General features: G+C 44.5%; 57 protein-coding genes and 2 riboswitches (2 of these 59 running past the window's edge). Of the genes, 32 read left to right on the top strand and 25 right to left on the bottom strand.

What is annotated here, in order from left to right; translation table 11 throughout:
* The 5 genes from QH73_RS18610 to QH73_RS18595 form a co-directional block, all read right to left on the bottom strand.
* Positions 1 to 1255: the 5' portion of a diguanylate cyclase gene (locus QH73_RS18610; RefSeq protein WP_052290092.1), read on the bottom strand. The gene continues 77 nt to the left of window position 1, outside the view; 1255 of the gene's 1332 nt are visible here — the first part of the coding sequence; the start codon lies at positions 1253 to 1255; the stop codon falls past the left edge of the window.
* Between the two features lie 188 nt (positions 1256 to 1443).
* Positions 1444 to 2970, bottom strand: a complete 1527-nt coding sequence (locus tag QH73_RS18605) for a phytoene desaturase family protein (protein ID WP_039715953.1) — start codon at positions 2968 to 2970, stop codon at positions 1444 to 1446.
* A gap of 52 nt (positions 2971 to 3022) precedes the next feature.
* Positions 3023 to 3244, bottom strand: a complete 222-nt coding sequence (locus tag QH73_RS18600; protein ID WP_039715954.1) for a DUF6887 family protein — start codon at positions 3242 to 3244, stop codon at positions 3023 to 3025.
* On the bottom strand, positions 3241 to 3414 hold the full coding sequence (locus QH73_RS29335) for a DUF6888 family protein (protein WP_374189047.1): 174 nt from the start codon (positions 3412 to 3414) through the stop codon (positions 3241 to 3243). The genes QH73_RS18600 and QH73_RS29335 overlap by 4 nt, the downstream gene beginning before the upstream one ends.
* A gap of 43 nt (positions 3415 to 3457) precedes the next feature.
* On the bottom strand, positions 3458 to 4567 hold the full coding sequence (locus QH73_RS18595) for an S-(hydroxymethyl)glutathione dehydrogenase/class III alcohol dehydrogenase (protein ID WP_039715955.1): 1110 nt from the start codon (positions 4565 to 4567) through the stop codon (positions 3458 to 3460).
* Between the two features lie 371 nt (positions 4568 to 4938).
* Here QH73_RS18595 and QH73_RS18590 point away from each other — a divergent pair, with 371 nt between their 5' ends.
* Together QH73_RS18590 and fmdA are read left to right on the top strand one after the other, a co-directional pair.
* Positions 4939 to 5151 carry a hypothetical protein gene (locus QH73_RS18590; RefSeq protein WP_015153668.1) on the top strand — a complete coding sequence of 71 codons (213 nt, stop codon included), beginning with the start codon at positions 4939 to 4941 and terminating at the stop codon, positions 5149 to 5151.
* 305 nt (positions 5152 to 5456) lie between these two features.
* Complete coding sequence (gene fmdA, locus QH73_RS18585) at positions 5457 to 6662, top strand: formamidase (protein ID WP_039715956.1); 1206 nt, start codon at positions 5457 to 5459, stop codon at positions 6660 to 6662.
* Between the two features lie 48 nt (positions 6663 to 6710).
* On the opposite strand, the gene QH73_RS18580 is transcribed toward fmdA, so the two are convergent.
* Entirely contained in the window at positions 6711 to 6860 is a 150-nt protein-coding gene (locus QH73_RS18580; RefSeq protein WP_165587732.1) for a hypothetical protein, read from the bottom strand.
* A gap of 38 nt (positions 6861 to 6898) precedes the next feature.
* Between QH73_RS18580 and QH73_RS18575 the strand changes: the two genes are divergently transcribed.
* The 7 genes from QH73_RS18575 to QH73_RS18545 all read left to right on the top strand — a co-directional run bounded on the left by QH73_RS18575 (position 6899) and on the right by QH73_RS18545 (position 13956).
* Entirely contained in the window at positions 6899 to 7156 is a 258-nt protein-coding gene (locus tag QH73_RS18575) for an FmdB family zinc ribbon protein (RefSeq protein WP_039715957.1), read from the top strand.
* 54 nt (positions 7157 to 7210) lie between these two features.
* Entirely contained in the window at positions 7211 to 7534 is a 324-nt protein-coding gene (locus QH73_RS18570) for a nucleotidyltransferase family protein (RefSeq protein ID WP_201278218.1), read from the top strand.
* Complete coding sequence (locus tag QH73_RS18565; protein WP_039715958.1) at positions 7515 to 7859, top strand: HepT-like ribonuclease domain-containing protein; 345 nt, start codon at positions 7515 to 7517, stop codon at positions 7857 to 7859. Before QH73_RS18570 ends, QH73_RS18565 begins: the two co-directional genes overlap by 20 nt.
* Positions 7860 to 7930: 71 nt before the next feature.
* A complete protein-coding gene (locus tag QH73_RS18560; protein WP_039715959.1) occupies positions 7931 to 8557 on the top strand; it encodes a TenA family protein in 627 nt (208 codons plus the stop codon).
* A 179-nt stretch (positions 8558 to 8736) separates the two neighbouring features.
* Entirely contained in the window at positions 8737 to 11589 is a 2853-nt protein-coding gene (locus QH73_RS18555; protein ID WP_039715960.1) for a PAS domain S-box protein, read from the top strand.
* On the top strand, positions 11586 to 12059 hold the full coding sequence (locus tag QH73_RS18550) for a response regulator (RefSeq protein WP_309476507.1): 474 nt from the start codon (positions 11586 to 11588) through the stop codon (positions 12057 to 12059). The genes QH73_RS18555 and QH73_RS18550 overlap by 4 nt, the downstream gene beginning before the upstream one ends.
* Positions 12049 to 13956 (top strand): hybrid sensor histidine kinase/response regulator, encoded by a 1908-nt coding sequence (locus tag QH73_RS18545; RefSeq protein ID WP_039715961.1) that lies wholly within the window; start codon positions 12049 to 12051, stop codon positions 13954 to 13956. Before QH73_RS18550 ends, QH73_RS18545 begins: the two co-directional genes overlap by 11 nt.
* 81 nt (positions 13957 to 14037) lie before the next feature.
* Here the strand turns inward: QH73_RS18545 and QH73_RS18540 are convergent, their stop codons facing one another.
* The 6 genes from QH73_RS18540 to QH73_RS18515 form a co-directional block, all read right to left on the bottom strand.
* A complete protein-coding gene (locus QH73_RS18540; protein WP_039715962.1) occupies positions 14038 to 14811 on the bottom strand; it encodes an ABC transporter permease in 774 nt (257 codons plus the stop codon).
* Positions 14804 to 15730 carry an ABC transporter ATP-binding protein gene (locus QH73_RS18535; RefSeq protein WP_039715963.1) on the bottom strand — a complete coding sequence of 309 codons (927 nt, stop codon included), beginning with the start codon at positions 15728 to 15730 and terminating at the stop codon, positions 14804 to 14806. The genes QH73_RS18540 and QH73_RS18535 overlap by 8 nt, the downstream gene beginning before the upstream one ends.
* Before the next feature lie 126 nt (positions 15731 to 15856).
* Positions 15857 to 16882 (bottom strand): NAD-dependent epimerase/dehydratase family protein, encoded by a 1026-nt coding sequence (locus tag QH73_RS18530; protein WP_039715964.1) that lies wholly within the window; start codon positions 16880 to 16882, stop codon positions 15857 to 15859.
* An 80-nt stretch (positions 16883 to 16962) separates the two neighbouring features.
* On the bottom strand, positions 16963 to 17562 hold the full coding sequence (locus QH73_RS18525; RefSeq protein ID WP_039715965.1) for an ATP-dependent Clp protease proteolytic subunit: 600 nt from the start codon (positions 17560 to 17562) through the stop codon (positions 16963 to 16965).
* Between the two features lie 122 nt (positions 17563 to 17684).
* A complete protein-coding gene (locus QH73_RS18520) occupies positions 17685 to 18296 on the bottom strand; it encodes an SRPBCC family protein (protein ID WP_039715966.1) in 612 nt (203 codons plus the stop codon).
* The gene (locus tag QH73_RS18515; protein WP_039715967.1) at positions 18281 to 18616 is read right to left on the bottom strand and encodes an ArsR/SmtB family transcription factor; all 336 of its coding nucleotides are present in this window, start codon (positions 18614 to 18616) and stop codon (positions 18281 to 18283) included. Before QH73_RS18515 ends, QH73_RS18520 begins: the two co-directional genes overlap by 16 nt.
* A gap of 552 nt (positions 18617 to 19168) precedes the next feature.
* Between QH73_RS18515 and QH73_RS18510 the strand changes: the two genes are divergently transcribed.
* A complete protein-coding gene (locus QH73_RS18510; protein WP_039715968.1) occupies positions 19169 to 20413 on the top strand; it encodes a sulfite oxidase in 1245 nt (414 codons plus the stop codon).
* Positions 20414 to 20469: 56 nt separating this feature from the next.
* Here the strand turns inward: QH73_RS18510 and QH73_RS18505 are convergent, their stop codons facing one another.
* The 4 genes from QH73_RS18505 to QH73_RS18490 all read right to left on the bottom strand — a co-directional run bounded on the left by QH73_RS18505 (position 20470) and on the right by QH73_RS18490 (position 26866).
* Positions 20470 to 21654: a PstS family phosphate ABC transporter substrate-binding protein gene (locus QH73_RS18505; RefSeq protein WP_039715969.1), complete on the bottom strand. Its 1185-nt coding sequence runs from the start codon at positions 21652 to 21654 to the stop codon at positions 20470 to 20472.
* Between the two features lie 120 nt (positions 21655 to 21774).
* A complete protein-coding gene (locus QH73_RS18500; RefSeq protein WP_039715970.1) occupies positions 21775 to 22284 on the bottom strand; it encodes a hypothetical protein in 510 nt (169 codons plus the stop codon).
* A gap of 452 nt (positions 22285 to 22736) precedes the next feature.
* Positions 22737 to 24515: an Nramp family divalent metal transporter gene (locus tag QH73_RS18495; protein ID WP_039715971.1), complete on the bottom strand. Its 1779-nt coding sequence runs from the start codon at positions 24513 to 24515 to the stop codon at positions 22737 to 22739.
* A gap of 188 nt (positions 24516 to 24703) precedes the next feature.
* Positions 24704 to 26866, bottom strand: a complete 2163-nt coding sequence (locus tag QH73_RS18490) for a magnesium chelatase subunit D family protein (protein WP_039715972.1) — start codon at positions 26864 to 26866, stop codon at positions 24704 to 24706.
* A gap of 491 nt (positions 26867 to 27357) precedes the next feature.
* Between QH73_RS18490 and QH73_RS18485 the strand changes: the two genes are divergently transcribed.
* Entirely contained in the window at positions 27358 to 27837 is a 480-nt protein-coding gene (locus tag QH73_RS18485) for a hypothetical protein (protein WP_132867365.1), read from the top strand.
* 48 nt (positions 27838 to 27885) lie between these two features.
* Here QH73_RS18485 and QH73_RS18480 read toward each other — a convergent pair whose 3' ends face one another.
* Positions 27886 to 28470 (bottom strand): hypothetical protein, encoded by a 585-nt coding sequence (locus QH73_RS18480; RefSeq protein ID WP_039715974.1) that lies wholly within the window; start codon positions 28468 to 28470, stop codon positions 27886 to 27888.
* 345 nt (positions 28471 to 28815) lie between these two features.
* Positions 28816 to 30006, bottom strand: a complete 1191-nt coding sequence (locus tag QH73_RS18475; protein WP_039715975.1) for a sensor histidine kinase — start codon at positions 30004 to 30006, stop codon at positions 28816 to 28818.
* Between the two features lie 340 nt (positions 30007 to 30346).
* Positions 30347 to 30534, top strand: a riboswitch (cyclic di-AMP (ydaO/yuaA leader).
* Positions 30535 to 30634: 100 nt separating this feature from the next.
* Between QH73_RS18475 and QH73_RS18470 the strand changes: the two genes are divergently transcribed.
* From QH73_RS18470 to QH73_RS18445, 6 genes are all read left to right on the top strand, one after another.
* The gene (locus tag QH73_RS18470) at positions 30635 to 30793 is read left to right on the top strand and encodes a hypothetical protein (RefSeq protein WP_165587731.1); all 159 of its coding nucleotides are present in this window, start codon (positions 30635 to 30637) and stop codon (positions 30791 to 30793) included.
* 112 nt (positions 30794 to 30905) lie between these two features.
* Complete coding sequence (locus QH73_RS18465; protein WP_039715976.1) at positions 30906 to 32243, top strand: ArsB/NhaD family transporter; 1338 nt, start codon at positions 30906 to 30908, stop codon at positions 32241 to 32243.
* A 228-nt stretch (positions 32244 to 32471) separates the two neighbouring features.
* A riboswitch (cyclic di-AMP (ydaO/yuaA leader) is annotated at positions 32472 to 32620 on the top strand.
* A 99-nt stretch (positions 32621 to 32719) separates the two neighbouring features.
* On the top strand, positions 32720 to 33562 hold the full coding sequence (gene ntrB, locus QH73_RS18460) for a nitrate ABC transporter permease (protein WP_039715977.1): 843 nt from the start codon (positions 32720 to 32722) through the stop codon (positions 33560 to 33562).
* A 112-nt stretch (positions 33563 to 33674) separates the two neighbouring features.
* Positions 33675 to 35075 carry an ABC transporter substrate-binding protein gene (locus QH73_RS18455; protein WP_039715978.1) on the top strand — a complete coding sequence of 467 codons (1401 nt, stop codon included), beginning with the start codon at positions 33675 to 33677 and terminating at the stop codon, positions 35073 to 35075.
* Positions 35076 to 35131: 56 nt separating this feature from the next.
* On the top strand, positions 35132 to 35971 hold the full coding sequence (locus QH73_RS18450) for an ABC transporter ATP-binding protein (RefSeq protein ID WP_039715979.1): 840 nt from the start codon (positions 35132 to 35134) through the stop codon (positions 35969 to 35971).
* Between the two features lie 134 nt (positions 35972 to 36105).
* Complete coding sequence (locus QH73_RS18445; RefSeq protein WP_039715980.1) at positions 36106 to 36723, top strand: universal stress protein; 618 nt, start codon at positions 36106 to 36108, stop codon at positions 36721 to 36723.
* A gap of 17 nt (positions 36724 to 36740) precedes the next feature.
* Here QH73_RS18445 and QH73_RS18440 read toward each other — a convergent pair whose 3' ends face one another.
* From QH73_RS18440 to QH73_RS18430, 3 genes are all read right to left on the bottom strand, one after another.
* Positions 36741 to 37526 carry a methyltransferase domain-containing protein gene (locus QH73_RS18440; protein WP_039715981.1) on the bottom strand — a complete coding sequence of 262 codons (786 nt, stop codon included), beginning with the start codon at positions 37524 to 37526 and terminating at the stop codon, positions 36741 to 36743.
* A gap of 571 nt (positions 37527 to 38097) precedes the next feature.
* Positions 38098 to 38871: a DUF1350 family protein gene (locus QH73_RS18435; RefSeq protein WP_039715982.1), complete on the bottom strand. Its 774-nt coding sequence runs from the start codon at positions 38869 to 38871 to the stop codon at positions 38098 to 38100.
* Positions 38872 to 38897: 26 nt separating this feature from the next.
* The gene (locus tag QH73_RS18430; protein ID WP_201278217.1) at positions 38898 to 39620 is read right to left on the bottom strand and encodes a transglutaminase domain-containing protein; all 723 of its coding nucleotides are present in this window, start codon (positions 39618 to 39620) and stop codon (positions 38898 to 38900) included.
* 156 nt (positions 39621 to 39776) lie between these two features.
* Between QH73_RS18430 and QH73_RS18425 the strand changes: the two genes are divergently transcribed.
* Positions 39777 to 40064, top strand: coding sequence for an antibiotic biosynthesis monooxygenase family protein (locus tag QH73_RS18425; RefSeq protein ID WP_039715984.1), 288 nt, complete (start codon positions 39777 to 39779; stop codon positions 40062 to 40064).
* Positions 40065 to 40097: 33 nt separating this feature from the next.
* Here QH73_RS18425 and QH73_RS18420 read toward each other — a convergent pair whose 3' ends face one another.
* Complete coding sequence (locus QH73_RS18420; protein WP_052290093.1) at positions 40098 to 40709, bottom strand: hypothetical protein; 612 nt, start codon at positions 40707 to 40709, stop codon at positions 40098 to 40100.
* A gap of 276 nt (positions 40710 to 40985) precedes the next feature.
* Positions 40986 to 41843 (bottom strand): DNA adenine methylase, encoded by an 858-nt coding sequence (locus QH73_RS18415; RefSeq protein ID WP_039715985.1) that lies wholly within the window; start codon positions 41841 to 41843, stop codon positions 40986 to 40988.
* Between the two features lie 8 nt (positions 41844 to 41851).
* Here QH73_RS18415 and QH73_RS18410 point away from each other — a divergent pair, with 8 nt between their 5' ends.
* From QH73_RS18410 to QH73_RS18385, 6 genes are all read left to right on the top strand, one after another.
* Positions 41852 to 41992, top strand: a complete 141-nt coding sequence (locus QH73_RS18410; RefSeq protein ID WP_201278216.1) for a hypothetical protein — start codon at positions 41852 to 41854, stop codon at positions 41990 to 41992.
* 94 nt (positions 41993 to 42086) lie between these two features.
* Positions 42087 to 42293, top strand: a complete 207-nt coding sequence (locus QH73_RS18405; protein ID WP_015153636.1) for a DUF751 family protein — start codon at positions 42087 to 42089, stop codon at positions 42291 to 42293.
* A gap of 191 nt (positions 42294 to 42484) precedes the next feature.
* On the top strand, positions 42485 to 42904 hold the full coding sequence (gene rbfA, locus QH73_RS18400) for a 30S ribosome-binding factor RbfA (protein ID WP_015153635.1): 420 nt from the start codon (positions 42485 to 42487) through the stop codon (positions 42902 to 42904).
* Positions 42905 to 43549: 645 nt separating this feature from the next.
* Positions 43550 to 43996, top strand: coding sequence for a DUF732 domain-containing protein (locus tag QH73_RS18395; RefSeq protein WP_015153634.1), 447 nt, complete (start codon positions 43550 to 43552; stop codon positions 43994 to 43996).
* 194 nt (positions 43997 to 44190) lie between these two features.
* Entirely contained in the window at positions 44191 to 45363 is a 1173-nt protein-coding gene (locus QH73_RS18390; protein WP_015153633.1) for a M20 family metallopeptidase, read from the top strand.
* Positions 45364 to 45523: 160 nt separating this feature from the next.
* A complete protein-coding gene (locus tag QH73_RS18385) occupies positions 45524 to 45781 on the top strand; it encodes a hypothetical protein (RefSeq protein WP_015153632.1) in 258 nt (85 codons plus the stop codon).
* Positions 45782 to 45804: 23 nt separating this feature from the next.
* Here the strand turns inward: QH73_RS18385 and mgtE are convergent, their stop codons facing one another.
* Positions 45805 to 47205: a magnesium transporter gene (mgtE, locus tag QH73_RS18380; protein WP_039715986.1), complete on the bottom strand. Its 1401-nt coding sequence runs from the start codon at positions 47203 to 47205 to the stop codon at positions 45805 to 45807.
* Between the two features lie 874 nt (positions 47206 to 48079).
* Between mgtE and QH73_RS18375 the strand changes: the two genes are divergently transcribed.
* Positions 48080 to 49111 (top strand): hypothetical protein, encoded by a 1032-nt coding sequence (locus QH73_RS18375; RefSeq protein WP_374189045.1) that lies wholly within the window; start codon positions 48080 to 48082, stop codon positions 49109 to 49111.
* 35 nt (positions 49112 to 49146) lie between these two features.
* Here the strand turns inward: QH73_RS18375 and QH73_RS18370 are convergent, their stop codons facing one another.
* Positions 49147 to 49971, bottom strand: coding sequence for a carbohydrate ABC transporter permease (locus QH73_RS18370; protein WP_052290094.1), 825 nt, complete (start codon positions 49969 to 49971; stop codon positions 49147 to 49149).
* A 211-nt stretch (positions 49972 to 50182) separates the two neighbouring features.
* Between QH73_RS18370 and QH73_RS18365 the strand changes: the two genes are divergently transcribed.
* The 7 genes from QH73_RS18365 to murB all read left to right on the top strand — a co-directional run.
* Positions 50183 to 50878 (top strand): aldehyde oxygenase (deformylating), encoded by a 696-nt coding sequence (locus tag QH73_RS18365; RefSeq protein WP_039715988.1) that lies wholly within the window; start codon positions 50183 to 50185, stop codon positions 50876 to 50878.
* 173 nt (positions 50879 to 51051) lie between these two features.
* On the top strand, positions 51052 to 52089 hold the full coding sequence (locus QH73_RS18360) for a long-chain acyl-[acyl-carrier-protein] reductase (protein WP_039715989.1): 1038 nt from the start codon (positions 51052 to 51054) through the stop codon (positions 52087 to 52089).
* A gap of 163 nt (positions 52090 to 52252) precedes the next feature.
* A complete protein-coding gene (locus QH73_RS18355; protein WP_039715990.1) occupies positions 52253 to 53233 on the top strand; it encodes an acetyl-CoA carboxylase carboxyltransferase subunit alpha in 981 nt (326 codons plus the stop codon).
* Positions 53234 to 53628: 395 nt separating this feature from the next.
* Positions 53629 to 54354, top strand: a complete 726-nt coding sequence (locus QH73_RS18350) for an SDR family oxidoreductase (protein WP_039715991.1) — start codon at positions 53629 to 53631, stop codon at positions 54352 to 54354.
* 157 nt (positions 54355 to 54511) lie between these two features.
* Positions 54512 to 55237, top strand: coding sequence for a GTP cyclohydrolase I FolE (gene folE / locus QH73_RS18345; protein WP_039715992.1), 726 nt, complete (start codon positions 54512 to 54514; stop codon positions 55235 to 55237).
* A 475-nt stretch (positions 55238 to 55712) separates the two neighbouring features.
* Positions 55713 to 57209, top strand: coding sequence for a UDP-N-acetylmuramate--L-alanine ligase (gene murC, locus QH73_RS18340; RefSeq protein ID WP_039715993.1), 1497 nt, complete (start codon positions 55713 to 55715; stop codon positions 57207 to 57209).
* A gap of 171 nt (positions 57210 to 57380) precedes the next feature.
* Positions 57381 to 57671 carry the start of a UDP-N-acetylmuramate dehydrogenase gene (gene murB / locus QH73_RS18335; protein WP_052290095.1) on the top strand. It continues 666 nt past the right edge of the window, so only the first 291 of its 957 coding nucleotides appear in the window; the start codon lies at positions 57381 to 57383; its stop codon lies beyond the right edge, outside the window.

The raw sequence follows: 57671 nt of genomic DNA, 5'->3' as shown, positions 1-57671 counted from the left end.
ATAAGGCTCGATCGGCAGCACCGAGTAATTTTTCCTCTAAGATTGCATCTATTGGAAAAGTTGCATGACCGACGCTGACAGTGACATGAATCGAAAGTTCGGGAGAAATTGCGATCGCTTCAGCAGCCACAGCATGACGCAATCGTTCTGCGACAATTGCTGCACTATCGTTGAAAGTTTCAGGTAGAATCACGGCAAACTCTTCACCGCCATAACGCGCTACTACGTCCACGGGGCGAATTTCGCGTTTAATGATATCAGCAACGACTTTGAGTGCTTCGTCTCCTCCCTGGTGTCCGTGGGTGTCGTTGAGCTTTTTGAAATAATCGATATCTAACATAATTAAAGAGCAAGGATGCATGTAGCGATGCGATCGCTCGATCTCTGTTTTGAGTTTTTGGTTAAACTCGCGACGGTTAAAAACTCCAGTTAATCCATCCAAAGTTGCTAAATTTCTCAAGGCTGCCTGACTCTGTTCGAGTTTTTCCGCCATTTGATTAAACATCGTTGCTAGTTGTCCCAACTCATCTTGATTCGCTAGGACAATCCGGTAAGAAAGATCTTCCTCAGCTAGATGTTTAACTCCCTCTGCTAAAATTTGCAATGGGATTAATACAGAACGAGCTAAAGTTAAACTCGCGATCGCCGCTACTCCCAATCCTAAACCAAACACAACAACAACAATTCCCTTCACCCAAAGTTTGGTGTTTTGCGCTTGAGCGATGTTATCAGATATTTGCAAATGAGTGAGGAGTTCTTGCAATCGATCTAGAGCTTCTGTAGCCTGTTCGAGCTGTACGTCCAAACGCTTCTTTTCTTGGGCAGTCAACTTAGTTCTAGCTGGATGGGAATTAGTAAAAATCGCCTCACCGCTGATTTTAGCTTGTTGCCATGCTTTTTGAGCTACGAACAACAAGGCTGTTTTTTCTGGCGTATCGGTCGAGGTATTTAGAATTGTCACAAAAGCTTTATCTATTTCACCACTTATCCGCACAAAGCGATCGCGAGCATTTGGCGTACCGTAACTGAGATAATCATCAGCAGAAGTTGATGCCAGGACAATCAGTGATTCTAACTCGGTAACAGGAAATAGTTCCTCTAAAGTTGCGTTTTCATTTTTTTCAAACCGATTTAACGCTCCTTCTACCGAAATAAAAGTTCCACAACCAAGCAAAATCAACGGCAGCAGCATAGCTCCCATACCAAAGGCGAAGCGATTGCGGATGGAGGTACTCGAACCCCAGCAGAGTTTCATCAAGTTTGGCAGCTGCTAGCTTAGTTACATTTAGTTTGCCCGCAGCCACCTCAACTGTTTACTGTAATTACGCGGTGGTAATGTGTAATTTTCTTGTGAAATCATGAGAAGTCGTAAGTCGTAAGTCGTAAGTCGGAATTAACTGACAACTGATAACTGATAACTGATAACTGATAACTGATAACTGCTTACTGAATTTCCCGCAATAACTGCAAATGCTGGGATAATGGGGCAAGGGTATTTGCTGCGATCGCACCACTGGCGGCGACGGCGGGTAAACCGATACCAGGAAAGGTAGAATCACCGCAACACAATAACCCTGGAATCGGTGTAGTTGCACCAGGAAACAAACCTTTCCCCGCAGCAATGGCGGGACCGTAAGAACCTCGATGACGGCGCAAGTAACGAGCGTGAGTTAGGGGTGTACCTACCAAAGTTACCTCGCAACGGTTATCGATATCGGGAATAATGCGTCTTAAAGCTTGCCACATGACTTCTGCCCGTGCTTGTTTTTGACGGGTATACTCTTCACCTTTGCGATCCATTTCCTGCCATAAACTATAAGGTTCGCTACCAGGAGTGTAAGCATGAATGACGTGCTTTCCTAGTGGTGCTAGGGACGGATCTAAAACTGATGGAATCGATACCAATACGACATTTTGCGGTGCTGTGACTCCCCGTTCCCAATCGTTGACTACAATGTAATGACATGCTAAATCTGCCCGAATATTTGTAGCATCAATTCCCAAATGTAGGTGCATGAAACTGTCACACTCTGGAGTTGCCTGTCTTGCTTGCAAGGATTTGGGGATGGCATTCTGGGGAAGTAATTTCAGCGTGTCCCAGATAGAAGTGTTCGAGACGACGGCTCGTCTTGCATGTAATTCTTCACCACCACGCAATCGGACACCTGAAGCGCGTCCCGCTACTAAAATTTCCTCAACATGGGTATTCAGCATCAATTTACCCCCATGTTTTTCTAATCCCCGTACTAAGGCATCAACCAACGCCCCACTACCACCTAAAGGGTAATCTAACATCACTCCAGGTTTGTACCAGTCGGCAAACATAAATGCCGTTTCTGCCGCACTCGTGCCGCTTGCAGGTAGCCCAGAGAGGAGAAAACACAATAGATCTAGCCAGTTACGCACAAACGGATCGGTAACGACACCATCCATAATCTGACTGAATGCACCCGTCAGTTTAAAAGCACTACCAATATGAGGTAGCATTGCAGGCAGATATTGCCCTAGAGACACTATTGCACCTAAGTCGAAGCGTAAAGCAGTAGGAGGAATTGCCGTAGCAGCCTTGGCTAGAGGTTCTATAACTCGCTGAAGTTCGCGCCACTCGGCTACAGCTTTATCTCCTCGCAACCTTGCCAACACATCGCAAAATTGATCTGCACCTACCGTTGTATCGAAGTCACCTTCAGGCAAACAGCAACCCCAGGTATCGTAATTGACACAAGGTAAATCTTCGCCAATTGCATCTAAAACTTGTCGCAGTGGGTTAGGTGAAGGGCTGTAAGATAAACCGGAGTAGAGGGAAGGTCCAGAATCAAATTGAAAACCGTTGCGTTCAAAACCGTGCGCCGCACCCCCAGGTGTTGAGTAGCTTTCGCAGACAACAACATCAAATCCATACCGTGCCAAAGTTGCCGCACAGCTCAAACCACCAATACCGCTACCGATGACAATGACATCTGTTTTCACTGCTTGAAATTTCCTTGCGTGAGTCCCTGGTTGCGTAAAAGTTTTCTCTAGCTTACTTATCGGAATTATCTTTTTGCTGTTGACGGTGTTTTTCTAGCAATTGAGGAAAATGTTTCAAATCGTCAATTGATTGTGGTGCGGGATATACTTCTGTAGGGGGTTCAGCATGAACTTTATCCATAAAAACGCGAAATGCTTCATCGTCATCTCGGTGTTCGAGCATATATGCTAATAACTCTTTGCGAGTCATAGCTTGAAAATTAGGTATTGTCATATAAATCTCCAAAGTCCATTACTAAAGATTAAAACTGCTGTTTCTTCTCCTACCAAAAAGAACACTTCTCCTGTGCGTTCGTCTACACGGATTATGTATATAGGCAAGTACATTTTTGTCGCCCAATAGCTGAGGACGAAACAAGTAAACAATTGCGCTGTTGTAGGAATAACTTCTACTCCTTTGGACTCCTCACACTTAGTATCATGATAACTAAAACGTCAATACGGTACGAATTGATTCCCCTTTGTGCATCAAATCGAAGGCATCATTAATCTTTTCTATTGGCATTGTGTGAGTAATTAAATCGTCAATATTAATTTTTCCTTCCATATACCAATCGACAATTTTAGGTACATCTGTGCGTCCTCTCGCACCACCAAAAGCCGAGCCTTTCCAAACCCTCCCTGTGACTAATTGAAACGGACGAGTGCGAATTTCTTCACCCGCAGCCGCAACGCCAATAATAATACTTTCACCCCAACCTTTATGGCAGCATTCTAATGCTTGACGCATCACATTGACGTTGCCAATACATTCAAAACTATAATCAGCTCCGCCTTTGGTTAAATCTACTAAATAAGGAACTAAATCGCCTTCCACTTCTTTTGGATTGACAAAATGCGTCATCCCAAACTTTTCAGCGATCGCCCGTTTACTAGGATTAACATCTACGCCAACAATCATCTCTGCGCCTACCATGCGCGCTCCTTGGATGACGTTTAAACCAATTCCACCCAAACCAAAAACGACAACCTTTGAGCCTGGTTCGACTTTTGCCGTATAAACAACTGCACCAATACCCGTAGTTACACCACAACCGATGTAACAAACTTTGTCAAAAGGTGCATCTTCACGGATCTTGGCAACAGCAATTTCTGGTAGTACTGTATAGTTAGCGAAAGTCGATGTTCCCATGTAGTGGTGGAGCTTTGTGCTATTTAAGGAAAATCGACTCGTACCATCGGGCATCAACCCTTTGCCTTGAGTCACGCGAATGGCTTGACAGAGATTTGTTTTACGACTGAGACAATATTCGCACTGACGGCATTCGGGAGTATAAAGCGGAATGACGCGATCGCCCACTTTAACGCTCTTGACTCCTTCCCCTACTTCTACGACAACCCCAGCCCCTTCATGTCCTAAAATTGCCGGAAACAAGCCCTCTGGGTCTTTCCCAGAAAGAGTATAAGCATCGGTATGACAAACCCCAGTCGCTTTGATTTCGACTAAAACTTCCCCTGCTTGTGGTCCTTCTAGCTGTACGGTTTCCAGCTGCAATGGTTTTCCAGGTTCGTAGGCAACAGCTGCTCTGACATCCATAATTCATCCTCGCGATCGCTATGACTAGCTTACAGTTGTCAGTTATCAGTTGTCAGTTGTCGTAGGGGCGGGTTTTTTGAGCATAGCTGTACTAAGATCAACAGTTCTGCGGTTAAACCCGCCCGTACAGGAATCAGTTATCAGTTATCAGTTGTCAGTTGTCAGTTATCGGTTAATTCCAACTTACGACTTATGACTTACGACTTATTAGTAATCTATCCAAAGAAAGAGGAGAACGGGGGGCTATTTTGTCATTTTGAATACAGATTGAATACAGATATTTCCAGCGCTCAATTGCGTAGCATCACTAATTGTCTATCGCTAAAGTTTACCAATTTTATACCTGCATTTATGCGTAGGGGGCTGCTAAAGTGTCTATTACGAAGCGAGAATCTGGAAGTGCGATCGTCTTTGAAGCTCATAATGGTGGTGTAGTGGCATTCTGCCGTCAGGGAGCTTGTTATGTAAATCCTCTGTGTACGTCGGGTGTTAAGAGTAGTGTTTTATCTCTGATGCCGAAAGATGTAGTCTTAGAGGAGTTGCAAACAACATCTGAGTTCTTGGAATTGCTGGCAAAGAAGTAAAGGCTTATGTCGTTCTAGTGTGTTACGTAAGCGCGTAACGCACCAAGAACTGAGAGTGATGCGTTACGCGATCGTGCTAACGCATCCTATGTAGATTTCAAAAATTAAATACGAATTTTATATACGCCTAAGTTGTTAAATTTTTTCTTAATTTTTTGTTAAATAAAACACAATTTTGACTCCAAGAGATTTGGTGTTATGTAACGTTGATTATTTTTGACAATGGTTGGTTATTTTTGATACAAATTGTTCTGCGTTCTAATCCTTATGATGCGCTATGTCCGCGCAGCTTTAGGGGGATTTGAATGCCGAAAACGCTTTTCAAAGTCGATCTAACTAAGCCAATGGATCAGCAGGAACTCCCTGGACACAACCGCTGGCATCCTGATATTCCTGCCGTGGTTTCGGTGAACCCAGGTGATGTCTTCCGCATTGAATGCAAAGATTGGACGGACGGACAGATTAAAAATAACGATAATCCTGACGATATCCGCGATGTCGATTTAACGGTCGTCCACGTCTTGAGCGGTCCCATCTGGGTCAACGGCGCTCAACCAGGAGACATCTTGGTTGTCGATTTGCTCGATATTGGCGCTTTACAGGGTGATGAGTGGGGCTTTACGGGCATTTTTGCCAAAGACAACGGTGGTGGCTTTCTGACCGACCACTACCCCAATCATGCTAAGGCAATTTGGGATCTGGAGGGCATTTATACCAGTTCCCGTCACATCCCAGGCGTGCGGTTTGCTGGTATTACTCACCCTGGTTTAATTGGTTGCGCTCCCTCACACGACTTACTGGCAACATGGAACAAGCGGGAAGCAGAGTTAGTTTCAACAGCTCCCGATTTACGGACGTATGGAGCGGGATTAGCGGCGAATATGCCAGTTTATGCGGCTCTACCGAACCCCAAAAATGCCATTTTAGGACAGGTAGCACCAGGGGACTTCGATCGCATTGCGGCTGAAGGTGCGCGTACTGTTCCCCCTCGCGAACACGGTGGTAACTGCGATATCAAAAACCTTTCCAAAGGGACGCGGATTTATTTCCCCGTTTACGTGGAAGGGGCAAAATTGTCAATGGGAGATATTCATTTCTCGCAAGGAGACGGTGAAATCTCATTCTGTGGTGCAATTGAGATGTCTGGTTATATCGACCTGCATGTAGACATCATCAAGGGTGGCGTGGAAAAATATGGTATGGTCAACCCGATTTTCAAGCCAGGTCCCGTAGAACCGCGCTATTCGGAGTATCTCGTATTTGAAGGAATTTCTGTAGACGAATATACGGGCAAACAATACTTCATGGACGTACATATTGCCTATCGTCGCGCCTGTTTGAATGCGATCGAATATCTGAAAAAATTCGGTTTTACAGGCGAACAAGCTTATTTATTACTCAGTTGTGCGCCAGTAGAAGGAAGAGTCAGCGGCATCGTTGATATTCCCAATGCTTGCTGTACGTTAGCAATTCCAACAGAGATTTTCGATAAAAACATTTTACCTGTTTGAAATTGGTTGTTGGTTGTTAGTTGACGGTTGACGGTTGCTGACAACTGACTAAATTTCTTCAGTACGGGTGGGTTTAACCGCAGAATTATTGGTGACAATACAAGGAGCTTCGGCAAAACCCGCCCCTACAAATTTTGATTCCCGTACGGGTGGGTTTAACCGCAGAATTATTGGTGACAATACAAGGAGCTTCGGCAAAACCCGCCCCTACAAATTCTGATAACTGATAACTGATTATGCCTTTATACGAATTTCGGTGCGATGATTGTGGTGTATTTGATGAGTGGCGCGCGATCGCCGAATGCAATAATCCTGCCAATTGTCCGACTTGTGAAGAACCCGCCAAAAAAGTTTTTGCGCCACCGATGCTATTATCTAATTCTATTCGCCTGAAACAGGAATCAGAACCAAAGTTGGTGAAACGCGATCGCGAACCAGAACAACCCCGCTTGAGAAGTCATAACAATGGTCGTCCTTGGATGATTAACCATTAATGCTGTCTGTGAGTCCATAAGGTTGTGATAGACTCAGCATCAGATGAGTAGCCTATGCCAGCAATGCCTGTACAAACAAAAGCTGAAGTGCTGTCTCTCCTCCAAAAATATCAACAGGAGCTACACCGCTTTGGAGTTAGACGTTGTGGTGTTTTTGGCTCATTTGTACGTGACACCGCGATCCACGCTCGAAGTGATGTCGATATTTTGGTTGCTTTTGAGCCAGACCAGAAAACATTTGATAACTTTATACACCTTTCTTTTTTTCTAGAAGATCTTTTTGGCAGACCTGTCGATCTTATTACTATCGAGTCATTAAGCCCTTACATTGGTCCGCAGATTTTGAATGAGGTCGAGTATGTCTCCGTCGGCTTGTGAGTATTTACAGCACATTCTTGATGAAACGACCTACATCATGACGAGTTCTCAGAATTTAGACAAGGCAGCATTTGTGCGAGATGAAACACTGAAACGCCCTTACGTTCGGAGTATTGAAGTCATTGGGGAAGCAGTTAAACAGCTACCGGATGGGTTGCGTCAAAAATACAATGCCGTTGAGTGGCGGGCTATGGCAGGAATGCGCGATCGATTAATTCACAACTACTTCGGCGTTGATTATGACATTGTTTGGGATGTTGTAGTCAATAAAGTTCCTGTATTGGACGCTGAAATTAGGCTAATTCTTGAGCAAGAATATCTGTAAATTAAGGCTGTCAAAGTTAAGGTAACAGTTATATTTAGTCTTTCGCGGCATTATCTGCAACGTCTATTTTTATGAGCTTAACTTGTCAACAATTACTGCAAGAACATACCCAAGCATGGCAGGAAGCAACGATACATCCTTTCCTGCAAGAATGCCAGCAAGGGACAATTCAGCCACAACAGTTTAATACTTGGTTGGTACAAGACTATTTATTTGTGGTAGATTTTACCCGTTTTGTGGCGAGAATTTTGGCGATCGCACCCCCGCACGATTTCGATATTCTTTTGGCGGGGTTGAGCGCCCTCAAAGACGAACTCAACTGGTTCCAAGCTAAAGCCGCCGAACGCCAACTGCAACTCAATATTGACAAACAGACTACTTGTGTTGAGTATTGCAATTATATGCAAAGCTTATCTGCAATGCCCTATGCCGTACAAGCTACGGCACTTTGGGCGATCGAGTTAGCATACAATCAAGGTTGGCAGTTACCTGGAGCCATGCCCCCACCCTACACCGAATTTGCCGATCGCTGGGGCAACCCCGATTTTACGACTTACGTAGGCTACCTAGAACAGCAAGCAGACGCAGCCTTAAGCGAAGCCTCAGAGGAGGTGCAGCAACAAGCCACAGCAGCTTTCTTGAATATTGCTAGATTAGAAAAAGATTTCTGGCAAATGGCGTATAAAGTTGACGGCTGACAGTTGACAGTGAGAAGATTTTATGCACTGTAATATTTGTCACAGCGATCGAAAAGAAATCATCAGTCTTAAGATGGATGTTACATTGACGATCGCTCAAACGTAACGAATTTAATATTTAATAGAGTATAAATAGCTCTGCAAAGAAAACGCCAAAGAATTTAGATTAGGCGTAAGCTATGGATAACGCTCCCATTCTCAATGCTATTACGATTCTGGTTGTAGACGACGATAAACTCATGCGGCAGCACATGCGCCGAGTGATGGAGCAGGCTGGATATCAGGTCGTAGAAGCGCAGAATGGCGAACAGGCAATAGCAGCTTACACTCAGTTTCGTCCCAGTCTCGTACTGCTAGATGCCGTTATGCCTGTGATGGATGGGTTTGTCTGCTGTCGGCACTTGCGTAGTTTTCCCGATGGCGATAGCGTGCCAATATTAATCGTTACGAGGTTAGATGATGCAGAATCGCTGCAACTCGCTTTTGATGCGGGTGCAACTGATTTTATTACCAAACCAATTAACGACATAGTTTTACGGCAGCGAGTCCGGCATTTATTACAAGCTAGTCGGACAATGGCAGAATTACGCGCTTCTACGAACGCAGCCCAAGCATCGCGCCAACAAGTCACTAACATTTTAGAAAGTATCAGCGATGGCTTTTTTGCCTTAGATAATGAGTGGCGATTCACCTACATCAATCAACACGCCCAAGTATTTCTACAAAAAACGCGAGCAGAGTTAATTGGTAAAAATATTTGGGATGAGTTTCCCGAAGCAGTGGGGTCTACTTTTGACCAAGAATATCGCCAAGTCAGAGCGCAACAAATTGCAGTTGCTTTTGAAGAGTTTTATCCCCCGCTCAACACTTGGTTTGCCGTTCATGCCTATCCTGCTAAAAATGGCATATCAGTCTATTTTCAAAACATCAACGATCGCAAACGATTAGAGGCGATCGCCCGCACGCGAGAACAAGAACTGGCTGACTTCCTAGAGAATGCCAGTGTCGGCATACACTGGGTAGGAGCAGATGGAATTATTGTCTGGGCAAACCAAGCTGAATTAAATCTGCTCGGTTACACTCGCGAAGAGTACGTCGGACAACACATTGCCAAATTTCACGCCAATCGAGAAGTCATTGATGATATTTTGCAACGCCTCAATGCTGGCGAGACATTGTGCGACTACGAGGCGCGGTTGGTATGTAAAGATGGTTCAACCCGGGATGTATCGATCGGCTCTAACGTTTTTTGGAAAGACAAGCAATTTGTCCATACACGCTGCTTTACACGCGATATCACCGATCGCAAGCGGATGGAAACTCAACTGCAACAAACTATGCAGTTGCAACAAGCGATTCTCAATAGCGCTAACTATACGATAATTTCTACCAATGTTGACGGTACAGTCCTTACTTTTAATGCTGCTGCCGAGAAATTATTGGGCTATTCCGCCTCAGAAATTGTCGGTAAAACGACACCCGTAATTATTCACGATCGCGAAGAAGTCGTCAGTCGGGCGCGAGAATTAACTCAAGAGCTGGGAGTGATAATCGAACCTGGATTTGAGGTATTTGTTGCTAAGGCAAGACGGGGAGAACCAACCGAACAAGAATGGACTTACATTCGCAAAGATGGCAGCCGTTTCCCCGTTTTACTGTCAATTAGCGCCATGTACGATGCTAACGGTAAGATTACCGGGTTTTTAGGTATTGGGAGCGACATCACCGAACGCAAGCAAGCCGAAGTAGAACTGCAACGTCAAAATTTGCGATCGCAATTATTTGCCGAAATTACCCTGAAGATTCGTCAATCGCTCCAATTGGAATCGATCCTCCAAACGACCGTTAACGAAATTCAAAAATTCCTGCGAGCAGATCGGGTGATTATTTTTCGCTTATGGTTGGATGGTTCTGGAAATGTCGTGCGGGAAGCCGTAGTCAACGGCTATCCAGCCATTTTAGGACAACACATCTACGATCCTTGCTTTGGGGAGGAATACATTCAGAAATACAGACAAGGACGCATCAGCGCTATTCACGATGTCGAGCAAGCAGAAATGCACGCTTGTCACAAAGAACTTCTCCAACGATATGGAGTTCGAGCTAATCTTGTCGTGCCGATTTTCCTCAAGCGAGAACTCTGGGGTTTGCTGATTGCTCATCAATGTAGTGGTTCCCGTGTTTGGAGCAGTTTTGAAACCGAATTATTGCGCCAATTGAGCGATCAAATTGGTATTGCTCTCGCCCAAGCTCAAATGCTAGCTGAAGAAACCCGCTACGCGCAAGAACTCGCCCGTTCTAACGCGGAACTGCAACAATTTGCCTCGGTTGCTTCCCACGATTTGCAAGAGCCACTGCGCAAAATTCAAGCCTTTGGCAACCGCTTGAAAGCCAGTTGTGGAGATCTTCTCAACGAGCAAGGACGAGATTCTCTAGAACGAATGCAGAATGCAGCCGGACGGATGCAAACTCTGATTGACGATCTCTTGACGCTGTCCCGCGTCACGACTAAAGCGCAACCTTTTGTAACTGTCGATCTCAATCGAGTCGTAAAAGAAGTATTATCCGATCTAGAGGTGAGGATACAGCAGACTGGGGGTAAGGTGGAAGTTAATACCCTGCCTAAAATTGATGCCGACCCAGTACAGATGCAGCAGTTATTACAAAATCTGTTGAGTAATGCACTGAAGTTTCACAAACAAGACGCGCCTCCAGTGGTTAAGCTTTCCAGCCAACTATTCGATTCCCAACAACAACCAGTTACAGATGGGGCGATCGCCACATCGTGTCAAATTATGGTGGAGGATAATGGTATTGGTTTTGAGCAAAAGTATCTCGATCGGATCTTCAATGTCTTTCAACGCCTGCACAGTCGCAGTCAATACGAGGGTACAGGAATAGGACTAGCAATTTGCCGTAAAATTGTCGAACGGCATCAGGGCAATATTACAGCTCAAAGTAGTCCAGGGCAAGGAGCTAAATTTAGTGTTACTCTGCCAATTAAACAACTCGTAGGAGATAACTCGGAGTGAAAGGGCGACGCACCACTGTCACAATTCTCATGGCTGACGATGACGAAGACGATTGCATGTTGGCAAGAGAAGCGCTGGCAGAAAGTCGCTTGGCTAACGATCTCTATCTCGTGCGCGATGGTGAGGAATTAATGGATTACCTACATCAGCGCGGTCAATATACTGACCTGAAGCTTGCCCCTCGTCCAGGGTTGATTTTACTCGATCTCAACATGCCCAAGAAAGACGGACGCGAGGCACTACGGGAAATTAAGGCAGACCCGCAGTTAAAACATATACCAGTAGTGGTATTGACAACTTCCAAAGCAGAGGAAGATATTTATCGTAGTTATGAATTAGGCGCTAACTCTTACATCACGAAACCAGTTACTTTTGCTTCCTTAGTAGAGGTCATGAGGACTATCGGCAAATATTGGTTTGAAATTGTAGAACTACCACTGCGATCGGTGGGAAACGGGCATGGACACTGAGCGAGTCAAAGTACTTTTAGTTGATGACGACGAGGATGATTATGTCTTGACGCGGGACTGGTTGGCAGCAGCTCAAGGCACGACCTTCGATTTAGACTGGGTAAGTTCTTATGATGCGGCAATCGAGACGATCGCCCAGCGTCAACATGACATTTACTTGCTCGACTACCGTTTGGGCGATCGCAATGGTTTAGAATTGCTTCAAGCTGCCGTAGCTGAAGGTTGTGCCGCACCAATTATTTTACTTACGGGCAAAGGCGATCGCGAAATCGATATCGAGGCGATGAAGGCAGGAGCAGCCGACTATCTAGAAAAAACTCAGTTGAGCGCACCTTTACTAGAGCGTTCCATTCGCTACGCCCTCGAACGCCAGCACACTCAGCAACAAATCCGCGCCCAAGCCGAATTGCTCGATGTCGCCACCGATGCCATTATTGTTAGGTCGCTGGATGACAAAGTTTTATATTGGAACAAGGGAGCAGAACGTCTCTATGGTTGGCAAGCACAAGAGGCGATCGGGCAAAATCCTAACTTGTTAATCTACAACGAGAGTCTCGTCGATCAGCTGCTAGAGATTCACTCAGCCTTAAAGCAAACAGACACTTGGCAAGGCGAGTTACATCAAGTCACTAAAAACGAGAAACCAATTGTCGTCTACAGTCGTTGGACTTTAGTACGCGATCGCCACGCTCAGCCTAAGTCGATTCTTGTCGTCAATACTGATATTACTGAGAAAAAACTCTTAGAAGCTCAATTTTTACGCGCTCAACGTTTGGAAAGTATCGGCACTCTTGCCAGTGGCATTGCTCATGATTTAAACAATGTCTTAGCGCCAATTTTGATGACGGCTCAGCTATTGGAATCTCAGATGCACGACGAGCGCAGTCAGCGACTTTTGCCAATCGTGATTACCAATGCCAAACGGGGTGCGGCTCTAGTCAAACAGGTACTCTCTTTTGCACGGGGTTTGGAGGGAACGTATACAAACTTACAAATCAAGCACTTAATATCAGAAATTCGCCAAATCGCCAAACAAACCTTTCCAAAATCGATCGAGATTCAGACTAACATTGCCTCTAATTTGTGGTCTGTCTCTGGGGATGCGACTCAACTGCATCAAGTTTTAATGAATCTCTGCGTCAACGCTCGCGATGCCATGCCCAATGGTGGAATGTTGACAATTTCTGCCGAAAACTTTACAGCAGACGAACACTACGCCAGGATGAACTTGGAGGCAAAAGCTGGCTCCTATATCGTCGTTACCGTAAGCGATACAGGTATGGGAATGTCACTGGAAACCCAGGAAAGAATTTTTGAGCCATTTTTCACGACAAAAGAACTCGGTAAAGGTACGGGACTGGGATTATCCACTGTCATGGGTATTGTCAAAGGTCACAACGGATTTATTCATGTTTGGAGCGAACTCGGTAGAGGCACGGAATTTCAAATCTACCTACCAGCAGTAGCAGTTGTAGAATATCAGCGTCAGACAGAACAAAACACGCCTTACGGGGACGGTGAGTTAATTTTGGTTGTAGATGATGAAGCTGGCGTGCGCGAGGCAACAAAAACTTCTCTAGAGACTTTTAATTATAAAGTTGTTACTGCTAGTGACGGAATAGAGGCGATCGCCACCTACGCCGAACACCGCGATCGGATAGATTTAATCTTAATTGATATGCTCATGCCTGCAATGGACGGTATTACCACAATACGTACTATCCAAAAACTCAATCCCCAAACTAAAATTATTGCCACCAGTGGTTTAGCCGCTCAAGACAAGTTTCATGGAATGACAGACGTAGAAGTAAAAGCCTTTTTAGCAAAACCCTACACCGCTCAAGAATTATTGCAAACAATTAAACAAGCTCTATGCTCGCAACCAGTTGGTTGTTAGTCATTGGTTGACAGTAGACAGTAAGAGAGTGGTGCGTGGTGCGTGAGCAGAGGTCACTGATAACTGATAACTGATAACTGATTAATATCCGCCTAAAATTCCGCGTTTCTTGGCTTGGCGTTCTGCTAGTCGGAATAGTGCTAATCCTATAGCAAAATATACGACTCCATTGATGAAAGCGATCGCTAATTGAGTTAAATTTAAACTTTCTCCGCGTGCCATCAAAGCTCGTAATATGCCTGCACTTGGAGTAATTGGTAATAGATTTGCTAAAACTTGGGAAAATCCCGTCGATGCTTCTATGGGAGTAGCTAGGAGAAATAATAAGCCAAATTGAAATATGACTTGTAATTGGCTCACCTGCTTAAATAATAAAGCTAAAGCTCCAATTATAAAAGCAATCCCATTCGCTCCCATCAATACAGTTATGAGAGGTAAAAGTAACGTAGGAGGAAAATCGAGACGGCTGCCAGTTAAGAGCATTATAGTTAATAAAATACTCAAAACAAAAGCTACTTGCAACGTTACCGCTGCTAGCGAGCGAATTAAAAATACTTTGACTGCCCCGAATTGAGATAGAAAAAGTTGTTCGAGCGTACCAGTTTGAGCTTCATACTGAATTCTATTAGCAACGTTGCCCATAATAAATAAAACTAAGCTCCAAAGTACGTAGCCAATGACTATTGAATCTAAGCGATCGCCTAGTTGAAAATTCGCACCAGCAACGTAACGAGCGCTCAAAAATAATCCATAAAAAATCGAAACAGTAACTATAATAATACCAACAACTTCGATTGGATAGCGACGTTGTAAAATCCAAGTTCGTTTTAATTCTGCAAAAAATAACTCAATCATTAATGTTATTACCTTGTTTCACAATCTGTAAAAATATTTCTGTCAAATTAGCTTGTTTTACCACAGATTGAATTGGTAAAGGCTGGAGAATAGTAAAAACTTTATATAGTAATTCCGAGCGATCGATATAAATAAATCTTCTGGATTCAATCTCTAACCCAAGTGTTTCTAATTCCAACATTCTTGTTTCATCTAAAGCGGCTTCCATTTCAATTTTGTAAGCCGTACCAGAAAATTGTTGAATCAATTTTTGTGTGGGTGCTTCTGCTAAGATCTCGCCTTTTTGAATAATAGCAATTCGGTCTGATAAAATTTCTGCTATTTGTAATTGGTGAGTTGTCAGCAAGATAGCACAACCAGTGGCAGCAATTTCGCGAACGAGAATTTTTACATCCTCAGTTGCTTCTACATCTAATCCTAAAGTCGGTTCATCTAATAATAAAAGTTTAGGACGATGAACTAAGGCTACAGCAAATGCTAATTTCTGTTGCATTCCCCGTGAAAGTTGTTCTACTGGCGTACGGCGCTTAGCTAATAAGTCAAATTTTTCTAAAAGATCTCTTCCGGCAAAACGTGCTTCGCGTCGAGTTAGTCCTTTTAATACGCCAAAATATTCTAAATTTTCCTCTGGAGTTAATCGCCAGTAAAGGTTGCGATTCCCTTCTAAAACTGCACCCAGGTTTTGTAACGCTGAAGCATTACGGTGAGGATCTCTACCTACAATTCTGACCGAACCAGAATCAGGCTGAATTAAACCTGCCATCATTTTGATACTCGTTGTTTTACCTGCACCATTGGGACCAAGAAAAGCTAATATTTCTCCTGGGTAGATGGTTAAGGAAACATCCTTCACTGCTGGTACATTTTGTTTGTTGCGGCGGAAAGTTTTTTTGAGATTATACGCTTCTAAGGCTTTCATAAAAAATTAGTGTGTAGGGTGAGCAACGCCCACCCTACAATTGATATTAAATACTTTTCAAAATTTGGTCTTCGGTAGCATATTGTGTAGTGTGTAGGGTGGGCAACGCCCACCTTACAATTGATATTAAATACTTTTCAAAATTTGGTCTTCGGTAGCATAGTCTAGTAATTCTTTTCCAGTCCACGGAGAAATTTCTGTTGGTGGGTGCGATCGCTGCCAGTCAATTGTTGTTTTGAGCGCCTGCTCTAGTGAGACAATTTCGCTATAACCGAGTTCTTGCCGAATGCGGGTTGTATCTACAAACCAGTGTTGAGCCGTGTTGTATGGTAGGTTCCAGTCTGTCGGTAAAGATTCTGTGGCAACAGTTACGATTTTGCCTTGCCAGCCTGCGACTCGTCCAACTCTGCTCAGTCTTTCCGCCTCGGTTAATTCTGTATCTGCAACATGATAAATACGTCCCTTAGCATGTTCGTTTGTGGCTGCCAAAGCGATCGCGTGAGCAACATTCTCTACATACCCATAGGAACCGCGCCATTGAGCTAGGCTTTCTGGCAAGACGATCGCCGGACGGTTTTCATCCATTCGCTTTAAGTAGGGAAATAGACGGTTGAGAGGATCTTGCGTCCCATAAACCATTGGTAACCGTACAATTGTACCAGGTAAATCGGGATAATTCATCACCACCCGTTCGACCAAAATCTTTTCATAATCTGCGGGAGCGTTCAGCGGTCTTTCAGCCATTTCCCGAAATAAATGTAGTTGCTGGCGCAAGGCTGAATTTTCAGTTAGGGGAACCGACTCAACTGGAGTCGATTCAATTTGCAAAAATACTGCATAAGCGCGATAGACATCCATACTACTAATAGCAACAACGCGCTCTGCAATATTCTGAAATACATTCATCAGCGCGATCGCATCTGCCTCGGTGTAGGGAAACATATCGACGACAACTTGAGGCGAAAGGCGCTCGAATTCGCTTTTCATCTGGGTAAGCTCGGAGCGATCGCCTAGTAAATGCTGTATTCCCTCGGGTAACTCTGCTGCTGTTTTTCCCCGATGGAAAACGGCGACTTCGTGTCCCATTGCGGACAATTGCCTGACTACAGGAGGACCAATAAAATTCGTTCCTCCGAGCGCTAAAATTTTCATATTTACTCCTTGATAAAAAAGTCAAAAGTCAAAAGTTAAAAGGCAAAACGACAGATTACCAACGATCGATGACCAATGACCTATCTAGGTGTTTTTTGAATGACATTGTCAATTAATCCATAATCTTTTGCTGCTTCAGCGTCAAGATAAAAGTCTCGTGCTGTATCGAATTTGATTTGTGCTATTGACTGACCAGTGTTAGCAGCAAGTATGCGATTAACTGTTTCTCTTAAATGCGCAATTTCTCTAGCTGCGACTTCAATATCGTTAGTTATTCCTTGAGTGTTACCTAATGGTTGTGCGATTGCAATTCGTGCATTTGGTAAAGCCGATCTTTTCCCTTTAGTGCCGGAAGAAAGTAATAATGTAGCCATTCCCTTTGCGGTTCCAATACAGACGGTACATATATCCGCCTGAATTTGAGTCATTGTATCGTAGATAGTCAATGCAGCCGGAGCTAAACCATCTGAACTGTTGATATATAGAAAAATATCTCGTTCTGCATCTTCTGTATCGAGAAATAGCATCTGTGCCACAATTGAATTAGCTATTTCTTCTGTAACCTCCCCTCTTAAAAAAATAACTCTTTTAGCTAACAAGGTAGAGTAAATATTGAAATCGAACTCTCGACCATCTGAAGTTTGAGAAAAAAAAATATGCGATCGCTCAGAAAAACTCATTTTTATAACCTCTTGATTCAAGCTTAAATCTTGCCTTGAGGCGGATAGTTAAAACTCTAAATTTGTAATGACTCGATCGGCGATGAAAGTAATAGATAGTCGAATTTAGTTACTCGCGATCGTCAAAAAAGGCTTGCCAAAACATTTGGCAATTGTCGATCGAGCTTGTCATTCCAACCACCGTTCAGCAAAGAATGGAAAATGACACTTGCGGAAATTTGAAAAACACCAATATGCGTAGATGAAAACGTACAACTTGGTGCGATCGCCTCTACAGCTTGAGGCACTGCATTGAGATTCCCCAACCTCTTTAAAAAGAAAGCATCTGTCTCCCCCTTGTTAATGGGATTTAGGGGAGATCGAGATCTCTGGTTACAAATGCGTACCTCCTGTAACTGAGGTGTTGCGTAACTCAACTCGCGGTGTTCTAGTTGAAGTTGCGTCCCACCATCAACAGGTGTCAGCGTCCAAATCACAATCGAAGGCTGATTCATATAACTATCCTGCCAAGTGTAAGAAAGTCGTTTTGGTGCGTCAATTTCTAAAACTTCGCAGCAGATAACACCATCTAAGCCTGGTAGGGAATGGGTGTGAAATTGAAATTTGTGACCGATCTGCGGCTCAAAATCATTGTCCATCAACCATGTGGCAAGCGATCGCCTCTCGGTGAGTCCCCGCCAAACTTGCTGCGGTGAGTAAGGATAGAAAACTTCGGTCTTTAATCCTCTGAGCATGGGTTATTCTCCAAATATGCACCGAGAGCGGCTAATTTCTCTTGCCAGAACTGTTCGTAATGCGACACCCATTCCGACACCTGTTTTAAAGGTGCAGGATTTAACTGATAGAGGCGCTGCCGTCCTTCCCGCCGTTGGGTAACTAAGCCGACTTCACACAACACCTGCAAATGCTGAGAGATGGCTGGTAGAGACATGGCAAAAGGTTCAGCCAGTTGTTTCACTGGTTGTTCGCCGTCACGTAAGCGATCCAACAACGCTCGTCGTGTCGGATCGGCGATCGCCTGAAAAATATCTCCACCCGCCGCGGGTCTACTCATACTTTATTTAAGCATTTACTTAAATAATAGAATATATAAGCTTTTACTTAAATGTCAAGGGATGGAGGCGTAAAATTCCGCGTCTTGACTTTGTAGGTCTTTGTTTAAGTTTTACAGCTAAGACATAAATACAATGCTGATTTGAGTCATAAAACATCTAATTAAAAAACGCTTTTACTACGATTCGTATTTGGTCGATGACCAATAACTAATCAGCGATCGATGACAGTCTTAATACCGATACTATTTCTCTTTATTTTTGTCCAAAATTCGCTCTCCACTGGTTCCCTTTTTTACAAGGAGAGTTAGGGTATTTGCTGCGGCATATCTTTGTGACATATAGTCTGTGACATATAGTTGCAAAGAACTGGTATAAGTCCGTCTCAGTTTGGAATTACTACATTAAAACTAATCTGTTATCTAGCGAAATAGCTATATTTAAATGCCCAGTGTTTTTCAGAAATTTCATTTGTCATCTTAACTGTTTGTTTACTTGAAAATTTGCTAATTAGCTTTATATTGTTCTTATTTACTCGACTGGAGATATAAGGCATGAGAGAAGACGATCTGCTAGTCGAAAAAGTTTACCAGCAAGCTAGAGCCGATGAATTTGTCTGGCAGAAAGCGAAAACTTTAGGTATGTCGCGCCAGAAATTCCTGCAATTTATGACTGTCGGTGCAGGAATAGCAATTGGTAGCGGTTTACCACGCTTACGGCTAGAAGAACCCGCTCTAGCTGCTGGGGAGGTAGTTAAATCAGTTCCTCCAGAACTTTTTTACGATTACAAAGGCATTCAACAAGAAATGCGTTGGGAAGCCATGTACGATCGAGGCTATCTAGTTCCCAACGAGCTGTTCTACGTCCGCAACCACACGGCTACCCCTAAAATCGATCGGAAAACATGGCGCTTGCGGGTTGAAGGGTCTGGGGTTTCTCGTCCGAGGGAGTTTACTTACGACGAACTCCTTTCTCTGCCGTCAGTCTCGGTGATTCGAGCGCTAGAGTGTGCTGGTAACGGTCGCAGCTTTTTTGAATCCGTCCAGGGGAAAAAAGCTGATGGAGCGCCGTGGAAACTGGGCGCAATCGGTGTGGCAGAATGGACGGGCGTACCTCTGCGGGAGGTGCTGCAACTCGCAGGAGTCAAACGCACCGCAAAAGACGTAATGCCAGAAGGATTAGACGAAAAGAAAGTTCGCCGTCCGATGTCCCTGGCGAAGGCATTAGAGGAAGATACATTGCTCGTCTATGCGATGAACGGGCAAACTCTACCAGCCGACCACGGTTTTCCCATCCGTGCCTTCGTTCCAGGCTGGCTGGGTGCGGCTAGTATTAAATGGGTAGGGCGGATTGAAGTTTCAGAAAAACCTCTGTTTTCCACTTGGAACACGGAAAGTTATGTCTTAATCGGCTCCGACTATCAACCTAATCCCCCTGCTAAAGGCACGATTATCACGGCGCAAAATATCAAAAGTGCTTTCGAGCTAGCTTGGGATGCCAAGATGCCCGCAGGAGAACATTTATTGCGAGGGCGTTCTTGGTCTGCTGGCGGTAAAATTGCCAAAGTTGAGGTAAGCCTTGATGGTGGCAAAACCTGGCAAGCGGCACGACTCCGAGAGCCTAATCTTGATGGAGCATGGGTGAGATGGGATGTTGATTGGAATGCTCGTCCTGGCAAATATCAGCTTCAGGCAAAGGCTACAGATACTAAAGGCAATACCCAACCAGTTTCAGTGCCTTTCAACGCCAAAGGCTATTTGTACAATGCGGTTGTCAGCCATCCCGTGACTGTGAGTTGAGGAGAGAATGTTTGCAAGTCGCATGGCGACTTGCAAGTATGTTTTGCAAATAAGTTTTAATGAATTGCTGCAAATCCAGCTTTTTCAACAATTTGCTGTCCTTCATGCGAGAGTAACAAGTTGGTGTAAGCAACTCCTGCTCGTTCGTCAGGAGTCCGGTCGCGGCGAATGACGATAAAGAGACGGCGAGTAATCGGATAAGAGCCATCTCGCAGGGCAGGAACATTGACGCGCTCGCCTGCGATTACGGGTGAAACGTAATTTTTAGAGCTACCTCTAGCCAAGCTTAACAGGTGAATCGATCGCTGTCCGGCAGCAATAGAAGCCGAACTGTAAGAGATCGCCCCCGGGGTAGCAGCAACTCGTCGCATGGCTGTGGTATAGTCGCGCACGAGCTTGACATTACGACCCAAATTATTGATGCGATCGCTTAGCAGTAATTTGAGCGTAGCGTGAACCTTGGGGTCTTGAGAAATGGGCGCGATCGCTCGATCTGGTCCCCCTACCTGTTTCCAGTTAGTCACTTTGCCCAGGAAAATATCTTGAAGTTGTTTCACCGACAGTCCAGGTAAGGCAACATTGCGGTGGGTAAAAAATACAATCCCATCAATTGCCACTGGCACTTGTTGCAGAGTAAAGTTACGTTCTTTGGCTTTGCGATACTCTGCATCTGACACAGAGCGACCATTTTGAGCAAAACTGAGTTCGCCATCAAGCAACATACCGATTCCCGTACTACAACCTGGTGGAACGTTAAGCGGTGGTTCGGTGTAGCGTAGATGGAAATTTGGGTGAACCTTGGCAATACTAGAGTGCATTCCGTGGGCAGTCATGGCAGCAAAACAGGTTGCGCCACCAAAGTTAAAGACACCTGTAGGAACGTTAGGAACATCCTGCATCGACGCATAGGTTTGAATATCAGCCGCATTGGATGCTGTTGCTGGAGGCTGTTTTGCTAGCGGTTGTTGTGTGGGCGTAACAACTGCACTCGGTTTATCTTTCAAAGTAGCAGTTGTATGACTTCTGTAGAACCAGTACATCCCACCCGTTCCTAAAAGTAACGCAATCAACGGTATGACCGACCAGGGAAAAGCAGACGAGTTTTTAGTTTGAGAATTGTTAGCGGACTTGTTAAAACTGCGGTTTAATGTAGAGTGGCAACGCCGACAATGACCAGCATCACCAGGATTTTCATCGTAACCACAGACACGGCAATTAATTTTAGTTTGATGAACTTTCATAAGAAAGGTGGTGTGTGGGGACAAGTCGCAAGTCGTAAGCTGCACGTCGTAAGTCAGAACTAACTGCTCGTGCGCTCCCTGATAACTGATAACTGATAACTGATAACTGATAACCGACTTCTAGTGGCGAATTCTCTCTTTTTCTCCCGACTCTAAACCGTTGGTGCTACGTCGCTTGCGACCGAGTACGCTTAACGAAATTAAGCGGTAGAGCAAAATTGTACCTAAACCCCAAATACCATTGAGAATTAAGGCTGTAGCAATACCGTTGGGTTGCCAGCCACCACCGACGGGTTCCCCTCTTAGGGGCATGGCGATAAACCAACTGACAAGACTAGGTGCGATCGCGCCAAACAGCAGTGCTGTCCCCCAAATTCCCAACCCTTGCCGAAAAAAAGAAACAAATAAAACCAATACAATTCCCCAAACTCCACCCCAAAAAGCAAGCGACCAGACGCGGGGAATACCGAAAGGTTGTGTTGCCTTCATTGCATAAGCTGTTAACTTAGCAGGTGCAAAACCAATACTGTGTAACAACAATAGTGCCAGTTGATGAAATAGTAAAACTGATAAAAATCCAGCTACAAAAGCGAGAATCAAACGGGGTAAAGGATGATTTTGCGACGACATAATGCACCTAATTTTATTTGTGTAGATTTTATAGGAGCGAGGAGCGAGGAGCGAGGAGCGAGTAAGAGGGGACAAGGGAGAGAAGAGAGCTGAGGAGGCTGAGGGAGAGTCGCGGAGAGTCGCGGAGAAAGAAATTTATAATCTCCACACCCTACACCCCACACCCCACTCGATCGACAAGTTTTTGACCTTTTGTGGATAGCAGCAGGTTAGCGTAAGCTCTTCCAGCCACTTCATCTAAACTGCCATCCTCGCGATAAACTACGAAGATCCGGCGAATCAGTGGATAGAAACCTTACTCCTGGATGGCTGTAGAAGGCAATACCTCCTAGCGCCACGAGAACTTGTTTGAGGTTGTAACCGCGCGATCGCACTATATTGTATTCCGATTGCTGAATGGGTCGAAAGAACTCAAAGAAACTAATTTCTCCTACTTAGTTAAGAAAGAGACATTATCCTCCTTGGGTAAACTGTCCGATAATACTCGGTAAGGCTTGGCAGAAGAAAAAACCGAAAAACACGACTGAGAGTAAGACGATCGCCTCTCGCCATAGCGGCGATCGCAATTCGGCAGGGAGAAATTTGCGATTGACATAGAGAGCGTGCAAACCTAGAAAGACAAAATTTAAGCCTGCAATGTTCGCACTCAGGAGAATTAAGAAAAAGGGCTTGATCCCCGACAAGAGAATAAAAACCCCCCACAGAGTAAACAAAGAGAGGACGCTGTAGTAAACAAAACGAATATCTCCCCCTCGCCAAGCGCGAATGTGGCTGCTGCCCGACCACACCATATCTGTCACCATACGCGCAAAGACATCCGTGATCCCAAGTTGGGTACTGTAGAGAATCCAAAAGCCTACCAATAGAGTAATAAACCACATAATGCTAGTGGTATCTTCCCGCGATAGGTATTGCGCTTGATAGACCGCGATCGCAAATTGGTTGTCAAAGCGAGTTCCAGGCGGAATAAACTGCAAAGTCAACAAGGCTGGCAGTCCCATTCCTAAGAAACATCCCAGCACCCAAACACCATATTGGTCGGTAATGGCATACTTCCACCATTCGCGCCAACGCTTCTTGTTTTCGGTAGTTAAGGGAAAGACTTTACCCGTGGGAGTCAGAGACATACGGCGACCGCCAATCAGTGCCGGAATGTATCCCACTACGCCCCCCATGCCCAATCCCTTGTCGCGAAACCAGTTACTTAGCGTTCCATTTAAGACTCCTCCCGCACCAGCAAAAGCCGCAAAGCCTCCCACTTTCAGCCAATCAACATTGGGCGGAATCGTGCCGAAGCGGAGAAAACCCGTAACCGCTCGACCCCAGGTCTCGGGAGCAGTAAAACCCAGAGCAATGACGGTTAAGAACAGGAGGATTGCCCCAACAAAAAACCATTGCACGACTTCCATCGTCCGCTCAATTTTGGCTCCAAAAGCAACGATCGCCACTGTAGATAGGAACCAGAATAAGCCAAATGCTTCGATCGTTTCTGCGTGTTCTGGTCCTGGGATATCGCCGACAAACATTGCAGTCAGAGCCGTAGCCGCCGAAGAAGCCCACCCAGGCCATCCTAGTTGCAAAAACGCCAGGACAGAATAAAAAATTGCCCAGAAGCGGGGTCCTGGTTTAGTCCGCATAAAACCCGTATAGATCGGTTCGCCCGTGTACAGGGTGTAGCGAATAAACTCCATGTTCATGACGACTTGGAGAATAATCGAAGTTGTGGCAATCCACAACATAAAACCACCATACTGAGCCGTCACCGCTGGACCCAGCAACCATTCACCGCTACCAATCGAAGTCCCCAAGAGAATTGCTCCAGGTCCAATTAGAGCGATCGCATTATTAAAACTAAATGGCGGCGGTGCGGGGAGATCGGCAACTTCCCAGGGTGGAAGTTCGCCCGCCGAGATTTTAGAACGAGTGGCGATCGCCCCAGCTCCTCTTTCAGTTGCGGTTGGAGCGATCGCTCTATAGATAATCCCTGAAGTATCCGTGACATTTGGCTCCGCTTCTTCTGAAGAGCGCCATCCTAAAATTCGCAGTCCCAGATAAACTAAATAGCCGACAACGATCCCGGCAGCCAACCAGCCATACAAACCCAACCAGAAACTGACATCAGCAAGAATTTGTATTCCGTTGCGGACGAGCGTAATGATAAAACCCAGTACCAAGACTGCCGTAGCTACATATATGGCATACTTGGTAGCTGGGTCGCCTACTTTATCCATAAGCAGCCACAAATAGCTACACAATCCTCTTAATATATCTGGATTGCTAGCAGATAGAAGTTAAATCTAGTTAAAAGTGAGTGGAGAGAATTCGGAATTCGGAATTCGGAATTCGGAATTGGTGATTTGGTAATGGGTAATTGGTAGTTGGTAAAATTCTTCTTCCTTGTCCCCCTTGTCCCTACTCCCTAACCCCTAATCGCATTAATTGCACTTTTAGCCACACCAGCGATCGCGGAATCGGTAGCTTTGGGTAGGTGATAGTATTTGCCTCCCGCGGTTTGAGCTAGTTCTTTAGCAAAACCCGTAGAGATAAATTTATTTTCAGTGTCGATGACCAACAGTTGTATTCCCAATCCGCGAATTCTAGCGGCGATTTCCAGCAGTTCTTTCTTGATATCGGGTTTTTCTCCCTCTGGTAAGGGTTCGCCTAGCGATCGCGCCAGAGGAATATTCCCCCGTCCATCGGTAATTGCCACAACGACCACTTGCCCGATATCTCCTGCCATTTGAGCATTAATTCCCACCCGTACCGCTTGCGTCAAACCATGCGCTAGGGGCGAACCACCACCGCAAGGCAACAATTCCAATCGTTTACGCGCCAAAGCGATCGAACGGGTAGGAGGCAACAACACCTCTGCCTGTTCGCCACGAAACGGGATCAATGCCACTTGGTCGCGATTTTCATATGCTTCTGTCAAGAGCTGAAAAACTGCTCCCTTAGCCGATTGCATCCGATTCAACGCCATCGAGCCAGAAGCATCAACCACAAACACGATCAACGCTCCCGCTTTGCGGACGAGACGCTTGGAGCGAATATCTCCCTGCTCGACAAATACTCTTTTTTGGCGGGAGTCGGGAGAGTAGCTAGTGGCTAGTGACTGGTGGTTAGTGGCTGGAATTACTCCCCCAGCCTCCCTAGTTCTCCCAGCTCTCTTCCCCCCTGCTCCCTGCTCCCTGCTCCCTACTCCCTGCCTCTCCCGCCTTGCCTTCTGATAAGGTGCAGCTGCTCTTAACGTGGCATCTACTGCAATTCGTCGCACTGGACCTTTGGGTAACATCGGTTTGACGTATCGTCCCCGATCTTCGGAGAAAATTAAACTGCGACTGCCGGACTTACCACGTCGCTGTGCCATCTGTGCGAAGTAAAGCACGCTGTCGTCGAGAATTACACCTTCGGCATCAAAAACAAATTCTTCAGGAATATTGGGCGGTGTTTGCTCGTTGTCAGGTTCTTCCTGTTCGTCCTTCTCTTCTTGCTCCTCCTGTTCCTGGTTAGACTCATCTTCGGGTTCGTCTTGGTTTTGGGGTGGCGGAGGTGGCGGGGGTGGTGGTTCTTCGGGTGGAGTTTGTACGACTGTTGCTCTCGGGACGATGACTAATTCTACGGCGCGACGCAAATCTTCGGCTGTAACGGTGGTTCTGCCTTCTAAAGCGGCGGCGGCTTTGGCGACTCGCACGGCGTAAAGTTCGGCGCGGTGTCCCTGGACTCTAGCGCGTACTGCTTCATCGACTAAATAGGCAATTTGCTCGTGGGTAATTTGTACGTCTTTGAGCCACTCTCGCGCCAAGATAATTTGAGTTTTGAGATTGTCGAGATCTTCGGCGTATTGCTGGAGAAACTGCTGTGGTGAGGTGGTGTAAGCGATCGCCTGTTCTACTGCTTGTACTCGTTCGTCTAGACCTAGCACGCCATCCGCAGAAAGAGCGATCGCGATGCGATCGAGTAGGTGTTCCCGCAACGCTCCTTCTTCTGGGTTATACGTAGCGATAAATAAAGGCTGACAGGGATGCCCAAAACTGATTCCTTCCCGTTCGATTTGGTTGCGTCCCTCGGTTAAAACCGTCAGCAGTTGGTTGCTAATACTGTCGTCGAGTAAGTTAATTTCATCGACATACAACACGCCACGATGAGCAAGTGCCAGCAGTCCTGGTTGAAATACGGTTTCTCCCTGTTTGACCGATTGTTCTACATCCACCGAACCTAAGAGTCTGTCTTCTGTGACTCCCAAGGGAATTTGTACGAATGGTGCGGGAATCACTTCTGTAGGGACGCGCAGCTGTTCTGTGGGGGCGCACAGCTGTGCGCCCCTACTTAGTTCGTCATCCCATTCTTCAGGGCGATTGGGATCGCAGTTACAAAAAGAACCTTTAACAACTTCAATCGGTGGTAGAAGGGTATGTATTGCCCGCGCCATGACTGATTTTGCCGTACCGCGACGACCCGCGATCGCGACTCCTCCCAAACCAGGATCGATGGCTGCTAGCAGCAGGGCTATTTTAATGGCTTCTTGTCCCACGACAGCAGTTAAGGGAAAACTGGTAACGGTTGCAGTAGACGACGCAGGCATGGTTTCAATCTTTGAGCTTCCAGCCTTCTAGCATATCAATTCTTTGTCCCTTACTGATAAAGATGGCAGTTGACAGTTGACGGTTGACGGTAAACGCTGCGCTACACTCCGTGAAGACGGTTGACAGTTATCGTTTAACCGGATAGCGATCGCCCTTCTATAGCGAGCCTAAATGATTTGTGAATCTGGGATATTGCTGGTTGACGGTTGACGGTTAACAGTTGACAGTTAACCGTTAACCGTCAACCACCACAACGATCGGTTCATGACTCAAATAGAATCGCTATATATATTTGCAATTTAAATGTAATTTTCATATTTCAAGGGTTTGTAAAGCTTGAGTCAAATTACGTAAAAACTCGCGATAGTTAATATATCTTTAATACATTTTCCCTCTATCTTTGCGCCTTCTTTACCTAGAAAATGAATTCAATAACTAAACTATATACGTATATACTTAATCCGCTAATTTCATAGGTAAAAATCATATTATGTGTATTGTATGTGGAGTGTTCTTTTCTGGCTTAACACTGTTTACACCCGTAACAGAAACACCAAATCCAGCTAGCTCAAATACTGCTAATATCCCTAAAATGCAGTATCAACAAACTCAAAATAAGCCGTTGGCAAAACAAGTTCAAATTAAGCTTGCTAATATGCTGAGTCGATTGCCTATTTCTGAGGAAACACAAGTATTGCGAGAGGAACTCAAATCAATTCAAGTACAATTAGAGCCAATTAAAGATGATGCTAAAGCTCAACAAATTACTGAAAAGGAATTGAGGACTGTATATCAGAGAATTTTAGAAAAACCAAGTTATCAGCAAGAGTTTAATGTATTTATGAAACTGCTAGAAGTCAAGTCCGAACAACAAGCTATTCATAACCTGAGCTTGAACTTGGCTCAAAATAACAGCGATCGCTCAACTCTATTTACAGGACAAGGCAACAGCTGGGGCTGGATACAATAGCTGGTAGGGTGCGTTGATAACGCACCCCACGAATCTGCTATTACTTCCTTATAGCGCGCGACTGGCTGTCTCAACTACCGTGTCATAATCTACGTAGGCTTCTACCAGCGTACCTGGTTTTACGGTGATATTTTTGCCTTTAATAAATACGCCAAATACGCTGACAAGTGCTGCCACTGCTACCATAGTTGCACCCCGACCTTTACCATTTTTCTCCACGGTCGATCGCAACGGAATCTTAGTACCATCGACTGCTTCAATTTCTTCTACAGTAAAGTTTAATTGCCCTTTTTTACCAAACATCCGAGCGCGTTTTGCTTCGGTAACTTTCCCCGTCGCTCGCGCTCCTTTTCTAATCAAAATTTCTTTGGTTGGTGAAAGGACATTTGTTGCTGCATAGTAAACAACAATATCTCCTTCTTGTGCTGTTTTTGAGCTAATTTCTTCAGCTAGTTCTAATTGCAGTTTAGTTCCTGACGCTAATGTTAGCTTTTTCGCCATGAGCATCTGCGATCGCTCTAATTTTAGTTCTGAGTCACGCAACTTTACTGGCTCCGAGCCAACTGGAGCCAGCCAGATTGTTTGCAACAGTAAGACGAGTCCAAAAGATAAATAACGACGATCGAGTTTCATTTTTCGAGTTCCTCATGCTTTTTTATAGCAACCTAGTCAATTAAAATATGCTCTATACTTAAGCGATTAGAGCATACTTTAATAGCTACACCCGGAATTAAATATCGTCTCGCTTTGACTGTGTAGCTTCATGTCTTCTGTAGATACACTCAGAACGGCATAAATACTTTTGCCGATTTTCGCTAAGCGAGCGCAATTATCAATTTAAAAAAATTTGAGGAAATCTAGCTCAATGATAGAAAGTTTTAGCAATTGTCTAATATTTCTTAATCAATGACAATTAACTAAGATGATTTCAGCTTAACAGTCAAAAATAATAAATTATAAATTATCGATTGCAGAGTGTTAACTTGTCTTAACTTTTAGCGGAAAAGTCACTGTAAACGTTGAGCCAACTCCAACCTCAGAGGCTAATTCAATCTTTCCTTGCAACAGCTTGACTAAACGTGAAACGATCGCCAGCCCTAAACCCGTGCTGTTGGGTATGGCGATCGTTCCGGCTTGAAAATAGGGTTCAAACACGCGCTGCTGTGCTTCTGGCGCAATTCCCACGCCTGTATCGGCAACTGCGATCGCCCATCGTTCGCGATCGAGCGTCCAACATTTCACCGAAATCTTTCCATCTAGCGTGTAACGAATCGCATTACTAATCAGATTTGTCACAATTTGCTGCATTCGTAACGAATCTGTCACAACTTTTTCTGGGGCTGATGCTAAGTCGAGGATCAATTTGAGTTCCTTCGCTTGTGCCGCAGGTTGCATCATAGCAACAAGATCGCTTGTTAACTCGCGAATCTCGACTGTTGCGGGCTGGAGTTGCATTTGCCCTGCTTCGTATCGCGAGATTTCTAAAGCATCGTTAATCAGGTGCAATAAATGCCTACCACCGCTTAGCACCCGTTCGATATGTTCTATATTGGCGTAGCTATCTTTGACTTCAACTCTGTCTTTTCGTTGTAGGCGCAAAAATAGATCGGCATAGCCAATAATCGAAGTCAAAGGAGATTTCAGTTCGTGGGCGAGATGAGAAAGGTTTTCGCGATTTGCCCGCACCAGCCGCGTTAATTCCTGGTTGTTGAGTGTCAGTTGACTTTGTAGCTGTTGTAGTTCTGCCAATCGTTGCTCGGTGTAGCTTTTAAAGCAGCGCGCGATCGCTTCATCAATGACAGTATCAATTAATCGAAAAGCACGAATTACCTCTAACGCTGAGCTTGTTTGCAAGCTTGTCTCAATGGTAGAGAAAATAACATGACGCAGAATTCGATACTCTCGGGCAATTTCCCCAGCCTCAAATCCTTGTTCTGCCCTGATGACACCGTGTTCTAAACTCACCTCTACTAGTGTCTTCAAATCGCTATTTTGCGATTGAGAAAGCACTGTTGCCATCGCTTGAATCACGCGCGGTATGCTGTCTTGTAAAGACTTGTACGGCAGCTCGTTAGCTGTTTCAATTTGGTTATCTGCACGAATGGCAGCAATCCAGTCCTTCAAAATCGTATCGCTTCGATCGAGCAGCAGTTGACTGAAATCTTGCATCACTTCAAGTACGCATAGAGGTAAGCATGGCAATCTTCAGTTTATAGGAACTTGCCAGACGGTGTAACCACTCTATCGTTCGATACCTTGGTAGCGATGCTATGGTGGTAGTCCGCAAGTTGTTTCTCCGCACTCCTATGTCGTGGATTTAGCGGCAAAGCTTTTCGACACGCATAGTTTTTTAATGTTTTTTAATTCATCTGCTGAAGAATCTGGCTTGATATTATTGTATTTGACTGCAAAATATTGAACGTTGCCCGAAATAATTTGACGAATTTGAGTAAGAATGTTAAATTTCTCTTCAATAGTTTGAAAACAGTTAGCCTAATCCAGTGTTGTCTGTGTTGAGGAGTTCAAATCGTTAGTAAAACTGGAGCGGAGGAACCAAAATCTGGGGCTTATCTGGTTCAAAGATGAATTAGCAAGAACGAGTATCGAGTTCAGAGCTTCATAGTTCATCCTTGACAAGAAGAACATCTCTCAGTTCTAGCCCGTCAGCTAACTCCGTAGGCGTTGAGAGGAGACTGAAATAAGCAACATTATCAATAATGTTCTGCTTGGTTCAGCTTCTAAGGCTCGTACTGTTAAGCCTGTTGTACCTGCACTTAAAGAGACTGAAAAATAGCAGATGAAAATCCAACAAACATCGCTTGCAAAAATCAAGCAATTCGCCTTGAGGAATTGTCAGGCGGGTAACGTCCACTCTACTACACTTGAATTTCAAGCATCAGATAGGGCTGCTGTAGTTTCAGAATCGCCGACAGATGCGATCGCTTCATTACCTTAGCCGTATGTAGCTAACTACCCACAAATATCGAGTGCATTAGTAGAGCTTTACATGAATGTAAAGCTCTACGAGTTTAGCTAAAATAATCAATACTAAAACCAGTAGCAAAAACATGGAAAACTGGCAGGCGATCGCTAGCACTATTACTTTCCTTACTGTCATCTTTTTCGTGATGACAGAATGGATACACTTGACTATCGCGGCGTTTTTAGGAGCATTAATTCTTGTTTTTACAAATGTGCTAACACTAAATGAAGCAATTGGGTATATTGGTAATAGCTACTCTACTATTGCTTTGTTTTTTGGTGTAATGGTGTTGGTACGAGCATTTGAACCTACAAAAGTTTTTGAATACTTAGCCACCCAAATTGTTATTTTAGCTAAAGGACAAGGCAAGCGCTTACTACTGGGAATTGTGGCAATTACAACTCCAATTTGCGCCTTTTTGCCCAATGCTACAACAGTTATGTTACTAGCACCGCTGATTCCTCCGATTGCAGAGGAAGTAGGGGTAAACTTTGTACCGCTACTTATTTTAATGGTATTCGTAGCCAACAGTGCCGGATTACTAACATTGGTAGGAGATCCAGCTACATTTATTGTTGGAGATGCCGTAAACGTCAGCTTTATTGATTACCTGGCGCGCCTCAGTTTAGGTGGAGTTGTTGCAGTTATTACTGTGGTTGCAATGCTACCATTTCTATTTCGTAAGATTTGGCATAAAGATTTAGAAGATTTAGAACATCTCCCCCATCCAAAAATCAACCATCCTCAAGTTTTAACATTAGGAATTGTTTTAATCGCAGGCGTTTTAATATTTTTTGTTATTGGGGAGATGCTGCCAATTCCAATTTCTCCTGCTGCGGTAGCTTTATTAGGTGCAGCTTTAGCATTGTTACTGTCGCATCATAGCAAAATTGATACAGTTAATAATATTTTGCGAGATGTCGATTGGAGTACGTTAATATTCTTTATGTCCATTTTTGTCTTAATTGGTGGACTAGAGAAAACTGGAGTCGTAACTAGCCTCTCTGGTGTTCTAGCAGCAATTTTAGGGAAAAATATTGCTTTAGGTTCGCTAGCGTTACTCTTTTTTGTTGGTATAGTCTCTAGTGTCGTGCCAAACATTCCTTTGGTTGTGGCAATGGTTCCGTTACTCAAACAGTATGTAGTCAATATTGGTTTAGCATCGCCAGCAATTCTAGAAAAAAGTTTTACAGGAGAGTTGCCAGCAGAAGCCTTACCCCTGTTTTACGCCATGATGTTTGGTGCAACGTTAGGCGGAAACGGAACTTTGGTTGGAGCTTCTTCTAACATAGTTGCTGCCGGAATTGCCGAACAACACGGACGGCGAATTTCATTTAAAACCTTTCTTAAATATGGTTTACCCGTGATGGCAGTCCAATTAGTAACTGCTGCTATATACGTTACAATTCGGTTTTTGATTTAATTGGTCATTTGTCATTTGTCATGCGTCATTTGTCATTGGCAGTCGCAATTTCTACTACACACTTCCTCTCACGACTCATGACTCACTTGTCATTTACGATCGCCACCCAAAAAACTATCAGCACTCCTTTACCATCTACCAATTACCAACTACCAATTACCAAATAAATACATATATCTATAGAATGATTGACGGTAGAGAAATGGCGATGATATCTTGGAAAAGATTAGAGTAAGTCAGCCTAATCTAGTCCTTCATCTGCACATAGATGAGACTAGAGCGGAGGAACCAATTGTAAGGGGCTTATCTTGATTTAAGAGGGGCATCTCTCAGCCCTAGCCCGTCAGCTAACTTCGTAGGCATTGAGAGGAGACTGAAGAGTAAGCATTATTTGATTAATGTTTTGAACTCATCAGTGTTCCTGTCTGGTACTGCTCGATTTTACGTACCTGCGATCGACTCTGAGGAGTATCAATATGATATTTCAGTTAAATCTTGCTACTCTAGCAGTAGCCGGACAAGCTGCGTGGAAAAGGGTTAGACCGATTGTCATCAGGGATGCCGTTTTGTTACCTGCCGCTGGTTTCTTAGGCATCATTATTTTGTGGTGGGCGATCGCCCTTGTCAATCCTGAATTAATGCCTACGCCACCACAAGCATTAGTAGCGAATTTAGACTACATTCTCAACCCATTTTACCAACGCGGTCCAGGCGATTTAGGCATTGGCTGGCTGTTGTTGGCAAGTCTGCGACGAGTGTTACTTGGATTTGCTTTAGGCGCAGCAGTAGCAATTCCTGTTGGCTTCTTGATTGGAATGTCAAAGCCAGCAATGATGGCACTCAATCCCATTATTCAAATCTTCAAACCTGTATCGCCTTTAGCGTGGTTGCCGATCGCCCTAGCTATTTTTAATTTGGCAGATCCCTCGGCAATTTTTGTAATTTTTATTACTTCTTTGTGGCCCACAATTATTAATACAGCCTTGGGTGTTTCGAGCGTATCGAAAGACTATATCAACGTGGCTAGAGTTCTGGAAATGCCACGCTGGAGACAGATAACTAAAATTATTTTGCCCGCCAGCTTACCTTATATTTTTACAGGCTTGCGCATTAGTTTAGGTATCGCTTGGCTGGTAATTGTTGCCGTAGAAATGCTCACAGGTGGTGTTGGCATTGGCTTTTTTGTCTGGGATGAATGGAGTCGCCTCAATCTCAGTTCTGTCTTCCTCGCAGTCTTGGTCATTGGCTTAACAGGCTTACTATTAGACTTTGCCGTTGCCAAAATTGAATCTCTAGTCATCCACCGCCGCCCTGCTTAGGAAGGGGTGAGGAGTGAGGAGTGAGAGGTGAGGGAAAGAATTAAGCACGATTTTTGTTGTTTGTCCGGCAAATGGCAAATGACCAATGACCAATGACCAATGACAAATAACTATGAACAACTGGACGCGACGCGAGTTTTTAGCAGGAATAGGCGCGACAGCGGCGGGAATGTCGCTGGGTGGTTGCGCGATAAGCGGTGACAGAAGTGCTACAGGACTCACAGCAGAAGCCGCAGCGATCGAACAAATAGTCGATCCGAAAACCTTAGAAAAACCAAATTTGACTGTAGGTTACGTACCAGTCAACGACTGCGCCCCATTTGCGATCGCTTGGCAGAAAGGATTTTTCCGCAAGTATGGACTAAATGTCAAACTCAACCGCGAAGCTAGCTGGGGAACTTCACGAGATGGCATCATCTTCGGACGTACCGATGCTGCTCCCGTTGTCAGCGGCGCTGTTACCAATGCTAGGACAGGGGCAGAAGGCGCACGTCATGCCCCCCTATGTGCGGCAATGACAATCCACCGCCACGGCAACGCTATGACCATGAACCGCGCCATGTGGGATGCTGGTTTGCGTCCTTGGCGAGAGTACAACGGCAATTTAGAAGAATTCGGGCGCGATTTTCGCAACTATTTCGACAACTTGGCTTCAGAAAAGCGAGTCTGGGCAGTCGTGTTAAGTTCTGCTATTTATGAATATTTCGTCCGCTACCTCTCAGCGGCGGCGGGTGTAGATCCGACCAAAGAATTTCGGATTATTATCATTCCTCCACCTCAGATGGTGACGAACGTGCGGATTGGGGCGATGCAAGCTTATATGGTTGCCGAACCTTGGAACACTCGCGCCATTACTGGTAATGAGGGTGTAGGCTTTACCTTTGCCCAAGGTAGAGAAATTTGGCAAGGACATCCAGATCGCTTGCTGGGGGTGATGGAAAGCTTTATTACCAACTATCCAAGAACCTATCGATCGCTCGTTAAGGCAATGATTGAAGCCTGTCAGTATTGCAGTAGACCAGAAAATCGGGAAGAAGTTGCTAAATTAATCTCACAACGTTCCTTTACTGCGGCTAAGCCGAAATTGACCCGCGCGGCGATCGTCGGGGAATACAACTACGGTGGTTTTGATGGTGAAAAGCGGCTTGTCAAAGCGCCGGAAACAACAGTCTTTTTCGATTATCCAGCTCACCTTGCCACAATCCCAAACGACCATTCCACTTTTTTATGGCAGTCTCAAAGCCTGTGGTTGATGACTCAATCAGTACGGTGGGGACAAATCCCAGAAGTTCCCAAAAATGCCGAAGCTGTAGCCCGAAAAGCGTGGAGGACTGATTTATACCGCGAAATTGCTGCCGAAATGGGAATTGAATGCCCGCAAGAAGATTACAAGGTAGAACCAGCCACAGCTTTTATTGACAAAAAAGCCTTCGATCCTAGCGATCCAGTCGGATATCTCAACAGTTTTGAAATTAGAGCAAATCGCCCCAAATCTTTTTTTATGTCTAGTTAATAGTAGTTAGTAGTTGGTATTTCCCCTACTCCCTACTCCCTACTCCCTATAAACCTATGACCAAATCTACAACTTTTTATCCTAACCAAAACGAGCTTGACTATGATGCTCGCAACTTTCTAGAAATTAAAAACCTCGTCAAAGCTTACCGCAATCCCAATGGCAGTGAATTTGTCGTTCTCGATGGCATCGATCTGACTATTGCAGAAGACGAGTATATTTCTGTTATCGGTCACTCTGGCTGCGGTAAATCAACCCTACTAAAAATTGTGGCTGGGTTAGAAAAAGCGACTGCCGGATCGGTAAGACTGGAAGGGAAAGAAATCCGCAAACCAGGCGCAGAAAGAATGATGGTGTTTCAACAATATTCCCTATTACCGTGGTTAACAGTAAGGGAAAATGTTAGGCTCGCAGTAGATGAAGTGATAAAAAATGCTAGCCGTGCCGAAAAAATTAGCATTGTTAACGAACACTTAGCAATGGTGAATTTAACAGCAGCAGCAGATAAGTATCCTGATGAAATATCGGGAGGAATGAAGCAGCGAGTAGGAATTGCTAGAGCTTTAGCAACTCGTCCGAAAATGCTACTAATGGACGAACCTTTCGGAGCATTAGATGCTCTCACTCGCGGAAAATTACAAAGACAAGTTTTAGATATTTGGGAAAATCAACGGCAAGCAGTGATGATGATTACTCATGACGTAGAAGAGGCAATTTATATGTCCGATCGCATTGTTTTAATGACCAATGGACCAAACGCTAAAATTGGTGAAATTATCGACGTTCCCTTTCCTCACCCACGCGATCGCCATGCTATGAGACATTCATCAGAATACATGGAATTACGCGATCGCGCCTTAGATTTTCTCGATCGCTATTTTACCCAAGACGAATAATTTTTCAGGAGTCAAGAGCCAGAAGTCAGGAGTCGGAAAATAGAAAAGTGTATCCCTATCTAGATTCTCCCCCCTCTCCCTTGTCTCCCCCTCTCCCTTGTCTTCCCCTCTCCCACTCACCCAAAGGAAAAACCGTGAATCTCAAACCAATTCTGGCGCGGCTGCAAAATGCTCTAGGTAGTCAAGACGTACACAATCTGATTTTGCGGATGCCAACTGGATACCAAACTCAGAATAATACATCCGAGCGATCGCTAAATTTAGTTGTCGGTTATGACGGTTCTCCTGACAGCCAAGCAGCGTTAGATCTAGCTTTATTAATTGCTCATCAAACTCGCTTGGCAACTCAAAACCAAGTCACAATTCACGTTGTTTATGTCTTAGATGAGGTACAAATAGAGTTACTGACCAAAATTTATAGCTCCAGTTCCTCAAAGACTTTTCGTCGGGGACAAAAGAAATCTGTACCTGTTGCCACTCTCCCTGGAACTCAAGCACTCGCAACTCAATCTAAAACAATTTTATTGGCACAAGCAGACGAAATTTTATGGCGAGCGCGATGTTTAGCTGAAGCATGGAAAGGTACGTTTGTGGCTCATCTACGATTTGGTTCTTTAGCTACGGAACTCAAAAATATTGTAGAGACTGAAACAGCAGACATACTGCTGTTAGGTTGTCGTTCTCAAAATAGTTTAGTGATTCGACAGTTAGATACAAATCTTTCCTGTGCGATATTAGGAATTTCTGAATAAATGAATTTCTCCCAATATTATTGCTCTAATTTGACTGCTCTGGCGCAAACAATCAGCGGGAAACGCGGATCGTTATATTCCAATTTCGCCTCAGTAAAATCAAAAGCTACCATGCCTCGGAGTTCTCCAGCAGCTACAAGAGAATTTCCGTAAGTTTGTATGTCGATCTGTTCGGCAAGAAAAGATTTAGCTAAGATGTAGTGCAAACCGCGAGCTGTAAAGCGCCAGTATTCGGGATAGGCAGGATAATTGATTGTAATATTCGGTACGGCAATCAGTAATACACCCCCTGGCTTCAAAATACGATGCATTTCTGAAACGATTTTTTCTGGTTCTGCAATTATGTGCAAAACATACGTACAAACAATACAGTCATAAGTATTACTAGGTAGATTATTTGGTTGAGTTAAATCGGCAACAATAGTTGCATTTGGAATATAATCCTTGTTTAAAACATCTAGCTTGGTAATCCGATCCCTAAAACGAGATGTATAAGTATCGTCTTGAAATTCTAGACAATGACCTTTAATATCTGCCGTGAATTTTTGGAAATACCAATCTAAATAAACGCGATGAGCGCTAACTCCTCTCTCACACCAGTTGTCTGCTAAAGGCTGCACGCCTGCCTGTAGTAACTCTATTCTCGTTTTGAGCATGAATAAAGGTTTTAATACTTGCTTGGCAGATTGCTTAAAACTCTTTGGTAATAGTTGTTTTCCATTATTAAAGACTTTCTTGAGTTGCTCGAAAAAACTTTTCTTACGAGGTGGCAAAAACTGACCAATACTATCGAATTGGCTCACAATCTATCTCCTTCATTTGATTAAAGCTACACTTCTAGATCTCCGATTTCAGAAATCTAGGAATGTTAAATAGTGTATCGCTCGGCAATACTGTACTTGAAACTGAAAGTTGATATTTAATAGATTGACTCTATTTGTCTGAATTGCAAAACTCTAGATTTAGCTTAAATTTGGGCGATAAAGAGCAATTCTATCGCTACAAATTGTGTGCGCTCAAGCTTAGTACAATATATCAATTCACGACATTTCTAACTCTGTAAGTCAGGTATAGATGCCTAGAGTCATTCCAACTTAGAAAATAACTATTATGGTGGCGTAAGTAAAATTTGCATATTTGTACGCTGACTTAGAGATAAATACTGCCGTAATATAGAAGCAATTTGCCTGTATGCTAATAAGTTAAGAACTGCATAACTTTAATTCCTCTATCGCTAGGTGGAAACACAATTAAGTATAGACAATAATTTTATATGTGGTTAAAAAAGCTGACTTTAACTGACTTTATATGTATGCAACAGAGGTGTGATTGAATCAGTAGTATCCCAATCCACTCGCGATCGCAACACCACCATCACAACATAGAAACAGGATTAAGCCACTGTACGATTGTTTGTCTTAGCTGTCTTAAATCGCGAGAAAACTCTTGCTTAAACCACTGTCCTACTGCATCGAGAGGTGTAAAGTTAGAACCAGTTTGCCATTGCAAATCTTGACTTAAAGGTGTGGTATGAGTACCGCTGAGGGTTTTTAACGTCACCATCCCCGGAAAGCGTTGATGCAGCAACTTCACCAAAGCCTCAGACTGATCGATCGTGTCATTGGTAAACTTGATCGCTAAGTTGCGGCGGACTTCATAACGAGTTTGCAACAGAGTATTGGTTTCCAGAGGAGAAGGGGTAAACTCGACAGAGAAGCCTGGATTAAAATTCAACTGCTGTACCAAGGGGATAGCATCTCGCGCTGCATAATTATTGAAAGAAATGAGGATATTACCAGCGCGTTCGACATTAAACAGACTGCCGATCAATAGATGGAGTTTACACCCCATACTATGCCCCACGCCGTAAATTGGTAAATAGCGGCTGCGGAGGAGAGACTTAGCGTAAAGTTGTCCGATCGCATTTTCAAAACCGTTCAGTACCGAGCGGGCGATCGCGGTATGATCTAGAGTGTTAACAAATGGCGTAGCAACGACAACGTAATGTTCTTCAGCGAGTTGTTCTAACAGCCAACGGTATGTAAGTTGAGGTGCAGTGGCAACAAACGCACCTCCTAAAAAATGCACGATCCCGATTTGTTTGTGGGGAACTAAAACCCAGTTCCCAGCAATTTCTTTCCATTCCATGAGCTTAGGGAGTGGGGAGTAGGGCTTTAGGTATTAACTTTATCTACCCAAACTTTCATATTCTTTAATTGTACTGCACCAAATTGGGTAACTAAGGCAACATCAGCCGCATCTCGTCCGTAGGCGATCGCAATTCTATTACCCCTTGGTTCTTTTTGGGTAGCATCAAACGTATACCAACGTCCACCTACAAACCCTTCAAACCAAGCGTGTAGATCCATCGGATCTAACTCGTAAAGATATCCTACTACCATCCGTGCTGGAATGTTCAAACTGCGGCTTAAGGCAATACCCAAATGGGTAAAATCGCGACAAACCCCTACTTTTTGCGCGGCTGTATCCACAGCAGAAGTAGAAGCATCGCTCGTACCGTAGCGATATTCTATATTTTGCTGAATCCAACTGCGAATCGCCTCTACTTGATCGTATCCAGGTGCAGCATTGCCAGCAATCTCATTTGCTAAATCTCCCAAGCAATCTGCTTGACAATAGCGACTGGGTAACAGAAATTGCAGCGTACTTTCCGGTAAATCCTGTACTAATACATACGGCGCGCCAGGTTGAGTATCAATTGTATCTGCGGTATCTACTTCAGCTGTGGTTTGTACCTGGAATGAACCTGGAGGCGCTACCATCCGCTGACACAAATTACCATAACTATCGGTATACTCTATAACTTGTGCGCTGGGTTCGATGATGTATTCCTCTCGCATCACCCATTGTCCCAATCCACTACGAGGTCTAAGCATGAAAATGAGTGGAGTTGGCGCGTTGACTTCATATGTAATTTGACACCCTGCACTCAGCCGCATTCTTACCCCCTAGTGATTTAGTTTATCAGTCTTTACATATATGCTGTTTAGTACAAAAACTGTATTATTAGCTAGCTTCTTAGGAGGTATTTTATGATTCTTGAGGCAGTGATGCTAAATGTCAAGTCGGAAATGGAAAGTGATTTTGAGGCAACTTTCAAACAGGCTTCCACGATTATTTCATCTATGAACGGGTATTTATCCCACGAATTACATAAATGTATAGAAGTTAAAGGAAAATATTTGTTACTAGTTAAATGGAAGTCTTTAGAAGCTCATACAGTTGAATTTAGAAAATCTCCTGAATATCAACAATGGAAAAAACTATTACACCACTTTTACGATCCATTTCCAGTAGTCGAACATTTTGAAAGAATTTAACCGTAGGGTGGGCGTTGCCCACCTTATCATTGTCTACTGAGAAGAACTTTCGCTTGTTGTTGTATCTTGACCTAACGTACTCTCAGCAGATGGTGTTTGAGATTCGGTAGTAGCACCGTTATTCTGTTGGAGTTGAGTGGTCTCAGCTTCAGTTTCAGGCTGTGTAGGAACGGGAGTTATCGTGTTTTCGTTCTGCTGTGGAGTCGATGCTGGCGGTTGCAGAACTGGAACTGGTACTTCCTTAATTTTCTCAATTATCGTTTGTTTTTCCGAACTGCGATCGACCGTAGAAGATTCTGTATTTGGTTTATCGCTAGGTACGGGAACGAGAACGGGTTGTGGTGTCGATGTAGATGCTTGAGGAGATTGATTCAAATACCAAATGACTCCCGCACTTAAAGCAGCAATTGTTGTCAGCAGAATGCCCAAAAGCAGACCTCGCGCCGCATTTTCATTATCTCTTACAACTGATGCTCTCTCTTGACTACTGCGTTCTGCAACTCGCCCATGTACGTATCCGTGTTGATAAGGATCGTGAGATTCAGTCGTCTTTGTTACATTAACGTGGGTGTTACCGCTAGCATCTTGGTAAGACTCTTGACGGACTTCACGATTATAGTTGTTGCCAGAATTTAGATTAGACATGATTTCAATAAAACTCCTTTCAAGTTAACTATTGTTTTATTTGATACTTGAGTTTGGATGAAATCAGCATAATCCCTGAAATCAAAGGAGTCACTCTATCCCTAGAAGGGATCTCTTTCAAGCTATTCCTCTATCTTGAGAAGGATTATTTCAAAGAAATTTTAGTAATGTAGAGTAGGTTATGCCTATCTTTTATAAAAATGAGACAAACATAGATGTTTGATGGAGTTCAAGCTCTCTTTTTTTTCGTGGTTGATGTTGTTGAAATAGTTATTCTCAATTTGCCATCACTAATATTTCAGTAATCTTACCTCTCTTTTGGGCTTGAGAATTAATTGTCCTAGCTGCTAAAATTTCATGAATATGAAAATCTTTATATAACTCTCGAACCAATGAACAATCAGAGTTAGATAACATGACCTTAACCCCACGCCGAGCTAATTCTGCAAATGTATCTCTCAATCTAATCTGATCCTTTACGTTAAAAGAGTAACGACTATAGCCCGTGAAACTACTAGTGTCACTCAGAGGATGATAAGGTGGATCGAAATAAACAAAATCCTCTGCCGTTTTAGCAAATTCTAAAATAGTGTCAAAAGGTCTAACTTCAATTTTTACAGATTGAAGAGAATCTGAAACTAAACGTAATAACTCTGCATTACAAATAGTAGGATTTTTATATCTCCCCATTGGGACATTAAATTCGCCTTTAGAGTTTTCGCGGTATAAACCGTTAAAACAAGTTTTATTCAAATAAATTAATCGTGCTGCCATTTCTTCAGGCGTTCCCGTGAACTGCGATCGCACCCGATAGTAATAATCGCGATCGTGCTGTTCTTGATGCCGTGCCAACAACTCAATTAATTCCTCAACGCGATCGCGCACGCAACAATATACATTAACCAATTCAGGATTAATATCTGTCAGTACTGCTGGAAACTTTTGTGTAGGGTTATTATTTCTAGCCACTCCATACAAGTAAAAAAAGATTGCCCCTCCTCCCAAAAATGGCTCGTAGTACGTAGCAAATTTTTGAGGAAAGAAAGGGATATATTGAGAAATCAACTGACTTTTACCACCTGCCCATTTTAAAAACGGACGTGGAAGACTTGACTGGAGTGACTGACGTAGCATTCAAAAAAGTGAGTAGCGAACAGTTATCAGTTATCAGTTATCAGTTATCAGTTATCAGTTATCAGTTATCAGTCAACCGTCAACCGTCAACCGTCAACCGTCAACCGTCAACACGTGCGTGTAGCGCAGCGTTTACCGTCAACCACTAATGACCAATGACCAATGACCAATAACAAATTGCTATAGAATAAACGTAATTCAAGTGAAAAAAAATTTAACAGCTAGACAAGGCTTATAAATCAAATGTTTGATGGCTTCTGGGAAAACGTCTCTCGCTACCCCCGCTACTTTGTTACGATTGTCTTGGGGATTTTCTTAAACGCCATATCTCCGTTGACTCCCCTATTTAAGCGTCCCACAACGGCGATCGCGATCGTTGGTATGTTCGTTGGATTATCTTTGTTCGTCCTGTTTACCCTCCGCGCCATGCTAGGTTTAAGCCCATCTTAATAAAATCATGAAATATGGCGAAAACAACCGTACAGCCGATCGCCAGCTTGTAAAGTCAATGGAATCAGTATTATAACCTTCTGTCTTCTGCCTGCTGCCTTCTTGCAATAGCTAATAGACTAGAAAAGTTGGGTAGAACCATTGCAGTTGGCTCTACTGATTTGATTCAAGTATGAGGAAGGGTTATTGTTATGGCTACAAGTCGCCGTGTGGATCGCGTTGCTGAATTAATCAAACGCGAGGTAAGTCAGATGCTATTAAATGGCATCAAAGACGATCGAGTCGGTGTAGGTATGGTTAGCGTTACCGATGTAGACGTATCCGGCGATCTACAACACGCCAAGATCTACGTATCAATATACGGTTCAGACGATGCTAGAGAGCAAACTATGGCAGGTTTAAAGTCAGCCACAGGGTACGTTCGCCGAGAGTTAGGGCAAAGAATCCGTCTCCGCCGCACTCCAGAAGTTGTATTTCACGAAGATCGTTCGATTGAAAGAGGGACGAGAGTGCTGTCGCTGATTAATCGGCTCAATCAAGATCGCCCCGCCAATCTAGAGCCAGACTACAAGGAAGATGAAATCGAAATCTCCGCCGAGGATGAAGCGTAACCTAGTGATACAGAACATGTGAGGGGCATATAGCTGTGTGTCCCTACCTGTGCTTCTCGATCTAGAAAATGAGGCATAACTTGCTATATTGCGCTATCCTATGCCGATATAGCTCGGGTTTTAAGTTGATGTACATATAGCGATTCTATTTGAGTCATGAACCGATCGTTGTGGTGGTTGACGGTTAACTGTCAACTGTTAACCGTTAACCGTTAACCGTCAACCAGCAATATCCCAGATTCACAAATCATTTAGGCTCTCTATATAAAGTTTATGTAGATTTAGCGATCGCCGCTAAAGTCCAGTAGCTTTACGGATCGATCCGCTATGTTAAAACCTACTTTAAAACTAAATCAAATCTGAAATGAGATACGATACCGTACATTCTCGGTATTTGATATTTTTCTATCTCAAGGCAGAAAAGATAGCCGAACTTGCTTCCTGTTGCTGGAATCCAGATTTAGCAAGCTCGAAATTTTCTTAAGGATCTTTTTAGAAAATCTTCAGTTTGAGAAACCTAGTCTGAGCAAGGGTTTGGGTAAATCTTAAGAAAAGCACGAAAAAAATTAAGATTTTTTTTATAATTCTGTTAGATCGTCACTAAGGTTGGGCATAACAAATATAGAAATCTACCTCGGTGACGTTATGAACTTCCGCTTCAATGCAACTATCGCTGCTGCTGCTATTGTTCTAGTTTCTGGTTTCCAATTCCAAGCTTTTGCCTCCGAACCAGACTACCTCTGCTTCGTTACCACTGGTGCGGGGGACGTGCTGGACTTATCTCAATCCCTATGTGCTGAAAAAGCCACAAAATCGACAATTGCAGCTCTAGACAAAGCATTTATCGAAGCTTACAAACAGCAAGCCATGACGCACGCTGACGTGCGCGATAATTTGATCGCTAATATTCAGCAATCTCCAGAAACTAATATCGCAGCCGCAAAAGGTGTCTGTAACGACTTAGAAGCCGGAATTTCCCTAGAGGAAATTCAAGAAGCTCAATCGGAAGATCATGAAGCAAAAGCAGATGAGGTCAATTCGGAAATCGTCAATAAACTAGCTACACAGTACTATTGCCCAGGCGTGCAGTAAACCTATTCATCTATCGATCGATAAATCAAAGTGCGATCGCAATGCGTCAAGGCATGTCAGCAGATCGTCACATAATATTTCCTCTCAGACACAATTTGACTGTCGAATCCGTATATATCTGCTCAAGTAGTCACGAACTGCTCGTCTTATCTTATTTATGATGGGGGAAAGTTGATTATATATATAAATAGTCAATGCTTACCCAAATAAAAGACATAGCCCTAAAGTTAGCGCCGCGTTTAATTGAAATTCGCCGCCATCTCCACAGTCACCCAGAATTAAGCGGTCAAGAGTATCACACATCTGCTTATGTTGCTGGTGTCCTTTCGTCTAGTGGAGTTCATGTAAGAGAGGCGGTTGGTAAAACTGGTGTAGTAGGAGAAGTACAGGGACATGGTAGCGATCGCCGCTTATTGGCAATTCGTACCGACATGGATGCACTACCCATTAACGAACGCACGGGATTAGAATTTACTTCCAGAGCGACAGGTGTGATGCACGCCTGTGGACACGATGTCCACACCACCGTAGGACTTGGAACTGCTATGGTTCTTTCCGAACTAGCATCCCAGTTACCAGGTAACGTGCGGCTGTTGTTCCAGCCAGCAGAGGAAACTGCTCAAGGAGCCAGCTGGATGATTGCTGACGGGGTGATGGAAAATGTCTCGGCAATTCTATCCGTACACGTCTTCCCTTCCATTCCCGCCGGAAAGGTAGGTATCCGCTATGGGGCGCTAACAGCAGCAGCAGACGAGTTAGAAATTACTATTATCGGTGAATCGGGGCATGGGGCGCGACCCCACGAAGCGATCGATGCTATTTGGATCGCCGCGCAAGTCATTACCACCCTGCAACAAGCCATCAGCCGCACGCAAAACCCGTTGCGTCCAGTGGTACTAAGCATCGGACAGATTACAGGTGGTAGAGCGCCAAACGTCATTGCCGACCAAGTAAAATTACTTGGCAGCGTGCGATCGCTCCATCCCGAAACCCGGACTAATCTACCTGGGTGGATCGAAAAAATCGTCGCGAATATTTGCCACTCCTACGGAGCGCAATACGAAATGAGCTATCGCCCAGGAGTACCAGGGGTGCAAAATAATATTGGTCTATCCCAAATTTTACAAACAGCCGCAGAAGAGGCTTGGGGAAGCGATCGCGTTTTAGTTTTAACCGAACCCTCCCTTGGTGCAGAAGACTTTTCACGCTATCTCGAACACGCTCCTGGTGCTATGTTTCGCTTAGGGGTAGGATACGAAGATCGCACCAACTATCCCCTGCACCATCCTCAATTTGAAGTTAACGAAGCCGCGATCGTTACTGGTGTCGTCACCCTTGCCTACGCTGCGGTGAAGTATTGGCAATAGGAGAAGTCAGAAGTCAGGGAAGAGAGCAGAGGAGCAGAGGGAGCAACTCTAGTCACTAGTCACCAGCCACTAGTCACTGATAACTGACTTAGGAAAGATGCAGCCATATCCACAGATTTGCTACTCTAACAAAAAATACCGAGACAGTAGTAATTAAAATATGGCATCACCTACACCACTGCAAGGTACTGAATTAGTTGACTGTGCGAGAGCAAACGCTAAGCAGGGAATTGAAACTGCTGCCCGTCAGTGCGGTTTTGGTGAAGATTTAAATGGTTTTTCACAAGCGCTCAAGCGAGCCTGCGAGAGTATGAATTTACAAGTGAAGGAACTGAGCGAACTCATTACCGATGATGAGATGATCCTTCAAATGGGTAAAGGGGAAATTGTTGCACCCGATAGTGCTTCGGAACTGTGAGCGGGGATTAGAAACTGGGAATTTTAGACCCGTAAAATGACTCTTGCCAAGTTGAAATAAATTAAAACTCCCAGTACGTCAACTGCGGTTGTAATAAACGGCGCTGACATCAAAGCCGGATCTAAGCCTAGTAAGCGAAATAAAAATGGTAGTGCAGAACCGGAAACAGAAGCCAAAACAGAAATTGCTACAAGACTGGCTCCTACGGCGATCGCTACCGATAAGTTTCCCTGTAAGAAAAAAGCCCAAATCGTGGCGACCGTTCCCAACATGGAACCGAGTAACAATCCAGCTAGTGCCTCTCTAATAATGACTTGTGCTGGTCCTAACGCCCTAATTTCATCGGTATTCATCCCGCGAATGACGACAGTTGAAGACTGCGCCCCTACGTTACCACCAGTACCAGTGAGTAAGGGAATAAACGCCGCTAGGGTGACAACTTTTTGTAAAATCTCTTCTTCAGCTTTAATAATTGTGCCTGTAACGGTATTTGTAATGAGTAAGACGAATAACCAAACAACTCGCTTGCGGGCAACGGAGAATAAATTACTCTGAAAATAACCATCGCCCCCAGATTGCACGCCTCCACCTAAAGCGTAGATATCCTCGGTAGTTTCCTGCTGAATAATATCAATTACGTCATCTACAGTAACGATGCCTACAAGTCGCTGTTCGCGATCGACGACTGGAACGGCGAGAAAGTCGTAACGCTGAATTAATCTAGCGACTTCTTCTTGATCGGTATCTGTATGCACGCAGATAGCATCGCGGGTCATAATTTCGCCAATCGTTTCTTGCGGATCGGCAGTGACTAAATCACGTAAAGATAAGGTTCCCGTCAGCCTTCTCGCTGCATCGGTGACATAAAGGTAGTAAATAGTTTCTGTATTTTTAGCTAAATAGCGAATGCGTTCCAGGGCTTGCGTGACGGTCATTCCCTCTTTCAGAGAGATTAACTCTGGGGTCATGATCCGCCCTGCTGTTCCCGTTTCGTATCCTAATAACAGGGCGGTGGCTTGCCGTTCGGAAGGGCTGAGTTGTTCTAGCAAGCGATTGACAATTTTAGCGGGTAGTTCGTCGAATAAGCGGGCGCGATCGTCTGGCGACATTTTATCCACAATATCGATCACATCTTGGCGCTTGAATTCTTGAACGAGTGCTTCTTGTACGCTATGGTCGAGATATTCGTAAACTTCGATCGCCTCGCCTTTAGAAAGCAAGCGAAAGGCAAGTACTTGCATTGGTTCGGGTAAGCCTTCAATGGCTTCGGCAATATCAGCAGGCTGTACCGGAACCAAAATGGCTTTAGCTCCCTGTAAGTCTCCCTGTTCCAGTAGGGCTAGCAGTTGAGTGCGTACGAGGTTGCGTAATTCTTTACGCGAGAAGTTTTGCAGGGTCGAGGATGGGTTGTTACGATCGGTCAATAGCCTATCCTCCTATGACAGTCAAGTGAACGTGCTGCCTTTAGTCTAGGTGACGCTGGCAACTACCAGATCGAAGCATACTATTTTTCGGCTCGATGTTTTAGAGCGATCGCTTACTAATGTAGGTTAAGTAGCTGCGATCGCAATTTTCTAAATTCCTGGTTTTGATTCTCTCTAATCTCAGCTCTAGGCACATCGCCTAGTTGGTAGAGTTCGTGTGAAGAGGATAATGTCACCCATAGACGCATACGCGCAGCGTTCTCGCAAAGTAGGCGCAAAGGGTAGGTAAGTTTTTTCTGTTGAGCAAAAAGAAGCAAAGCAGTGTCTCTTCGTCGCTTTCTTAGATATTGCAGTGCTTATAGGCAACATAGCTATTTTTCTGGAATTAGATAGAGTCCAATTGAAGGAACTCTATGCGAGGCTTCATCGTCTCTATAGGTGTTTCCTCCTATGGATATTGCCGACTACCTAAGTGAAAAACTTATACGGTAGTTACTATTTATACTTAAAAAAATTGATTTAACTGTATACTTAACTTAATAAAGTAATAGATATTGTCAAATTCTATGCTCAAGAAACAACAAGTAGCGATCGCTACTATATTAATAATGTTTTCGATTATACCTGCTTATAAGGCAAAAAGTAGAATGGGGGTTAATATTTTGCCAGGTCCCCACACTCCGAATTTGGTAGAAAAGTTGACGAGAGGCAAGTTTAAAGCTGAGTGGGTAGATCGAAACTGGTTTCGTTGCCCCGATTTGCCTTTCAACAGTTAGCGCGACGCAGATGGCAGGAAAGGGGAAAAGTACGAGCTATTCATGCTCGGCTGGTCGTGCAATAATAAACGGTCTGTGACCAGATCGTTCGCCTTCTCATGTTGCAATCCTCCGCTTCTACTGACGACCTAGCTGCTGTCCTAGCAGAGTCAATCGATCTCAATTTTGAACTGCCCGATCCTGAAGACGAAGAAATTTCGGAACATGATTTTCAGCAGCAGCTAGATAATGCATGGCTAGTTTGCGATCGCTTCGATCTACAGACAGAAATCTGGCGGGGCAGAATTTTAAGGGCGGTGCGCGATCGCGAGAAAAAACAAGGAGATGCCCGTGGTAGCGGCTTTCTCAATTGGCTGAAAGCGCGGGAAATTAGTAAAAGTCAAGCATACTCCTTAATCGAGTTAGCTAACAGTGCCGATACGCTAGTAGAACAAGGGGATTTAGACCCCAATGCCGTGAGATGCTTTAGTAAACGAGCGTTTATCGAAACTGCAAAGGCGGAACCGGAAATTCAACAATTAGTTACCGATGCAGCGAAACGAGGCGATCGCATTACCCGTCGTGAAGTGCGTCAGCTATCGGATGAGTGGATGGCGATGTCGTCCGAACTCCTCCCCGAACCAGTTAAAGTGAAAGCTTCAGAAAACGCGCTTCCACCCCGCTATCTTGCGCCTCTGGTGAAAGAAATGGAGAAACTACCGGAGTCTCACCAAAAAGAGTTACAGCGGGAAATTGCAGCAAATCCTGACATAGATACGATTAAAGAAGTGACGACGGAAGCAAAGTACTTGTCCAAATATATTAATGCTGCTACGACCGTCCAAGCCCTAAATAATGACGATGTAGACTTAGAACGGGCGATTCAGGAAGCAATTCGAGTAGGCTGTATTAACGTCGCGGCTGACTTGGTAAATCAGGCATCGCAGTTAGAACAAACCATAGCTAAACTTTACGGTACTTGGAAGCGGATCGGTAGTTTAGCCGATCGCTTGTATGTAGACACGGGGGCGAGTACTCCCCACTTGCGATCGCTTTTGAGTTGTCTCGAACCTCTCGGTGGTGAAGTGATGGAAGTCAGTTTAGGTGGAGATAACGAACGCACGATCCGCTTACAAATTAGCGAAGAGTAATTTTTTATAGAGACGTTACTTGTAACGTCTCTAGATTAATTTTTGATTCCTGTCGAAGCGATTCCCTGAATAAATTGTTTCTGTCCAATCAGAAATATTAATATGACTGGCAAGGTAGCGATCGCGACTGCTGCCATCAGTAAAGACCAGTTATTAGTAAATTGTTCTTGAAACTCAGCTAGTGCTAATTGAACTGTCCGTAATTCTGGGCGCGTGGTGAAGACAAGCGGTTTAAATAAATCGTTCCATTCACCGATAAATGTAAACAAAAATAATGTTACCAAAGCCGGACGAGATAAAGGCAACATCACCCGCCATAAGATTTGCAAGCGGTTCGCCCCATCGATCGCTGCTGCTTCTTCTAACTCTATAGGAATAGTTTGAAAATACTGCCTGAGTAAGAAAATTCCAAAACCATTTACAGCTGTAGGTAGAATTAATGCTCCGTAGGTATTAATTAAATGTCCCCATTTGAGGACGAGAAAGATAGGAATAACTAATAGCTGAAATGGAATGACTAAAGTTGCCAAAATAATTAGTAGTAATGCTTGTTGTCCTCGAAACTTCAATCTTGCCAAGGCATAACCCGCTAAAGCTGAGGTCGCGATTTGAATTCCAGTCACGGCTAGAGCTACCAGCGTGGAATTAGCAAACGCTAGCAAGAAATTAGCTCGCTGCCATGCTTGTTGGTAGTTTATTAAAGTCCATCCCGATCGCGGTAACAACTCAGGTGTTGACCCAGGCGGTGCAAAGGATGTGAGGAAGACAATTCCTAGTGGGAGCAAGACAATTACCGCTCCTAGTACCAGCACGACAAGGCTAAAGGATGGTATGGAGAGATTCCTATGTTTAGCATTCACATCTTTCTGAAGTATGAATTGTCCGTTTTCCTCTATGCTTTTATACCTAGAGGTGATATTCTCCCAAATGAACTCTATTTTGCTGCAATAGATAACAGATCCCCTTGGGATTTGTTAGGTTTAATTTTAATTATTGTTGACGCTGATGCATAGAGCTAAAGAGTCAACCGCAATCGACAAATCTGATTTACGCCAATAGGAGTGAACGACTATGCAGCAAGTTGCTGCCACCTCCGAAATCGATTTCCACAGCGAAACCTACAAGGACGCATACAGTCGCATTAACGCGATCGTGATCGAAGGGGAACAAGAAGCCTACGAAAACTATATTCGTTTGGCTGAAATGCTACCGGAATTCAAGGACGAGCTGATTCGCCTATCCAAAATGGAGAACCGCCACAAAAAAGGGTTTGAAGCCTGCGGGCGCAATCTCCAAGTTACACCAGATATGCAATTTGCTCGGGAGTTCTTTTCTGGGCTGCATCAAAACTTTCAACAAGCAGCAGCCGCAGGACAAGTCGTAACGTGCTTGCTAATTCAATCGCTGATTATTGAGTGTTTTGCGATCGCGGCTTACAACATCTACATCCCCTGTGCCGATGACTTCGCTCGTAAAATTACTGAGGGCGTTGTCAAAGACGAGTATACTCACCTCAATTTCGGCGAAGTTTGGCTGAAAGACAACTTTGAACAGTCCAAAGCCGAACTAGAAGCAGCCAATCGCCAAAATCTCCCGATTGTCTGGCAAATGCTGAATAAAGTCGAGGATGATGCTCGGGTTTTAGGCATGGAAAAAGATGCTTTGGTGGAAGACTTCATGATCCAATACGTTGAAACTCTTGCCAATATTGGCTTCTCCAACCGTGACATCATGCGTCTATCCGCCTACGGACTACAAGCTGTTTGACATAGGGGTTAGGGACTAGAGTAGGAAGTCGCTAGTAGCGAGAATTGCTTGTTCCCTACTCCCTACTCCCTGCTCCCTGCTCCCTTTATGTAGTATTTTTAAGATTAAAGATACAAAAATTCTCATCCACCCGCTCTGCTTTGTCAGAGCTACCAGTTTGACATCCGTAATACATGTTTGGTCTAATCGGTCACTTAAACAGTCTGGAACACGCACAATCGGTAGCAAAAGAATTGGGCTACCCCGAATATGCCGATCAAGGACTTGATTTTTGGTGCAGCGCACCACCACAGATAGTCGATGATATCAAAGTTACTAGCGTCACTGGACAGCAAATCGAGGGCAAGTATGTCGAATCTTGCTTTCTGCCAGAAATGCTTGCCACGCGACGGATTAAAGCCGCAACGCGAAAAATCATCAACGCAATGGCGCACGCTCAAAAGCATGGGATTGACATTACAGCTTTGGGCGGCTTTTCTTCGATTATTTTTGAAAACTTTAACTTGCAGCAGATCAAACAAGTCCGTAACGTGCAACTGAAATTCGAGCAGTTCACTACGGGGAACACTCATACTGCGTACATTATCTGTCAGCAGGTGGAGCAAGCAGCAAGGCAGTTGGGAATTGACCTCAATCGAGCTACTGTTGCCGTTTGCGGCGCTAGCGGTGACATTGGTAGTGCAGTTTGTCGCTGGTTAAATGCTCGTACCGACGTAGCAGATTTATTACTCATTGCCCGCAATCAAGAGCGCCTACAAACATTACAGGCAGAGTTAGGGCGGGGTAAAATCTTAGATTTGGAAACTGCCCTACCACAAGCAGATATCGTCGTCTGGGTGGCAAGTATGCCCAAGGGAATTGAAATCGATACCCAGATGTTAAAACAACCGTGTTTGATGATTGATGGTGGTTATCCTAAAAATTTGGCAACGAAAATTCAGCACCCAGGAGTTTACATCCTCAACGGTGGCATTGTCGAGCATTCTTTGGATATCGACTGGAAGATTATGAAGATTGTTAACTTCATGGATGTACCAGCCCGTCAGTTGTTTGCCTGCTTTGCCGAATCAATGTTGCTGGAATTTGAAAAAGTCTACACTAACTTTTCTTGGGGACGCAACCAAATTACTGTGACCAAGATGGATCAAATTGGTCAAATGTCTCGCAAACATGGCTTTCGCCCTCTACTGTTTGAGAATTTACCAGTTTAAAGGATTCAAGAGTAAGTCAAAAGTTAAAAGTTAAAAGTCAAAAGTCAAAACTGAGGAGTCAGAAAACAGAAGTCAGAAGTCAAAATTAACTGGTCACCGATAACTGATAACTGACAACTGACTCACCACTCCTCACCCCTCGCTACTCACTACTTACTCCGAGATGGCAACAACCGAACGCAAAACTCTCCTGTTAGATTTTGAAAAGCCACTAGTCGATTTGGAGTCGCGCATCGACCAAATTCGAGAGCTAGCAACAGAAAATGGCGTTGACGTGTCGGAAGAGATTCGCCGACTAGAAGCCCGCGCCCGCCAATTGCGCCAGGAGATTTTTAATAGTTTATCTCCGTCGCAAAAATTACAACTGGCAAGGCATCCCCGTCGTCCTAGTACCTTGGATTACATTCAAGCTATTAGCGACGAATGGATGGAGTTACACGGCGATCGCCGTGGCGGCGATGATTCTGCTATAGTTGGTGGCGTAGCGCGTCTTGCAGGGCGACCAGTCGTCATCTTAGGCAATCAGAAAGGACGCGATACGAAAGATAATATTGCCCGTAATTTTGGGATGGCTTCCCCGGGTGGCTATCGCAAAGCAATGCGGTTGATGGAACACGCCAACCGCTTTGGAATGCCAATCTTAACTTTTATCGATACTCCAGGGGCTTTACCCACAGTCGCAGCTGAAGAACAAGGAATTGGGGAAGCGATCGCCTATAATTTACGCGAAATGTTTAGCTTAGACGTACCGATTATTTGTACCGCGATCGGTGAAGCTTTTTCTGGTGGGGCTTTGGGTATTGGTGTCGGCGAACGCCTGCTCATGTTTGAACATGCAGTTTATACTGTCATCACCCCGGAGGCTTGTGCTGCAATTGTTTGGCGAGATGCAAGTAAAGCCGCTCAAGCTGCTGTGGCATTAAAAATGACAGCAATCGATTTACAAAATTTAGGTATTGTTGACCAAATCTTACCAGAGCCAATTGGCGGCGCTCACTCCGACCCTCTCAAAGCCGCGATCGCTCTCAAGCAAGCTTTGCTACAACATTTAGAAGAATTAACTCAGCTTACTAGCCAACAGCGCCGTCAACTACGGTATCAAAAATTCCGTCAGATTGGTGTTTTTACCGAATTTGAGTCCTAAGTTTTGTCAGAAGATGAAGACGGAAAAGATGGTGGTATAATCAACAAGGGGTGTAAAGATTTTTTACAGCCTCTCATTTTTGTCTCGTGCTGAGCAAGGCAAAGCAACGTAGAAAACAGGTAGCAGCAATGTCTACACTTATGGTTGGCGATCGCCTATCGATCGGCAATCTCTAGATTATATCCAACTCCTTTATGAGATTTATATATTAAATCCGCGATTGAATGGCTATAGCCAATACGAATAAAGAATTAATAATCTGCTCAATCGTTTGAGACAAGAAGGTATAGATCGAGAGTATAAATTGAATCTTGAGGTCATTGCATCAGTCGGGGGTCAGAGATTGACATGAGTAAAACAGCCATGCAATTTGTGGTGCGATTAAGTTGGAGTTTATGACATTGACAACGGGAAAACGCGCCCTGATTACAGGTGCGAGTAGTGGAATCGGTAAAGCAACAGCCCTCGCCTTTGCAAAGACGGGAGTAAACTTAGCTCTAGTTGGTCGTTCGCTAGACAAGTTAGAGGCAGTTGCAAGTGCAGCAAGGCAGACAGGCGTAGAAGCAAAAACTTATGCCGTGGATCTTGCCCAAGTTCATGTCGTGCCGGAGAAGATGGCTGCGATCGCTGCCGATTGTGGAGCTATAGATATTTTGGTCAATAGTGCGGGTATGGGCTACACGGGCGCTTTGAGTGCTACGCCTCTGTCTGACTGGCAAAAAGTGATAGATTTAAACCTAACCAGCGTGTTTGGCTGCATCTTGGCAGTATTACCCACAATGCACCAGCGCGGCTCCGGTACAATTATTAACGTTGCTTCCATCGCCGGACAAACTCCTTTCCCCAACTGGGGAGCTTATTCCGTCAGCAAAGCTGGTTTGATTGCCTTATCCAAGACCCTAGCAGCAGAGGAAAGCGCTCGCGGTATTCGCGTCACCACCATCTGTCCTGGTGCTGTGAATACAGAACTTTGGGACAGCGAAACAGTTCAGCATAACTTTGACCGTAATGCCATGCTGACACCAGAAATTGTCGCACAGTCGATCGTACATACAGCTTTACTACCAGCACCAGCCGCGATCGCTGAATTAACTCTCATGCCTGGTGGTGGCGCTCTATAAGTCATTCCTCATTCATCATTCGTCATTTGTAAATGAATGCTACTGAATTAAGTCGTAAGTAAGAAACTCCACATAATGTTCTCGCCTCTTACCAATGACCAATGACCAATGACTAATGACCAATAACCATTGTTAAACTTTATCTGAGACATACACCATGACTATTGCTGCTTCTAACGGTTCTAATGGTTCTACCAATCGCTTTCAATCGTCTCCTCTAAATTCCGATCTGGTGGAGGCGATTCAATCCCGACCAGACCGCAACACCCACAACGGTCAAAAACCAAATTTACAGACTCCTACTGAAGCAGAAGCCCACGAATCGATGATGGAGGCTGTCCGCGCCCTCTTAATCGGTGTAGGCGAAGATCCAGAGCGAGAAGGTTTGTTGAAAACCCCTAAGCGTGTTGCGGAAGCCATGCGGTTTCTCACGAGTGGATACAGTCAATCTTTAGAAGAACTCGTCAACGGAGCCATTTTCGATGAAGGACACAACGAGATGGTACTCGTGCGCGATATCAACTTCTTCAGCTTGTGCGAGCATCATATGCTGCCCTTTATGGGTAAAGCTCACCTCGCCTATATTCCCAATCAAAAAGTTGTGGGTCTGAGCAAGCTAGCTCGAATTGTCGAAATGTACTCCCGCCGTTTGCAAGTACAAGAACGACTGACGCGCCAAATCGCTGAAGCGGTACAGGAAATTTTAGAACCTCAAGGCGTAGCAGTAGTCATGGAAGCAACCCATATGTGTATGGTGATGCGTGGGGTGCAAAAACCTGGTTCTTGGACTGTCACGAGTGCCATGCTCGGCGTATTCCAAGACGAGCAAAAAACCCGCGAAGAGTTTTTCAACTTGATTCGCCATCAACCAGCTTTCTTTTAAGGAAGCGAGGAGTGAGGAGTGAGGAGTGAGGGAAGGGAAAAAGAAGACAAGGGAGACAAGGGAGACAAGGGGGACAAGGGGGACAAGGGCGTAGGGAACCTCGCGATCGGAGCCGCGTAGCAGGGGAGTCTTGAAGAGTGTATTCTTTTCATCACCACTTGGTCTTGTCATTTGCGATCGCGCTTTAATCAGTACTTAGTTATACTGCACCCGATGACATTTAGCATTTGGGTGCATTTTTTTCAGAAAAAAACTAAAATCTTTGCCAAGAAAAATACTTTCTCAAAATAAAAATTAAACTCTATTAGCTAAGTACGTAAATTCCTGTAAATAAAGATCGCCTGGGGAGGACAGAGCGAATTGATGTCAGATATAAAAAACTTAAACAGTCGAGCCATCCGTAAAATTTATTTCCTGATATGATATCGCGTGACATTTGTATACTGGACTCTGGGGTGAGGTGCGAGGAGTAAAAATGACTAATTATGTTGATTTAAGTGGTAAACCATTCCATTTCATCGGTATTGGTGGCATTGGAATGTCAGCTCTTGCTTATATCTTAGCCAAGCGTCGTTTACCTGTTTCTGGCTCCGATATCCGCGAGAGCCATATCACCGAGAAATTAGCAGCCTTAGGAACGCATATTTTTAGTTGCCAAGATGCATCCAATCTAGAGTTTTTTCGCTCCCAGACCGATGCCAGCTTCCAAGCTTTAGCAGTGAGCGGTAATAATGCGCCTGTATTTGTAAAGTCATCAAGACGAGCTAGTCAAGCGATCGCCAACAGCAAAATTGCCGAGTTACCACAAGTTATCTGTTCGACGGCAATTCATGCAGGTAACTTAGAGTATCAAGCAGCGCTGGATTTAGGTTGTCCGATCTTTCACCGTTCCGATTTGTTGGCAGCACTGATTCAAGAGCGTTACAGCATTGCCGTAGCCGGAACTCACGGTAAAACAACCACCAGCAGCGCGATCGGGTACATGTTACTCAAAGCTGGTCTCGACCCTACCATTATCGTTGGCGGAGAGGTCAAAGCATGGGAGGGGAACGCGAGGCTCGGTAACAGTCAGTATCTAGTGGCAGAAGCGGATGAATCGGATGGCTCTTTAGTCAAATTGGCTTGTCAAATTGGCGTAGTCACTAACATCGAACTCGACCACCCCGACCACTACAAATCTCTAGAGCAGGTAGTCAAGACTTTTCAAACTTTTGCGCAACAGTGCCAGCAGGTCGTAGGTTGCATAGATTGCCCAACAGTCCGCGATCGCCTGCAACCGACAATTAGCTACAGCCTCAATCCAGAGTTGGCAGCAGACTACACGGTATCCAACGTGATTTACGGTGCTGATGGTACGATCGCCACGGTATGGGAGCGAGGAAAAGAGTTAGGGCAGTTGCGTTTGCCATTGCTAGGACAACACAATCTCAGTAATGCCTTAGCCGCGATCGCCGTCGGTCGGCTGCTGGGAGTAGAATTTGCGGCGATCGCCGATAGTCTAACCACCTTTGAAGGCGCTAGGCGTAGATTTGAATTGCGTGGTGTCGTCAATGACATCCAATTCATCGACGACTACGCCCACCATCCCAGCGAACTTCAGGCAACCTTGGCGGCTGCAAAGTTGCAAGCTAAACCCCAAACTAGAGTTGTGGCGATCTTTCAGCCTCATCGCTACAGCCGTACCCTGACTTTTTTGTCAGACTTCGCCAAATCTTTTAGTCATGCCGATGCCGTCGTTCTCACGGATATCTATAGCGCCGGCGAACCTAATTCAGGGCAGATTGACGGCGAAAGACTAGCAGCACTAGTTGCAACCCATCATCCTCAAGTCACGTATTTACCTACACTTGCTGCTGTCGAGGAGTTTTTAGTAGAGAATTTGCGCTCTGGAGACACGGCTTTATTTTTAGGTGCAGGGAACTTGAATCAAATTATTCCCAATGCAATTGAAAAAATCAAGGCTAACGGTTGACAGTCATCAGGGAGCAGGGAGCAGGGAGCAGGAAACAGGGAAGAGAGAGCAGAGAGTTTATATTAATTCCGAATTTCGACTTCCGAACTCCGACTTCTCCCTTGTCTCCCTTGTCTCCCTTGTTTTCCTTGTCCCCCCATCCCACACCTCATTCCCGCTCGCAACACCATTATGACCTCCTCCCAACACCCCAATCCAATTCCGATTCCAGAAACTGCTGGCGATCGCCAGATAATATACTTGCCTGGAACAAAATGCGCGATTAAATCTCAAGTCCCGCTGGCTAGTCTCACATCCTTTCGGGTTGGAGGACCAGCCCAATGGTATGTAGCACCTCAAAATCTAGCAGAATTGCAAGCTAGTTTGGAGTGGTCGCGCTCAGAAGGGCTAGCGGTGACGCTGATTGGAGCAGGTTCTAATTTATTAGTTAGCGATCGCGGTCTGCCTGGTTTGGTCATTGGG

This window comes from Scytonema millei VB511283, assembly GCF_000817735.3.
Taxonomy (GTDB): Bacteria; Cyanobacteriota; Cyanobacteriia; order Cyanobacteriales; family Chroococcidiopsidaceae; genus Chroococcidiopsis; species Chroococcidiopsis millei_B.
The sequence above is the reverse complement of the archived record's forward strand: the minus strand, read 5'-3'. Positions and strand labels throughout refer to the sequence as shown.

Excerpts from the sequence above, each read along its gene's own strand:
- QH73_RS18435 (WP_039715982.1), bottom strand. The coding sequence starts at position 38,871 with ATGGAATGGAAAGAAATTGCTGGGAACTGGGTTTTAGTTCCCCACAAA.
- QH73_RS18575 (WP_039715957.1), top strand. The coding sequence starts at position 6,899 with ATGCCTTTATACGAATTTCGGTGCGATGATTGTGGTGTATTTGATGAG.
- QH73_RS18515 (WP_039715967.1), bottom strand. The coding sequence starts at position 18,616 with ATGAGTAGACCCGCGGCGGGTGGAGATATTTTTCAGGCGATCGCCGAT.
- QH73_RS18545 (WP_039715961.1), top strand. The coding sequence starts at position 12,049 with ATGGACACTGAGCGAGTCAAAGTACTTTTAGTTGATGACGACGAGGAT.
- QH73_RS18360 (WP_039715989.1), top strand. The coding sequence starts at position 51,052 with ATGTTTGGTCTAATCGGTCACTTAAACAGTCTGGAACACGCACAATCG.
- QH73_RS18430 (WP_201278217.1), bottom strand. The coding sequence starts at position 39,620 with ATGCTTAGACCTCGTAGTGGATTGGGACAATGGGTGATGCGAGAGGAA.
- QH73_RS18395 (WP_015153634.1), top strand. The coding sequence starts at position 43,550 with ATGAACTTCCGCTTCAATGCAACTATCGCTGCTGCTGCTATTGTTCTA.
- QH73_RS18475 (WP_039715975.1), bottom strand. The coding sequence starts at position 30,006 with ATGCAAGATTTCAGTCAACTGCTGCTCGATCGAAGCGATACGATTTTG.
- QH73_RS18500 (WP_039715970.1), bottom strand. The coding sequence starts at position 22,284 with ATGTCGTCGCAAAATCATCCTTTACCCCGTTTGATTCTCGCTTTTGTA.
- ntrB (WP_039715977.1), top strand. The coding sequence starts at position 32,720 with ATGATATTTCAGTTAAATCTTGCTACTCTAGCAGTAGCCGGACAAGCT.
- QH73_RS18560 (WP_039715959.1), top strand. The coding sequence starts at position 7,931 with ATGAGCTTAACTTGTCAACAATTACTGCAAGAACATACCCAAGCATGG.
- QH73_RS18530 (WP_039715964.1), bottom strand. The coding sequence starts at position 16,882 with ATGAAAATTTTAGCGCTCGGAGGAACGAATTTTATTGGTCCTCCTGTA.
- QH73_RS18495 (WP_039715971.1), bottom strand. The coding sequence starts at position 24,515 with ATGGATAAAGTAGGCGACCCAGCTACCAAGTATGCCATATATGTAGCT.
- QH73_RS18420 (WP_052290093.1), bottom strand. The coding sequence starts at position 40,709 with ATGTCTAATCTAAATTCTGGCAACAACTATAATCGTGAAGTCCGTCAA.
- QH73_RS18415 (WP_039715985.1), bottom strand. The coding sequence starts at position 41,843 with ATGCTACGTCAGTCACTCCAGTCAAGTCTTCCACGTCCGTTTTTAAAA.
- QH73_RS18555 (WP_039715960.1), top strand. The coding sequence starts at position 8,737 with ATGGATAACGCTCCCATTCTCAATGCTATTACGATTCTGGTTGTAGAC.
- QH73_RS18405 (WP_015153636.1), top strand. The coding sequence starts at position 42,087 with ATGTTTGATGGCTTCTGGGAAAACGTCTCTCGCTACCCCCGCTACTTT.
- QH73_RS18520 (WP_039715966.1), bottom strand. The coding sequence starts at position 18,296 with ATGCTCAGAGGATTAAAGACCGAAGTTTTCTATCCTTACTCACCGCAG.
- folE (WP_039715992.1), top strand. The coding sequence starts at position 54,512 with ATGACTATTGCTGCTTCTAACGGTTCTAATGGTTCTACCAATCGCTTT.
- QH73_RS18390 (WP_015153633.1), top strand. The coding sequence starts at position 44,191 with ATGCTTACCCAAATAAAAGACATAGCCCTAAAGTTAGCGCCGCGTTTA.
- rbfA (WP_015153635.1), top strand. The coding sequence starts at position 42,485 with ATGGCTACAAGTCGCCGTGTGGATCGCGTTGCTGAATTAATCAAACGC.
- QH73_RS18365 (WP_039715988.1), top strand. The coding sequence starts at position 50,183 with ATGCAGCAAGTTGCTGCCACCTCCGAAATCGATTTCCACAGCGAAACC.
- QH73_RS18465 (WP_039715976.1), top strand. The coding sequence starts at position 30,906 with ATGGAAAACTGGCAGGCGATCGCTAGCACTATTACTTTCCTTACTGTC.
- QH73_RS18355 (WP_039715990.1), top strand. The coding sequence starts at position 52,253 with ATGGCAACAACCGAACGCAAAACTCTCCTGTTAGATTTTGAAAAGCCA.
- QH73_RS18595 (WP_039715955.1), bottom strand. The coding sequence starts at position 4,567 with ATGGATGTCAGAGCAGCTGTTGCCTACGAACCTGGAAAACCATTGCAG.
- QH73_RS18540 (WP_039715962.1), bottom strand. The coding sequence starts at position 14,811 with ATGATTGAGTTATTTTTTGCAGAATTAAAACGAACTTGGATTTTACAA.
- QH73_RS18450 (WP_039715979.1), top strand. The coding sequence starts at position 35,132 with ATGACCAAATCTACAACTTTTTATCCTAACCAAAACGAGCTTGACTAT.
- QH73_RS18455 (WP_039715978.1), top strand. The coding sequence starts at position 33,675 with ATGAACAACTGGACGCGACGCGAGTTTTTAGCAGGAATAGGCGCGACA.
- QH73_RS18535 (WP_039715963.1), bottom strand. The coding sequence starts at position 15,730 with ATGAAAGCCTTAGAAGCGTATAATCTCAAAAAAACTTTCCGCCGCAAC.
- QH73_RS18485 (WP_132867365.1), top strand. The coding sequence starts at position 27,358 with ATGTGTATTGTATGTGGAGTGTTCTTTTCTGGCTTAACACTGTTTACA.
- QH73_RS18385 (WP_015153632.1), top strand. The coding sequence starts at position 45,524 with ATGGCATCACCTACACCACTGCAAGGTACTGAATTAGTTGACTGTGCG.
- QH73_RS18570 (WP_201278218.1), top strand. The coding sequence starts at position 7,211 with ATGCCAGCAATGCCTGTACAAACAAAAGCTGAAGTGCTGTCTCTCCTC.
- fmdA (WP_039715956.1), top strand. The coding sequence starts at position 5,457 with ATGCCGAAAACGCTTTTCAAAGTCGATCTAACTAAGCCAATGGATCAG.
- QH73_RS18505 (WP_039715969.1), bottom strand. The coding sequence starts at position 21,654 with ATGAAAGTTCATCAAACTAAAATTAATTGCCGTGTCTGTGGTTACGAT.
- QH73_RS18525 (WP_039715965.1), bottom strand. The coding sequence starts at position 17,562 with ATGAGTTTTTCTGAGCGATCGCATATTTTTTTTTCTCAAACTTCAGAT.
- QH73_RS18565 (WP_039715958.1), top strand. The coding sequence starts at position 7,515 with ATGTCTCCGTCGGCTTGTGAGTATTTACAGCACATTCTTGATGAAACG.
- murC (WP_039715993.1), top strand. The coding sequence starts at position 55,713 with ATGACTAATTATGTTGATTTAAGTGGTAAACCATTCCATTTCATCGGT.
- QH73_RS18470 (WP_165587731.1), top strand. The coding sequence starts at position 30,635 with ATGAAAATCCAACAAACATCGCTTGCAAAAATCAAGCAATTCGCCTTG.
- QH73_RS18425 (WP_039715984.1), top strand. The coding sequence starts at position 39,777 with ATGATTCTTGAGGCAGTGATGCTAAATGTCAAGTCGGAAATGGAAAGT.
- QH73_RS18510 (WP_039715968.1), top strand. The coding sequence starts at position 19,169 with ATGAGAGAAGACGATCTGCTAGTCGAAAAAGTTTACCAGCAAGCTAGA.
- QH73_RS18600 (WP_039715954.1), bottom strand. The coding sequence starts at position 3,244 with ATGACAATACCTAATTTTCAAGCTATGACTCGCAAAGAGTTATTAGCA.
- QH73_RS18350 (WP_039715991.1), top strand. The coding sequence starts at position 53,629 with ATGACATTGACAACGGGAAAACGCGCCCTGATTACAGGTGCGAGTAGT.
- QH73_RS18480 (WP_039715974.1), bottom strand. The coding sequence starts at position 28,470 with ATGAAACTCGATCGTCGTTATTTATCTTTTGGACTCGTCTTACTGTTG.
- QH73_RS18490 (WP_039715972.1), bottom strand. The coding sequence starts at position 26,866 with ATGCCTGCGTCGTCTACTGCAACCGTTACCAGTTTTCCCTTAACTGCT.
- QH73_RS18375 (WP_374189045.1), top strand. The coding sequence starts at position 48,080 with ATGTTGCAATCCTCCGCTTCTACTGACGACCTAGCTGCTGTCCTAGCA.